Origin of the sequence: Paraburkholderia sp. RL18-085-BIA-A (assembly GCF_046027075.1) — a bacterium.
GTDB lineage: Bacteria > Pseudomonadota > Gammaproteobacteria > Burkholderiales > Burkholderiaceae > Paraburkholderia.
The window spans coordinates 1-57,278 of record NZ_JARESU010000054.1 but is presented as its reverse complement, the minus strand read 5'-3'; the positions used below and the strand labels follow the sequence as shown (position 1 = coordinate 57,278).

Below are 57,278 nucleotides of genomic sequence, written 5' to 3'. Positions count from 1 at the left end.
CACGTTGTGCCATCCATCGGCACTCATGGTTGGTCGCGCCGTGGCCAGCAATCTCCCGCTGATACCGTGTCCTCCTGCGGATAGTGGCGCAATATCACACGGGCCTCGCTTCGCAACTCCTGCCGCACGAGCCGCTTGTGGCCATACGCCAGCTCCATCAGCAAGTCCCGTGCGCGCCGAAGTGAGCGCGCGCGTTCGTCGGGCGTCGTCATCGTCATACCTCACTTTGTGCATCGCTGCCAGTTTTGCTCGCAGCTCGGCCAGGACCACCGGCGCGCTTATGCCGAGTACCAACTGGCTCGCGGTTGATGACGATTACCTGCATTGGCCGACGTGGTGTCGTGACAAGCGTGATACGCACGCACGAAGTACACGCGTACCCAAGACGTTGACAACACAATGCGTACGTCCGGTTATCCCAGTGCGCGGCCAAGGTCATGCGGTGGACACAGCTCTACGGTAATTTTCAGCACTATCTCGCCCCGTTCAAAAAGGCTTCCCAATCCCATGCATAGACGCAGCCCATCGGCTCGGAGTCTTCCTCAATGTAAGGGCATGTCGAGCCAAACATGTTTTTGGCGAACAACGTGCGCGCAGGCTCCGGGATTTCGCGCATGCGCACATATGGCGTTGTGCCGCTTTTGTGCACAGGGACGTCGGGGAGGATTGGGCGAGGCGGTAGCTCTTCGCCACCCGCAAGAGCGGTCGCAATGGCACGCGCCGCAAGGTCCAGCACACTGCCAGCAAAACGGGGGTACTGCGTCAGCGTTGCAGTGCCAATGTCGCCAAGAACGTCGTCGTGCAGCCGAACCTCGTAATCAGCGAGTTGTCCATCCCTTATACGACCAATGTCCGCAGGTGCAATCACGCGGCGACCCGACTCGCGCCCACCGGGTCACAATTCAACATGTTTCCCCTTAATCAACGCATCCAATCAGCATGTGTCTCTGTTTCCATGATAAGCAACGCTCTTCAGCAAAAAATCCGTGTATCGTGTGCCGCCGCTTCACCGACTCCAGTGAAGTAGTCGCTCTGATTCCAAATAAAGGCACGCATAGCGTGCACCGGCGACGATTCAGCGTTTTCGGAAATGGGCGATAACCTCCGTGGCGGCATCCAAGCCGGTTCCCGCCCAACACTTGCAGCAAATCAATGCACATGTGAGCCATCGTGTGTCCGCTACCAGCCAACCAGGGCGCGTAACCGTTCCATAAGCCAATCCGTTTCAACACGCTCCGTCCAATTTTTGCCTTCAATAGCGCGCCTCATGCGCCTCAACGTAACATCGCGCGAATGCTCAGGGAATTTGGCTGCATCTTCAAGGGCCTTTCGAATGAGCTGCCGCGCGAGGTCTTCACACATATCCCACCGGATGTACCTCTCCTCCGCTGTTAGACCGACGACAAACCTGCTGTCAATCCATCTTCCAGCTAGTTTCGGCTGCGTACCTGACAGCAAGGCAGGCGTTGGGTCCCATGGAAAGTCGACCGGTACGCACGAGGTTAATCGCTCATCACGATGGCGCCTCTCAGCATCACGCATCAGCTCGCTGACACTAATTTTTTCATCGAGTTGGTCCCAGCGCAAACCCGAGCCCGACGCGGAAATCCGAACTGCTCGCCTTTGGTCTCGCGATGCCGTGAACAGTTTAGGAAAACGTTTGAAGGGGACTTTCAACTTACCGCCATCCATCAGGACAACTGTGAAACCGTCCTTATCTACGTTGACGTCCGTTGCCACTGGTCGTATGCGATTTATCATCTAGCTTAGGCGCTCACGGTCTTTGCTCAATGTGCGAGGAGGTATGCGATGACACGCTTTGCAACGTCGATAAAGCTTTTGTCCTTAACACCAGGCACTGTTTCTGACTGGAGCGTAGTCCCCGGCGCAGCGACGATACGGATTTGCATGTAGTCGCCGTCCACAACGACTTGCACGCAAGCCTCTGGAATCGGCGAGGAATGCACGGCGGCTTGTCGTTCGACAAATAGAGAAAATTTTCGAACATCAGGATACGGTCCGAGCGGCCATTGGTACCCGTGCACGTGGAGCGCTTCAGAGGCGCGGTCCCACAACGGTCTCCTTGGGTCGATTTCCGCAATCGCGGTGTACAGCGGGTCGACATCCTTTGGCTCGATTTCGTGTGCGCCTTCGTACAGTTTGACGGCAGTGCGTGACCATTCTGCGGCCCAAGCCGCTGCAATCCGCTGCAGCAATTTGAAATCAACGTCGCTGTCGAGCATGTCGAGCGGACGGCGGTTACCCAAGCTACCTCGCGGCGACGTCAGAAAATCAAGTCGACTCATCGGTTCAGCCGGAACGATGATTCGGCAAATTGTCTGCAACCGCTTGCGATTCAGCAACGGGTCGGCCAACAACGCGGGGAAGTATTCAGTCTCATCGACGTCGACGCCAATGACACTCCCTTCTTCTACTGGCCGCGCCAGGCGCTTCTCGCTTACACCGATGCGCTCTTTGAATTCAGTCGGTGACAGCAGCTCACCGTTTGCAATCATTCCACGCCGAGCGACCAAGGCTTATTGCCAATAGTGGTCCCGCAGAATTTCACCGCCAACGTCTTCGTCGGCCTCAAGGAAAGCCTCGAGGACAATTTGTTCTATGCGTTCAATCACGTGGTCGGGCAACTGTTGAAACCTAGCGCGGTCGGCCGCCGGCAGTCGGAATTTACTAGCTGCGATTTTGCGCACAAGAGCTGACGCTAAAAATTGCGGGATATCGAACTCATTGTCGACGCGCCGCATTGCGATATCCCAGCCGTTACCAGTCGTACGTACCTCAAGAAGCTATCACCAAGATGACGACGCGCTCGGACCATTGGTCGTCTGTAGTCTGATTCCACCCTACAGTGAGGCCTCCCGCGGCCGGATGATGCACATCCGAAAAACCTCCGCACGCGGAATGATGACGCTCGCATAAACCCCTTGATAGTTGCCTTTTCAAGGCGCGCAAACCTTCGAGCCACACGTAGCGCGATGTGGCGGGCCAGTGCAGGCGGAAATAGCGAAGGTAACCAACTGAAATCGAACTCCGCCTTCCCAACCACTTCGAAGGCGAGGCCTCCCTTCAACACTCGCAACAGAGGTTCGTAGTCGGCCTTGTCGTCCGTCTTCAGCTTTCTTCGTTTCGTTGCCATGTTGCCCCTCTAATTGTTGGGGACAGATGAAACGAGCTCAACCGAAACATCAAATTCTGTATAGATAATACATATGCTGCATATAAGTATCACGCTTTTTGTTCTTTTTGTTAGTTGACGTTTACGAGTAGATTTGACGTTTTTAGATATACTTTTTCGAGTAGGCGACGCGATGGGTGGTAGATTCGCGTATTGATAAGTCATGCGCCTTTAACCTTCCGTCTTGCTCCTGGATTGAAAACAATGACCGCGCACCCGCTACGGTCTCTAATCGCTACGAATGTGAGGCTGTCTCGCGCGTATCTGAACTGGCAGCAAGACGAGCTAGCGAATCGCGCTGGATTGCATAGGACCTACATCGGTGGCCTTGAACGCGGCGAACGAAACATAACCGTTGATAGCCTCGAGCGCGTCGCGCTGGCGCTCGGCATCCCTGCGTGGCACTTGTTGAATCCCGATTTCAATCCAAAGACTCTGTTTCGTAGAGAAACCGCTGCTACCCGGTAACGTGGGCCCGGCATAGGGTTCGACGCGTTCGGATTCGGGGCTAACGTTATCCGCGACTAAAAACGCCCTAAGCCTTGCCGTTTGGACCTCTTCAGCGCGGATACAGGACTCGCACGGCGCAGAAGTCTGGGAAATCGCGTCGGGCTACTTCGGCTGCCGCAATGACGACGGCACCTTCAGCGCCGAGAAGTTCGCGAAGCAGGCCGCCGAGCCGCAAGTGAAGATGATCGAGGTGAAGCTGTCGCAAGTTGCGAAGCCGGGTCACGGTGGCGTACTGCCCGCGGCGAAGATCACGCCGGAAATCGCGGAAACACGCGGCGTGCCGATGGGCCGCGACTGCATCTCGCCCGCCACGCACTCCGAGTTCTCGACGCCGCGCGGCCTGCTCGAATTCGTCGAGCGTCTGCACACGCTTTCGGGCGGCAAGCCGACTGGCTTCAAGCTGTGCATCGGGCATCCGTGGGAGTTCTTCGGCATTGCGAAGGCGATGCTGGAAACGGGGATTCTGCCGGACTTCATCGTCGTGGACGGCGCGGAAGGTGGCACCGGCGCGGCGCCGCTGGAATTCACCGATCACGTCGGCGTACCGTTGCAGGAAGGCCTGCTGCTGGTGCACAACACGCTGGTCGGTATCGGCTTGCGGCAGCGCATCCGCATCGGCGCGAGCGGCAAGATGATCACCGCGTTCGACATCACGAAGACGCTAGCGATCGGCGCGGACTGGGTCAACGCGGCGCGCGGCTTCATGTTCGCGGTGGGCTGCATTCAGGCGCAAACCTGCCACACCGGCCGCTGCCCGACCGGTGTCGCGACCCAGGACCCGGTGCGCCAGCGCGCGCTGGTGGTGCCGGACAAGGCCGACCGCGTGTTCAACTTTCACCACAACACGCTGCATGCGCTGAAGGAGATCATTCAGGCCGCGGGGTTGAAGCATCCGGCGGAACTGCGCGCGCATCACATCGTGCGGCGCGTGTCGTCGCATGAGGTGCGGCTGATGTCGGAACTGCTGAATTATCTCGAGCCGAACGATCTGCTCACCGGCAACTATCGCTACTCGCTGTTCGAAAAGTACTGGCCTGTCGCGCAAAGCGACTCGTTCTCGCCGAGGGTGGAATTGGCGGCGACGTGACCGCCGATGCATGACTCACGACACAGGGCCGCCAACACGCGGCCCTGTGTCGTTCAAAAGCTGCATCCCGCCCGCGTCCGACCCCGTAAAACGGACGCCCCCTTGCCTTTCCGTTAAAATCTACGGTTTAGCACTTCGCTCCACGGCCACCTCGCGCACTTCGGCGCTTGGCGGGGGGCCTCATGCCCGAAAGGCACTTCATGCTCACGTTTCAGCAAATCATCCTGACACTGCAGTCCTATTGGGACAAGCAGGGTTGCGCGTTGCTCCAGCCGATCGACATGGAAGTCGGCGCGGGAACGTCCCACGTCCATACGTTCCTGCGCGCAATCGGCCCCGAGCCGTGGCGCGCCGCCTACGTGCAACCGTCGCGCCGTCCGAAAGACGGTCGCTACGGCGAGAACCCGAACCGTCTGCAGCACTACTACCAGTACCAGGTGGTGCTGAAGCCCGCGCCGGAAAACATCCTCGACCTGTACCTCGGTTCGCTCGAAGCCCTCGGTTTCGATCTGAAGCAGAACGACGTGCGCTTCGTCGAAGACGACTGGGAAAACCCCACGCTCGGCGCCTGGGGGCTGGGCTGGGAAGTGTGGCTGAACGGCATGGAAGTGACCCAGTTCACCTACTTCCAGCAAGTCGGCGGGCTGGACTGCAAGCCGGTGCTCGGCGAAATCACGTACGGGCTCGAGCGTCTCGCGATGTATCTGCAGAAGGTCGAAAACGTCTACGACCTGGTGTGGACCGAGTGGGAAGAGCAAGGCCCGAACGGCCCGGAAATCCGTCGGCTCACGTATGGCGACGTGTATCACCAGAACGAAGTCGAACAGTCCACGTACAACTTCGAGCAGGCGAACGTCGATCTGCTGTTCACGTTTTTCAACAGCTACGAAGCGGAAGCGAAGCGCATGATCGAAGCGCAGATCGCGCTGCCCGCCTATGAGCTGGTGCTCAAGGCCGGCCACACGTTCAACCTGCTCGACGCACGCGGCGCGATTTCGGTCACGGAACGCGCGGCGTACATCGGCCGGATTCGCGCGCTGTCGCGTCTGGTCGCACAGGCTTACTACGATTCGCGTGAAAAGCTCGGCTTCCCGATGCTCGGCAATCCGGTGCACGGCGTGCCCGGCCTCACCACCGACGAGCAAGATGCCGCAATGCCCGCGTGGGCGCCGCCGCTGAAAGTCGAGCGCAAGATCGACCAGGACTGACGAGAACATCACCTCATGACTCAACCCCATCACGCTACCCTGCTCGTCGAGCTGTTGACTGAAGAACTGCCGCCGAAAGCGCTCGCGCGCCTTGGCGACGCGTTCGCTGAAGGTATTGCGCAGCGCCTCGCGGCGCGCGATCTGATCGAAGGCGAACTGTCGTTCGAGCGTTACGCGACGCCGCGCCGCCTCGCGGTCACGATCAAGAACGTGCGCGCGGTCGCGCCGGAAAAGCACGTGCGCGAAAAAGTGCTGCCGGTTTCCGTCGCGCTCGATAAAGACGGCCAACCCACCGCGCCGCTCGCGAAGAAACTCGCTGCGCTCGGCTTCCCCGATTTTTCGGTGAACGACCTGGAGCGCGCGCAGGACGGCAAGGCCGAAGCGTTCTTCCTGCGCTATGCGGCGCCTGGCGCGACGCTCGCCGACGGTCTGCAAGACGCGCTCAACGAAGCGCTCTCCAAGCTGCCGGTCCCGAAGGACATGACCTATCAGCGTCCGGACGGCACCAATGTGAAGTTTGTGCGTCCGGCGCATCGTCTGACCGCACTGCATAACGACCAGGTCGTGCCGGTCAGCGCGCTCGGCATCGACGCCGACGACACCACGCTCGGCCACCGCTTCCTCTCCGAAGGTTTCGTGCAGATCCAGCATGCGGATGCGTACTCCGAAACGCTGATGCACAAAGGCCGCGTGGTCGCGAATTTCGCCGACCGCAAGGAAACCATCCGCACGCACCTGCTCGCGCAAGCCAACGGCGACCAGGTGGTGATGCCCGAAGCGCTGCTCGACGAAGTGACGTCGCTGGTCGAATGGCCGGTGGTCTATTCGTGCCGTTTCGAGGACGAGTTCCTGCAAGTGCCGCAGGAATGCCTGATCCTCACGATGCAGACCAACCAGAAGTACTTCGCACTGACCGATGCGAACGGCAAGCTGCGCTCGCGCTTCCTGATCGTGTCGAACATCGAGACGACGACGCCCGGCGATATCATCGAAGGCAATGAGCGGGTGGTGCGCCCGCGCCTGGCCGATGCGAAATTCTTCTTCGAGCAGGACAAAAAGAAGCCGCTCGCCGATCGTGTGCCGCTGCTCGCGAACGTCGTGTATCACAACAAACTGGGCTCGGCGCTGCAACGCGTCGAGCGTGTCGAAGCGCTGGCCGGCGCGATCGCCGGGCTGATCGGCGCCGATGCTGCGCTCGCAAAGCGCGCCGCGCGTCTGGCCAAAGCCGACCTGATCACCGACATGGTCGGCGAATTCCCCGAGCTGCAAGGCACTATGGGCACGTACTACGCGCGCCACGACGGCGAGCCGGAAGAAGTCGCGCTCGCGTGCTCGGAACACTATCAGCCGCGCTTTTCGGGCGACGCGTTGCCCACCACCGCGACCGGCACCGTCGTCGCGCTGGCCGACAAGCTCGAAACGCTGGTCGGCATCTGGGGCATCGGCCTGCAACCCACCGGCGAAAAAGACCCGTTCGCACTGCGCCGTCATGCGCTCGGGGTGCTACGGATTCTGGTCGAGAAGCAGTTGCCGATCGACCTCGTCGAACTGCTGCGCACCGCTTACGCGCAATTCGCCGCAGTGCCGAACGTTGCCGATTCGACGCAAGCCGTCTACGAATTCAGCATGGACCGCCTACGCGGCCTGCTGCGTGAACGTGGCTACGCGGCCGGAGAAATCGACGCGGTGCTGGCGCTGAACCCCACGCGCCTGGACGACATCGTCGCGCGCCTGGATGCGGTGCGCGAGTTCGCGACGCTGGCCGAGGCGGCATCGCTCGCCGCGGCCAACAAGCGCATCTCGAACATCCTGAAGAAGTCGGAAGGCGCGGCGACCGGCGGCGTGCAGACCGCGCTGCTCGTCGAGACGGCGGAAAAAGCCTTGCATGCGCAGCTCGAACAGGTCGCGCCGCGCGTGCAGACGCAACTGGCCGCGCGCGACTACACGGGCGCGCTGACCGCGCTCGCCGCGTTGCGTGAGCCGGTCGACACGTTCTTCGACGACGTGATGGTAAACGCTGAAGATCCGGCGCTGCGCGCCAACCGTCTGGCCTTGCTCGGCGCGCTGCATCAGCAGATGAACTGCGTCGCCGACATTTCCCGACTCGACGCCTGAGCCCCGCGCCATGCCGACCAAAAAAGTGGTGATCCTCGACCGCGACGGCGTGATCAACGTCGACTCCGACGCGTTCATCAAGTCGCCGGACGAATGGGTCGCACTGCCTGGCTCGCTCGAAGCGATCGCGCGTCTGAACCAGGCCGGTTATCGCGTGGCGATCGCGACCAATCAGTCTGGTATCGGCCGCGGTCTGTTCGACATGAACGCGCTCAATGCGATGCATCTGAAGATGCATCGGCTGGCGGCGGCGGTCGGCGGACGTATCGAAGCCGTGTTCTTCTGCCCGCACACGGCGGAAGATCACTGCGAATGCCGCAAGCCGAAGCCCGGCATGCTGAAGATGATCACCGAGCGTTTCGAGGTCGATCCGGAGCACACGCCGGTCGTCGGCGACGCAATGCGCGATCTGCAGGCCGGCGCGGCGCTCGGCCACCCGCTTCATCTGGTGCTGACCGGCAAGGGCCGCAAGACACTCGCGGCCGGCGGCTTGCCCGAAGGCACGATCGTGCACGACGACCTGCGCGCGTTCGCGCTCGACTTTCTCGCCGACGCTCAAGAGTGACGCGCGCCACGCGCGTCCCCAACCCTCACAGACCATGCCGATGCGCTTCATTCGTTCTTTGCTGCTGCTGATCTACTTCGTGCTGTTCACGGTGCCGTACGCGGTCGCGTGCTTCATCGCATTCCCTTTCCTGCGCGCCGACAACCGCTACTGGATGGCGGCCGGCTGGTGCCGCGCAACGCTCATGACGGTGCGCTGGCTCAACGGTATCCGCTACCGGATCGAAGGCTACGAGAACCTGCCCAACGGTCCGGCGGTGCTGCTCTCCAAGCATCAATCGGCGTGGGAAACGCTGGCGTTTCCGGCACTGATGCCGCGGCCGCTGTGCTACGTGTTCAAGCGCGAGCTGCTCTACGTGCCGTTCTTCGGCTGGGCGCTCGGCATGCTGAAGATGGTTCACATCAATCGCAAGGAAGGCAAGTACGCGTTCGAATCCGTCATCCGACAAGGCAAGGCGCGCATGGCGGAAGGCGCATGGGTCATCATGTTTCCGGAAGGCACCCGCACGCCGACCGGCAAGCAAGGCAAATACAAGACCGGCGGCGCACGCTTCGCGATCGCTTCCGGCGCACCGGTCGTGCCGATCGCGCATAACGCGGGACGCGTATGGCCTCGCAACTCGTTTCTGAAATATGCGGGTATAGTCACAGTGTCGATCGGCAAGCCGATCGAGACGACGGGGCTCACGCCCGACGAAGTCAACACGCGCGTCGAACAGTGGATCGAAACTGAAATGCGTCGCATCGATCCCACCGCGTACCGCGCGGCGGATGACAACTCCGCCGCCGCACCAATCTGACGCGCCCACGCCCTCACAGGCGTATCGCGCGAAGCGAATCCGATGCAGAAGTCTCCTACGTCGCAGCCCGCTGCGGCGCTCGATAACCGGCAGCTCGATCTCCCGCTCTTCGCAGAGCCAGGGTCGACGTCGTCGTCCCCGTCGCCTTCCGCGCCATCGCCGGGCTCGCCTGCCGCGCAACAGCCGACCGTGCCGCTCGCGCCGGACGGCAGCAAGCTGCGCAGCCTGACCATCGGCTCGCGCACGCTGCACTACGCGCTCAAGCGTTCGGCGCGCCGCTCGATCGGCTTTGCGATCGACAGCACCGGTCTGACGATCACGGCGCCGCGCTGGGTCACGCTCGCCGATATCGAAACCGCGATCACCGAAAAGCAGCGCTGGATCTTCACGAAGCTGATCGAATGGCAAACGCGAGTCGAACAGCGCGCGTTGCCGAAGGTCGACTGGAAAGACGGCGCCGAGGTGCCGTATCTCGGCCAACCGGTGCGTGTGAAGCTCGGTTCGCCGCGAGGCACGTTGGCGTTCAGCGCAGCCGACGCGGCGCTGCAAGTGCCGTTGCCGTTGCAGGCCGATCCGCAGCAGATCAAGGACCGCGTGCAAGGCTGGCTGCAAGGCGAAGCGAAACGTCTGTTCGGCGAGCGCCTCGCGATTTACGCTGAAAAGCTCGGCGTCGACTATCGCGCGTATGCGCTCTCGTCAGCGGCCACGCGCTGGGGCAGTTGTTCGAGTGATGGCAAGATTCGCCTGAACTGGCGGCTGATTCATTTTCCGCTGTCCATCATCGACTACGTCGTTGCACACGAACTCGCGCATCTGCGTGAAATGAATCACAGCCCGCGCTTCTGGCAAACGGTCGAATCGATTTTTCCGGAATTCCGCGAAGCGCGGCAGACGCTAAAGTCGCATCCGCCGGAATTGCTGCCGACGCTTTGAGCGTCTTCGCGTCTTTATCTTCAAGCCGGCGCTTCATCCTGATGAAGCGCCGGCTTGCATCTCAACCGGCCAACACCGGTCACTAACTGCGACGATTCGCCGCTTACTCCGTGCAGAAGGTCTCGTGCAGATGCCGCCACGTCACCTTGCCGTGCGCGTCGAGATCCAGCACCGCCGTCGAGCGCCGCACGTTCGCGTTGCCCGCAGCGTCGCGCTGATACTCGCGATACTTCACCACCGCACCCGCCGGATACTCCGCGACGATCTCCATATCGCGAATCGTGATTTGCGAGCCGGGACGCGCGCCGCGCAGCCTCGCGAAGATGTCGCACGCGCCCGCATGATCCAGTGCGGCGCCGGACGGCATCACCATCGTGAATTGCGGTGCGAAGCGCGCCACGATCCGTTGCAGCGCGCCGTCGTCCGCGGAGCCGTCGAACAATGCCTGGATTTCGGCGTGAATCTCGCCGAGTTCTTTGAAGTAGGGATTATTGTTGTTCATTGTTTGAGCTTGCCCCGCCATCTACCTCATTTTTTCTTCTGGATGAATTCGATCTTGTAGCCGTCCGGGTCCGTGACGAATGCGATCACGGTGGTACCGTGTTTCATCGGGCCGGCTTCGCGCACGACCGTTCCGCCTTGCGCCTTGATCTTGTCACAAGCGGCATACGCGTCCTCGACTTCGACCGCGAGGTGTCCGAAGCCGGTGCCGAGATCATACGAAGGCGTGTCCCAGTTTTGCGTCAGTTCGATGACAGTGCCGTCGCGTTCGTCCGTATAGCCGACGAAGGCCAGTGTGAATTTACCGTCCGGATAATCGTCGCGGCGCAGCAGTTTCATGCCGAGCAGTTCGGTGTAGAAGGCAATGGAACGATCCAGATCGCCGACCCGGAGCATGGTGTGAAGCAGGCGCATTGTGCACTCCCTGTTTGTTGCGTGATAACGAGACCGTAAATGTACCCGGAATCACGCATCGCTGCAGAGCTCGGGTCACGCGCGCCGGCGCTCAGAACTGATGCCGCAGCCCAGCCATGAGCCCGAGTTGCGTGCCCTTCTGCGCAAGTCCGATGCCGTTGACGCCTTGCAGTTGCGCGCCGATCAGACCGCCCCGGTATTGCGCATAGTCGCCTTCCAGATAGATGTCGGTGCGCCTCGACAGGTTATAGTCGGCGACCAGTTGATACTGCCAGGCCGAGCCGTCCTGCGCGGCGGTCTTGCCGTCCTGCAACGTGCGCCACACGTTCGCCGCGAAGTGCCACGCGTTGCCGACCTGCTGCGTGATGCCGCCCATGATCATGCGACGCCGCGCGAAGTCCGTGTACTTGAGCGCGGCCAGCACGGGCGCGGTGAAGGGCCCGTTGGCGAAGTTCGAAAAACCGGCGTCGTTCTGATTGACGATGTAGCCCGCCGAAAAGCGCGTGCGGTTCCACGTATAGGAACCGCCGAAGGTCCACGCTTTCGCCGCCGCGCCGTTGACCGAATCTTTCGACTCTTCGTACGCGCCGCCGATGGTGAATGGACCACCCGCCGGCCCGTAAGCGGCGGCGGCGCCGATCTGGCTGCCGTACGAATTGCCCGCGTTGCCGCCGAACGCATAACCGGCCGAGAAGCTGAAGCCGTTGTATCTCGCCTGATATTGCACCTGGTTGCTGGTCCAGATGCCGCCCGTCATGGTCACTTCCGGCTGGAAGCTGAAATCGTAGGGAATCCAGAAGTTGCTGCCATAGCCGCCCGCCGTAATGCCTTCGATCATCACGTTGTACTGGCGACCCAGAATCACCTGGCCGAACGCGTTCGATCGCACGCCCACTTGCGCTTCGTTGAAGAACGGCAACGTGGGATCGCTCTGGCCACTGTTGATGTTCAAACGATTTTCGAGCTTGAAGAAGGTGGACCAGCCGCCGCCGAGATCCTCGACGCCTTTCACGCCCCAGCGGCTTTGCGTCAAGCCACCTGGACCGAGTCCGATCGACGAGTCGCCAGCCTTGTTCACGTTGGTCAGATAGCGCACGCTTTCGTCGACCACGCCGTACAGCGTCACGCTGGACTGCGCGTGCGCCGCCTGCCATCCCAGCGACGCGATCGCCGCGGGCATCATGGCCGCCGCCCACCTGCATACGTGCTTCATGTCGTCTCCTCGTACCGGCTCCGCTTTGCGCGAACCGGCTCGTCGGCGTGGGCGTCGGCGCGCTGCACTGTGGTGACGCAGTCCGTATGAATGTCCTGATGAAACGCTGGTGTTCGAACCTTAGCGCGAAATGGTGGCGTTCATAAAATTGGTCTGACGTAGGTGTTGCTAACGAAGCAAAGGACTTGCGGGCTGTAGGAAGCACGCGTAGAAGGTAGGGGCTTCGGTTTGCGGACGGGCTGGGTTTGCTATCGTATGACTTATCGCGGCGGCCGCACGCTTTTTTGGGTTTCGCATCCGCTTCTGACCGCAGCATCCCTGTCACCGCTTCCCGATCTCACCGCCATCAACGCCCATGAGCATCACCGTCCTGCCCGCACGCCGCGCCCCGGATAGCTTCGCAATCCTGTTGATGATCGGCCTGTGCGCGATCTGGGGACTGCAGCAAGTGGCGATCAAGAGCACCAACTCGGCGCTGCCACCAGTCTTCCAGGCCGGCTTGCGTTCCGCGATCGCGGCGGCGCTGGTGTGGGGTTGGGCGCGTGCCCGTGGCACGCCGCTCTTTCGCGACGACGGCACGCTAGGCGCGGGCCTGCTCGCGGGCGTGCTGTTCGCCGCGGAGTTCGTCTGCATCTTTCTCGGCTTGACGCTGACCAGCGCGTCGCGCATGGCGGTGTTTCTGTACACGGCGCCGTGCTTCACGGCGCTCGGGCTGCACTGGTTCGTCGACGGTGAACGGATGCGGCGGATTCAATGGCTCGGCATCTTCGTCGCGTTCGCGGGGATGACGCTGGCATTCGCGGACGGCTTCCTGCATGGGCCCGCTGCGCGCGGCTCGACGCTCGCAGGCGTGGCCGGCGACGCGCTCGGCGTGGTAGCAGGCATCCTGTGGGCCGCGACGACCGTGGTGGTGCGCGCGACGCGCCTCGCGCAATCGAGCGCCAGCAAAACGCTGTTCTATCAGTTGGCGGTATCGGCGGTGGTGTTGCTCGCGCTGGCGCTCGGGCTCGGCCAGGCCCGCGTCGACACCGTCACGCCGCTCGCCTTGGTGAGCCTCGCGTATCAGGCGGTGGTCGTCGCGTTCGTCAGCTATCTGGTGTGGTTCTGGTTGCTGACGCGCTATAGCGCGTCGCGCCTGTCGGTGTTCTCGTTTCTCACGCCGCTGTTCGGCGTGACCTTCGGCGTGATGCTGCTCGGCGAGTCGTTCAGCCTGCGCTTCTTGTTGGCCGCGATGCTGGTGTTAACCGGCATTGCGCTGGTCAATGCACCGGCAAAGCGGTTTGCGGCTTAGGGATTAGCGCCTCGCGCGCGCGATTCGACGCGCGTGGCGAGTGGCGCTCAACACGCGGGCACAATGCGTGTGGTGTGGCCCGGCGCGAGTGACTTACCCTTTGCCCGCCACGATCTGCGCCACGCGCACGTATTCGGCAACCGGCACGTCTTCGGCACGGCGTTGCAGATCGAAGCCGAGTGCGTCGAAATCCACCGAATCGCGGAACGCTGCGAGCGTGTTGCGCAACATCTTCCGACGCTGCGAGAACGCCGCCGTCACCACTTCGCCCAGCACCCGCTCGTCGACGGCCGGCAGCTCATGTGCCTCGTACGGGATCATCCGCACGATCGCCGAATCGACCTTCGGCGGCGGCTGGAACGCCTCGGGCGGCACGTCGAGCTGCTTGTCGATCACGTAGCGGTATTGCAGCATTACGGATAGCCGGCTGAACGCCTTGGTGCCCGGCTCCGCCACCATCCGCTCGACCACTTCGTTCTGCAACATGAAGTGCTGATCGATCACGAGATGCGCGAACGAGGTCAGATGAAACAGCAGCGGGCTCGAAATGTTGTAAGGCAGATTGCCGACGATACGCAGCGACGCCTTCTCGCCAGGCGCGGCCAGCGAGCCGAAGTCGAACGCGAGCGCATCGCCCGCGTGCAGTTCGAGCAGGTCGCCGAACTTCGTCTTCAGACGGCCGATCAGATCGCGATCCAGTTCGACCGCGTGCAGCGGCGCCTGCGCCGTCGCCAGGCGCTCGATCAGCGGTTCGGTGAGCGCGCCGAGCCCCGGTCCGATCTCGACCATGCGCTCGCCGCGCTGCGGCCGGATCACGTCGACGATCGAATCGATCACGCCCATGTCGACCAGAAAGTTCTGACCGAAACGCTTGCGCGCGAGATGACCTTGGTGCCGGCCCTGTTGCTGTCTGCTGGTGGACATCGAAGAAACGCTAAGAAAGAGAACTGCTTAAGAAAAGGAATACGCGCAACGCACGTGCGAACCGGTCACAGACCGCGCATGCTTCGCATAGCTCGTGCTGCTGCACACGCCCCCGCTCACGCCGAACACTCGGCGGCGGAACGTGCGCAGCGGCGCTGACTCAGCCCGCGCGGCGCTGCTGCGCCATCGACACCGCCGTGTCGATGGCGGCAATCAGGCTGCCCGCATCGGCGCGGCCGGTGCCGGCGAGATCGAGCGCGGTGCCGTGATCGACCGAAGTGCGGATGATCGGCAAGCCGAGCGTCACATTGATGCCTTCGCCGAACGTCGCGTATTTCAACACCGGCAGGCCCTGATCGTGAAACATCGCCAGCACGCAGTCGGCCTGCTCCAGATAACGCGGCTGGAACAGCGTGTCGGCCGGATAGGGACCGCGCGCGTCGATGCCCTGGTCGTTCACGAGTTTGAGCGCCGGCGTGATGACGTCGATTTCCTCGTGGCCCAGATAGCCGTTCTCGCCCGCGTGCGGGTTCAACCCGGTCACGAGGATGCGCGGCGCCGGCAAGCCGAAGTGATGGCGCAGATCGTGGTCGATGATACGCAGCGTCTCGACAAGACTCTCGATGGACAGCGCGGCGGAAACATCCTTGAGCGGCAGATGCGTGGTCGCGAGCGCAACGCGCAGCGGACGCCTGCCGGTGCCGGCCAGCATCATCACTACACGCGGCGTGTGGGTGCGCTCGGCCAGGTATTCGGTGTGGCCGGTGAACGGCACGCCGGCGTCGTTGATGGTGCTTTTCTGCAGCGGCGCGGTGACGATTGCGTCGAACGTGCCGGCCATTGCGCCGTCGATCGCGCTGTCGAGCAGATCGAGCACGTAGCGGCCGTTGGCGGCGTCGAGCTTGCCCGCAAGCGACGGCGCGCCGAGCGCCGTATGCTGCACGCGCACGCGCTGCCCGTGCGCCAGCAGCGCAGCCCAATCGACACCCACCGCGCGCGCGCGTTCGGCAAGCAGAGCGGCGTCGCCGAGCACGGTGAACTGTGCGGCGGGCCAATGCGTGGCCGCGCCGGCCAACGCCTGCGCGGTCAGTTCGGGGCCGACGCCGGCGGGCTCGCCAGTCGTGATCGCGATCTGCAACGGCTGGCTGGCGGACTGGGCGACGCTCGTCATGATGTTATTGCACGCTCGGTAGCGTGGGTTTGACTTCCACGTACGCGGTGTCGCGCAGCTCGCGCAGCCAGTCGGCGTAAGCCTGTTCCGCCTTGCGCTGACCGATTGCCTGACGCGCCAGATCCATCTGCTGCGACACCGAGCCTTCCGATTCGCGGCGGCCCAGCACCTGGATCAGGTGGTAGCCGTACTCACTGCGGACCGGGTCGCTGATCTGGCCATCCTGCAGCGAGTTCATTGCACGCTCGAATTCCGGCACCGTCTCGCCCGGGCTGATCCAGCCGAGGTCGCCGCCTTGCGACGCCGAACCGTCTTGCGAGTAAGTGTGCGCGAACTTCGAGAAGTCGCCGCCCGCGGCGATCTGGTTCTTGATGTCGAGCAGCTTCTGACGTGCCTGCGGCTCCGACATGCCGTCGCCGACGCGCAGCAGGATGTGGCGCACGTGCGTCTGCACAAGCTTCGGCGCATCCGAGCTGGTGCCCTGACCGGCGCGGCGGTCGACCAGCCGCACGATTTCGAAACCGTCGCTGGTGCGGATCAGATCCGGACTGACTTCGCCCGGGCGCATCGTCGACGCGGCCTTGACGAATTCAGGCGGCAGCTTGGACGGCGCGAGGAAACCCAGGTCGCCGCCGTTCTTCGCCGCATCCGGTGCCTGCGAGCTGGACTTCGCGAGCTTTTCGAAATTGGCGCCGCCCTTGGCTTCGTTCAGCAGCGCCTGGGCCTTCTGCTGCGCCGCCTCGATGTCGGTCTCCGACGCGTTCAGCGGCGCCTTCACGAAAATGTGCTGCAAGTGCAGGTCGCTCGTCTGGCCGGCGTTCGGGCCACGCTGACTGGCGATGTAGTTCGCGACCTCGGCGTCCGACACCGTGATCTTGCTGTCTACTTCCTTCTCGCGTAGACGCGACAGCGTGAGTTCGGTACGTGCGTCGCCGGTGAACGTGGTCCAGGGCACGCCTTGCGCCTCGATGCGCGCGCGGTACATGTCGAGCGACATGTTGTTCGCCTGCGCAAGCCGCTCGAGCGTTTTTTGCACGGCGGCGTCGTCGATGTTGATGCCGTCTTCTTTCGCCTTCTGCAGCTGGATGCGCTCCAGCACCATCTGGTTGAGCACCTGCTGGCGCAATTGTTCCATCGGCGGGACCGGCGCGTTCTGCTGGTTCAGGCGCCGCGTGATCAGGCTGATGCGCTCGTCGAGCTCGCGTCGCGTGATGACACCGTTGTTGACCACTGCGGCGATGGTGTCGACCGTCTGGCCGCTATTGCCGCCCAGCGCCTGCGCCTGTACCGGCGCAACCGACAGGAAAGACGCCGCGCCGACGAGACCGGCCGCAAGCGTTGCCAAGCGAAGCTTTTTCATGATTGCCACAGATACTCCAATGATGTCGGGCACGCCTGGCCCGTCTTTTCGCATTCTATAAATGATCGGGCGCACGTCATTCGTAATTGGTGAAACGCGACTCCGGCGGCGGGGGCGGCGGCAACGGCGTATAGCCAGCCACGCTGCTGCGGAACGCGGTCATCAGCCCGTTGTCGACGCTCGACAAGCCCTTGAACGTCAACTGCGCGAGAAACCGCGTGCTCGACTGAGTCTGCCCCGATGTGTTCAGACCGTTCGCATAGCGCTGGAGGCCGGCGCCGAGCGTCCAGCAGTCGGCGTCGTATTGCATGCCGATCAGACCGTCGACGATCCGATGGCCGTTCAGGTCGTAATTGAAACGGGCGACGCCGTACACCCGGTGCGTCAGCGGCCATTGGCCCGAAACCAGCACCTGGTTGATCGGCTGGTTGTCGAGCGTGGTGTTCGCGCGCGTGTAGCGATACGCGACGTTGATCACCTTGCCGCTCGCCGGACTGAACCCGAAGCCGACGCTCGTCTTCACCAGCTGATTGTTGTCGGCATTATATTGGAACGCCGTTTCCGAAGCGAAACCGGCGCCGAGCTTGATCGACGCACCCGCGATCAGGTCCGAGTGTGCGGTCTGGGTGGTGGTCTGGGTCGGCTCCAGCGTGACGCGCTGATCCTGGAAAAAGTACTGCTGCGCGATCACGAAGCGGGCGCGTTCGTCGCCCGTGGCCGGGTTGATGAAGCGCGTGGTGATGGCGGCCGTCAGACGGTTCGCGTCGGCGATCCGGTCGTTACCGACGAAGGTGTTCGGCTGGAAAATCTCCGCCAGACCGAAGTCGGAGTCGGCGGTGTCGAACAGCGGAGCGTTGTTCTGGTTGCGAAACGGCGTGTACACGTAGTACAGGCGTGGCTCCAGCGTCTGGATGTAATCCGCGCCGAACACGCGCACCGAACGCTCGAAAATCAGCCCCGTGTCGAAGCTCAGCGTCGGGATCGACTCGGTGAAATTCTTCACCGAGCCGGCCGGCAGATCGGTGCCGATGTTGTTCAGGTTGTACGACGCGAAGTGCCACTGCACCTTCGGCGTGACGAAGTAGCCCGGCCCGACCACCGAATACGACACGTACGGGTTGAACAGCACCCGCTGGCCTTCGGTCAGGTCCGCGGTGGTGATGCGGAAGTCCGAGTAGTCGGCCTCGGCGCCGAAGTCGAAACCGCCGATGTTGTACTTCGCGTACTTCACGTTCAACTGCGGCTCGCGGCCATACGGCGCGACCGACGGCGTCAGCGTTTGCCAGTGCTGCTCGCGCGCGAGCACGGACCACGGGCCGTTGTTGTAGGTCAACCCGGCTTCCTGCTGATACAGGAGCTGCGTGCCGTTAATGAACTGACTGACCGACGACGACAGGTCTTCCGGATAGGTGTTATCCGAAACCCTGTTGTAGTAGATGTAACCGCCGAACCCGTTGCCGAAGTTCTGGTTGTGCTGGATGTACAGCGCGTAGCGGTTCGTATGCGTTATATGGTCGTCCGGCAGGAACTCGCCGGTGATCGAACCGGAATACGTGGGTGACAGATACCGGAACGTGCTCTGCAACTGCACACCGCGTTTCGAGATCAGACGCGGCGTGACGAGCAGATCGCGATTCGGCGCGATGTTGAAGTAATACGGCACCGACAGTTCGAGGCCGTTGGTCGAACTCAGCGAGAACGTGGGCGGCAAAATCCCGCTGCGCCGGGCGCCCGACAGCGGGAACGACAGCCACGGCGACGCGAACACCGGCACGCCCTGGAAGAACAGCACGCTGTTGTACGCTACCCCTTCGTCCGCGCCGGTGTCGAAGTCGAACTCGCTGCCCTTGATGTACCACGCCGGGTTGTCCGTGCAAGCGCACGCAGTGTAAGTGCCCTTCGTGAACACCGAGCGTTCGGAGTCGAGCAGGTCGACACGCTCCGCGCTGCCCGAGCCGCCGGTCAGGTTGAAGTGGTATTTCGGCGAGGTCATGAAGCCTTCGGTCGAGTCCACGCGCAGATGCGCTTCGGGACCGATGAAGGTATTGCCGCTGTTGATCACGTGCACCTGGCCGTACGCGTCGGCCATGTCCGTGTCCTGATCGTAGTGCAGCGCGTCGGCCTTGATCACGGCGGTATTGTGGCGCACCTCGGCCGAACCCTTGGCCGCCAGGTCCTGGTCGATGGTGCCGCTCGCGCTGTCGCCGAGCACGAACGTGGCCGGCCTCTGGCCGGTTTGCAGCGGATGTTCTTCGAGTTGCGGGGCAAGCCGCATGCCCCATGGCGCATCGATAGGCTGCGGCTGCGCGGCTTCCCCCACCAACTGGGCGTGCGCAAGCGCGGGCATCAGGCCCGGAGCGGCGATCAAAGCCGCGACGAGCCGCCTTTTGCGCGGCACTACGGCACAAGAGGGAGTCGTTTGGGAAAGCTGTCTAGGCGGCATGTATCGTTTGGCGAATCGGCCCGTCCGTCAGCTATTGCAGTCACGATCCACCGCCTGCACACCCCGACCGTGACAGTCGGCTGTACATCAATATTTACAATCTGTCGAACGATGAGGCGGGCGGTAAAGCGGAACACGCGAAAGCTGGCGTGAGTCGCGTCAAAAAAGTCGTGGGGTATTATATGGCAAGACGTTGCCCCTCTGAATTTGCCGCCGGTTTTCATGACGCTCCCCCATTCCCAAGACACTACTCAAGACTTCGCCGACAACCGCCTCGAACTGCTCAAAGCCTGGCTGCAAGGCCACGCGGCGCGCTATGCGCTGCAGCTCGACACGCTTGCCCCCGCTTCGTCCGACGCCAGTTTCCGCCGCTATTTCCGGCTCACTGGTAAGGCTGCGGAAGGCGAAAGCGCCGTCACCCTGATCGCCGTCGATGCCCCGCCGCCCGAAAAGTGCCGCGAATTCGTGCAGGTCGCCGGGCTGCTCGACGCGGCCGGCGTGCACGTGCCGCGCGTGCTGGAGGTCGATTTCGACGCCGGTCTGATGCTCGTCACCGATCTGGGCACCGCGTCGTACCTCGGCGCGCTGACCGAAGCGCAACAGGCGAATGACCCGCGCCGCGCCCGCACGCTGATGCGCGACGCGCTCGACGCGCTGATCCGCTGGCAACTGAGCTCGCGCGAAAACGTGCTGCCGCCGTTCGACGAAGCATTCCTGCGCCGCGAGATGGAGTTGATGCCGGAGTGGTTCATCGGCCGGCACCTGGGCCGCGAGGTCGACGACAGGACGCGCGGATTGCTTGATCGCACGTTCGCGCTGCTGATCGCGAGTGCGCGCGCGCAGCCCCAAGTGTTCATGCTGCGCGATTTCATGCCACGCAATCTGATGGTTGCCGCGCCGGATTCGCAACGTCCCGCCGCCAATCCCGGCGTGCTCGACTTCCAGGACGCGGTGTACGGCCCGATCACGTACGACGTCGCTTCGCTGCTACGCGACGCGTTCCTCGGCTGGGACGAGGAGTTCGAACTGGATTGCTTCGTGTACTACTGGGAACGCGCGAAAAAGGCCGGCCTGCCGGTCGATGCCGATTTCGGCGAGTTCTACCGCCAGATCGAATGGATGGGGCTGCAACGGCACATCAAGGTGCTGGGGCTGTTCTGCCGGATCAACTACCGGGACAACAAGCCGCATTACATGAAAGATCTGCCGCGTTTCATCGGCTATGCGCGCAAGGTGGCCGAACGCTATGCGCCGCTGCGTCCGTTCGCGAAGCTGCTCGACGAACTCGAAGGCCGCGCGAATGAAGTCGGCTACACGTTCTGACCAAAAACAATGTCCCTGAAGAAAGCGATGATTTTCGCCGCGGGCCGCGGCGATCGCATGCGTCCGTTGACCGACGCCTGCCCCAAGCCTTTGCTCGAAGTGGGCGGCAAACCGCTGATCGTGTGGCAGATCGAACGGCTCGCGCGGGCCGGCTTCCAGACCATCGTGATCAACCATGCTTGGCTCGGCGCGCAGATCGAAGCCGCGCTCGGCGACGGTTCGCGCTGGCAGGTCGAATTGCGCTACTCGGCTGAACACGAGGCGTTGGAGACAGCGGGCGGCATCGTCCAGGCGTTGCCGCTGCTGGAGGATGACGGCGCGAGCGAAGTGTTCGCGGCCGTCGCCGGCGACGTGTACGCCGATTTCGATTACGCCGCGCTGAATGCTCGCGCCGACACCCTCAAGACACTCCCCGAGCCGGGCATGCATCTGGTGATGGTGCCGAATCCGGCGTTTCATCCGCACGGCGACTTCAGTCTGGCTGACGGCGTGCTGTCGCTCGACGCACAGCCCCGCTTGACGTTCGGCAGCATCGGGCTCTACGACACGCGCATGTTCCGCGATCTGCCGCGCGGCACCCGGCGCGCGCTCACGCCTTATTACCGCGACACGATTGCCCGCGGGCTCGCGAGTGGCGAGTTGTACGAAGGCTTGTGGGAGAACGTCGGCACGCCTGCGCAGTTGCACGCGCTAGATCAACGGTTGAGCGCGCGCTGAGCGCAGCGAGCCGGGGTAACTCCGCGTGCGTCGAGCAGAACGCCGGCATTGTGCGACGCTCTGCTCGATGCGCAACGCCGCATAGTTCGCGCCTGGCATTCGATCGCGCGTCAGCGTCTACCTACCAGGTTCACCACTCGAGCCGCCTCGCGCCTTCCGCAAGTCAAATAAAGCGCGGCCCGCTCACGGTCCGCCATCCCCCGCCCCCGCCGTTTCCACCAGCTCCGGCGCCGCCGCCGCGCGCTGCTGCAGCGCCCACATCTGCGCGAACAGGCCGTTCGCGCTCAGCAATTGCGCATGCGTGCCGCGCTCGACGATGCGCCCCTTGTCCATCACGATGATCTGCTGCGCGTGCACCACCGTCGACAGCCGGTGCGCGATGATCAACGTGGTGCGCTCGCGGGCGATCTGATCGAGTTCATGCTGGATCGCGCGCTCGGAGCGCGAATCGAGCGCGGAGGTGGCTTCGTCGAACAGCAGGATCGGCGGATTCTTCAGGATGGTCCGCGCAATCGCGACGCGCTGCTTTTCGCCGCCCGACAGTTTCAGCCCCCGCTCGCCGACCGGCGTCTCATAGCCCTTCGGCAGCCCTTCGATGAACTCGTGGATATGCGCCGCGCGCGCCGCCGCGATCACTTCTTCCCGCGTCGCCGACGGCCGGCCGTAAGCGATGTTGTAGTAGATCGAATCGTTGAACAGCACCGTATCCTGCGGCACGATCCCGATCGACGCGCGCAGCGAAGCCTGCGTGACGTCGCGAATATCCTGACCGTCGATGACGATTGCGCCGCCGGTGGCGCGGTCCAGATCGTAGAAGCGGAATATCAAGCGCGCGAGCGTCGATTTGCCCGAGCCGCTATGGCCAACCACCGCTGTCGTGGTGCCCGCGGCAATCGTGAAGCTCACGTCGTGCAGAATCTGGCGCGCCGGCTCGTACGCGAAGTTCACGTGCTCGAAGCGCACCTGTGCGCCGCTCACCCGCAACGCCGGCGCATCGGCGAGATCGGGCACTTCCTGGCTCGCGCCGAGCAGCGTGAACATGCGGTCCATGTCGGTGAGACTCTGCTTCAGCTCGCGATACACGACGCCGAGGAAATTCAGCGGAATATAAAGCTGCAGCATGAAAGTGTTGATCAGCACCAGATCGCCGAGCGTGAGGCGCCCGGCCATCACGCCTTGCGTCGCGCGCCACAGAATGAACACGAGCCCCGTGCCGATGATCGCCTGCTGCCCGAAGTTCAGCGCCGACAGCGAGCGCTGCGATTTGATCGCCGCCGTGCGATAGCGCTTGAGATTTTCGTCGTAGCGGCTCGCTTCCCACTCTTCGTTGCCGAAGTACTTGACGGTCTCGTAGTTGAGCAGCGAGTCGATCGCGCGCGAGTTCGCCTTCGAATCGAGATCGTTCATCGTGCGGCGAAAATGTGTGCGCCACTCGGTGACCTTCACCGTGAAGACGATGTACACCGCGAGCGCGATGAACGTGACGATCGCGTAGTACGCCTCATATTTGACGACGAAAAAGCCGAGCACGAGCCCGACTTCGACCAGAGTCGGCAGAATGCTGTATAGCGAATATGAAATGAGCTGCGTGATGCCGCGCGTGCCGCGCTCGATGTCGCGCGACATACCGCCCGTTTGCCGTTCGAGATGAAACCGCAACGACAGCGCATGCAAGTGGCGAAACACCTTCAGCGCCAGTTGCCGCACCGCGCTCTCGGTCACTTTCGAAAACAGGATCTCGCGCAGTTCGGTGAAGAGCGACGTGGACAGCCGCGCCACCGCGTACGCGACCACCAGCAGCCCGACCCCGCCCAGCAGCACGATGACCGGCGAGTCGTGCGCGCGGCCGAGCGCGGTCAGATGCTGGACCGACGCGAGGCTGTCGACGATGCGCTTCATCACGATCGGCACGCCGAGATTCGCGACCTTCGCGCCGATCAGGCAGCTCAGCGCGAAACCGACCCGCCATTTGTAGGTGGCGAGGTAGGGCAGCAGCGACAGGATCGTCTGCCAGTCGTTGCGAGGCTGGGTGGAGATCGGCGAGGGTTCGGACGAGGACGGGCGGCGCATGGGGATCTACAAGGGGGAGAGTGTGGAAATGCCGGAGTTCGTAGCGGTGCGCCGAACGCGAACGCGGCATGCCGATCCGGCACACTGCTTTTGTCGCGCGACCCCGCTGGGCGCTTTCCCGTACAATTCCTGATCTTTCTATTGTCGCAGAAGCCGGCTGGCGCCGCTTTTCATGGGCTGTCGGCCGTGGGCCGCACGTTGGCCGCGCGGCCGTGCTGGATGGCCGGGTTTCCCGCCGCCAGGCGCAGTCGTCGTGAAATGCCCGCCTGCTGGTCGAGCCGACCGAGCCAATACGTTTCTCAAGGGTGTCCCGATGACCGATCTTCTTCAACTGCCGTCCAAGCCTTGCGCGCTGCGCGTCGTGCCGCAACCGTCGGACGCGAATGTCCACGGCGACGTGTTCGGCGGCTGGATCATGGCGCAGGTGGATATCGCCGGCTCGATTCCGGCGAGCCGCCGCGCCAACGGACGGGTGGCGACCATCGCGGTCAACTCGTTCGTGTTCAAGCAGCCGGTGTTCGTCGGCGATCTGCTGAGCTTTTACGCGGACATCGTCAAGACGGGCAATACGTCGGTGACGGTGTCGGTCGAGGTCTACGCGCAGCGCATGAGCCTGACCGAAGATGTCGTGAAGGTCACCGAGGCGATGCTCACCTACGTCGCCACCGACAGCGACCGTCGCCCGCGCGCGCTGCCGCTGCTCGATTGAGCAGCCAGCGCGAGCGCGCAATGAAAACGAGGCGCCGAGGCGCCTCGTTCAGTTTCACGCGTCAATATCCGCATGACTGATCGCACGCGACGCGCAGCGCCCTATTGGCTCGCTGCCGCGCCGATGCCCGCCTTCTTCTGCGCGTTCTGAATGTCGGTCGGATAGTTCGGATCGTTGCGCGACGGTTGATAGCCGTGCGCCTCCAGTTGTTTCAGCTCCGCGTTTTTCCTCTCCCGCGCCTGCTTGCGCGCGGCCTTGCGCTCGGCCTTCGTGGTGGCGGCCGGTTTCGACGCGTCCATCGGCTTCGCCGCATCCGAATCGGCTCCCGCCGGGCCGCCACCGCCACCGCCGCCGCTTTGCGCGAACGCGGGCGCGGCAGACGCCAGGCTCAGTACCACCGATGCCAGCAACACAGCCAGTTTCTTCGCAGGTGCAGACGTCATGTTCTCTCCAGTCGGATTGGCGGATAGTTGGATGGTCGGCGGCGTCATGCCCGCAACCCTGCGCGAGCAGCGAGCGCGCATAGCGCCACGTGAATCGATGCTTCGTGGTCCCCGGCAAAGCCGGAGATGGGAACCACGAATATAGCCGACCGAAACGCGTGCGCAAATCGCCATGATCCGCCAGCGCGCGGCCTAGGCGGCGCGAATCGACGGTGTCGACAAACCGCCGCCGCGCAAATAAGTGTCGACCTGGCCTTCGATCCATTGTGCGAAATGGGCCTGCCTGGCATTGAGCACGTCGCGCTGCTGCCACACGAGCCAATACGGATAGCGGTACGGCACGCGGATATCCGTGATCTGCACCAGCGCGCGTTGCGCCAATGCATGCGCGACCAGACTGCACCGTTCGAGCGCGATGCCCTGCCCGAGCAAAACCGCGCCGATCACGATGTTCGAGTCGTTGGCCGACAGCACCACGGCGTCGGCGGCGGGCGCTGCGACCTGGGCCGCCTGACACCAGTCGGTCCACGGCGCGTCGGGGCTGGAGATCAGCGGACAGGCGAGCACGTCTGCGGCCGTGACCGGAAAGCGGCCATGCGGCCCGAGCGCGAAATGCGGCGCCGCGACCACCACCATGTCGTCGTCGAACAGCTTTTGTTGCGCGACGTCGGGCCAATGCCCCTGCCCCATGCGGATGCCGATATCGCTCACGCCCTGGCGAAAATCCTCGACCCGCAGACTGGTCAGCAGACGCACCCGGTAGTACGGGTGCGCGTCGCGAAAGCTCGCGAGGCGCGGCACCAGCCAATGCTGCGCGAACGACGGCACCGTCGAGATCACCAGTTCGCTCTCGTCGGGGCGCGCCTGCGCGCGGCGCGTGGCTTGCGTGATGTCACGCAGCGCCGCGCGGATGTCGAGTGCGTACAGCCGCCCTTCCTCGGTGAGCCGCAGCCCGCGCGCCTCGCGGATGAACAGCGTCACGCCCATCGCATCTTCCAGCACCTTGATCTGCTGGCTCACCGCCGAGTGGGTGACATGCAATTCGCGCGCGGCCTGGGTGACGCCACCCAGGCGGGCGACAGCCTCGAAGCAGCGCAGCGCGGTCAAAGGCGGGATCGGTTTCATGTTAGAACTTCTGACGGAAGTCGTCGGTAATTGTCGCTTTTTTTGGCGCGCCGGGATGCTTAATCTATCGGCTTGACGCGCTCGCTATTCGCGTCGACGTGCAATCGCCGGGCTCCGTCGGGCCAGCGGCACGCGATGATAGAACTTCTAACGGGAAAGAGATGAAACTGATCGGAATGCTCGACTCGCCCTACGTGCGGCGAGTCGCTATCTGCCTCAAATTGCTGAAGCTCAATTTCGAACACGAGTCGATTTCGGTATTCAGCACCTACGACCAGTTCGCGAAGATCAACCCGGTCGTCAAGGCGCCGACGCTGATCGCCGACAACGGCCTCACCGTGATGGACTCGACGCTGATTCTCCAGTACCTGGCGACGCTCGCCGGGCTAGGGCAGCGGTTATTCCCCACACGCCCGGACGACGCATTGCGCGCCGCCCGCCTCACGGGGCTCGCGCTCGCCGCGTGCGAGAAGAGCGTGCAGATCGTGTACGAGCGCAATCTGCGGCCGGCCGACAAGCAGCATGAGCCGTGGGTCGAGCGCGTGCGCGCGCAATTGCTCGCCGCTTACGCGGAACTCGAACGCGAGCTCGCGACGGCCGCGCTGCCGACCGGACAGGACCAGTTCGACGCGGCGGACGTGACCGTCGCAGTCGGCTGGCACTTCACGCAGATGATGTTGCCGGAGATCGTCAGCAAGGCTGAGTATCCGCACTTGCAGGCGTTTTCCGCGTTCGCGGAGGAGCTGCCGGTGTTCCGGAGCACGCCGGCGGTGTGAATGGACACGGCCGGCGGATGGGACGGCCAATCACGCCGTCTCCAGCTCCCGCGCCACGCCTCCTTGCAGCAACTCGGAAATCGCGTCCGTCGACAACGGCCTCGCGAAGTAGAAGCCCTGCATCTCGTCGCACGCTCGCTCTTTCAGGAAGTCGAGTTGCGCCGACGTTTCCACGCCTTCCGCGATCACGTGCAGCTTCAGCGAATGCGCGAGCGCGATGATCGCCGACGTGATCGTCTCGTCGTCGCCCGACACGCCGATGTCCGAGACGAACGAGCGGTCGATTTTCAGCCGGTCCACCGGGAAGCGCTTCAGATAGCTGAGGCTCGAATAGCCGGTGCCGAAGTCGTCGATCGCGAGACCGATGCCGAGCGCGTGCAGTTCGTTGAGCATCGACACCGCTTCTTCGGCGTTGCGCATGATGGTGCTTTCGGTCAGCTCCAGTTCGAGATATTTCGGTTCGAGGCCGGTCTCGGTCAGCACCTGCATCACGAGCTTCGTGATATCGCGCTGCTGGAACACCCGCGCCGACAGATTCACGGACACCCGCGTCGGCGGCAATCCCTCGTCCTGCCAGGCCTTGTTCTGGCGGCACGCTTCACGCAACACCCATTCGGACAGCGGACCGATCAGACCGCTCTCCTCCGCCACCGGAATGAACGCCGACGGCAGCACCAGTCCGACTTCCGGATCGCGCCAACGCACCAGCGCCTCGATGCCGACAATCTGTCCGCTGACAATATCCACCTGCGGCTGGTAGTGCAGCAGGAATTCGTTGTCGCGCAACGCGCGGCGCAAGCGCCGTTCGAGATTCAGCCGCGCGCCCGCGCTCGCGTTCATCTCCGGCTGATAGAACTGGAACGTGTTGCGGCCCATGTCCTTCGCGCGGTACATCGCGAGGTCGGCCTTTTTCATCAGTGTTTCGGCGTCGTCGCCGTCTTGCGGGAAGAGGCTCGCACCCATGCTGCAACCCACGTACAGCTCGGTGCCGTCGAGCCACACCGGCTCCGAGATCGACGTGCGCACGCGCTCCATCCACGCGATCAACGACTGCTCGTCGACGGTGTCGGTCATCACGATCACGAACTCGTCGCCGCCGTGCCGCGCCACCGTGTCGCTGGTGCGCGAGCAGCGCGCGAGCCGCTCGGCGACCACGCGCAGCAGACGATCGCCAACGCTATGGCCGAGACTGTCGTTGACGTTCTTGAAGCCGTCCAGATCGAGGAATACGACCGCGACGCCCTTGTGATTCCGTTGCGCGATGATGAGCGCATGCTCCAGCCGGTCGCGCAGCAGGTTGCGGTTCGGCAGGCGCGTGAGGCCATCGTAGTTCGCCTGGTATTCGAGCTGTTCCTGGTAGCGGATCAGATCGGTCACGTCGTTGATCACGCCGATGTGATGCGTGATCACGCCTTCCGCGTTCGGCACCGGCGCAATGAACAACTGATTCCAGAACAGCGCGCCGTCCTTGCGATAGTTGCGCACCACCGCGCTCACTTCGCGATTCGCCGCCAGCGCCTGGCGGATCAGCGCGACGCCTTCCTGGTCGCGGTCGTCGCGTTGCAGCACGCGGCAATCGTGGCCGATCACTTCGGCGGGATCGTAACCGGTGATGCGCATGAACGCCGGGTTCACGTATTCGATCAGATTGCCCGTGGGCGACGGCGCGGTGATCAGGATCGCGTTGACGCTCGCGTCGAGCGCGCGGCTTTGCAGACGCAACGCGAGATCGGCGCGCTTGCGCTCGGTGATGTCGGTGTACGACCCGAGCACGCCGATCACGCGGCCCTCGCCGTCGGTGAACGGCAGCTTGCTCGTGACCGTGGTGTGGTGCACGCCGTCGATCACCACGTCGACTTCGAAGTTCATCTTCGGCACGCCGGTGCTCACCACTTCCTTGTCGTGGTCGTTCAGCAGCTCGGCGAACGCGCGCCACGGCAGGTCGGCGTCGCTCTTGCCGACTACCTGCTCGGGATACGCGAGCCCCGCATCGCGCGCGAACGCCATGTTGCAGCCGAGATAGCGCGAGCTCAGGTCTTTCCAGAAAATGCGCTGCGGAATGTTGTCGATCACCGCTTCGAGCATCTGGTTCGACCGTTGCGCTTCGGCTTCGGCGTTGATCTGGTCGGTAACGTCGTCGGCCAGCACGAAGAGCGCCGCGCGGCCCACGAAGTTCAGCGCGTGATAGGACACGTCGACGCTGATGATTGAACCGTCCTTGCGCCGGTGATGCCAGATGCCCGCCATCGTGCGGCCATGCGGGACCGCGCCGGCGCGTTGCAGATACGATTCGAGACGCGCGATCTCGGCGTGCGAGCGGATCCCGCGAATCGTCATGCCGAGCAATTCGTCTTCCGTGTAGCCGTATTGCTGGATCGCGGCCGCGTTGACGGCGAGAAACCGCAGCGTCTCGCGATCGAAGATATACATCGGCACCGGGTGGTCGTCGAACAGGCCGCGAAAGCGCTCGTCGTTGCGGCCGAGCGCGCGCACCGTGCGCAGCTTTTCCCGCGCGCTGCTTTCGCGCGCGCCGAACGTGAAGATCAGCAGCACGCTGCCGGTCAGCATCGTTACGATCAACAGGAACATGGCGCGCTGCGTCTCGCTCGCCGAGGCCGCGAGCGCCCGCTGCAACGCGTGGTTTTCCTCGCTGCGCAGCGCGGCCAGCGCGTCTTCCACGCGATCGAGTTCGAGTCCGAGGCGGGTGTACGTCGACGCGGCCCAGGCGCGCGACGCATCGGGTTCGGTGGCGGTGGCGCTGACGGCCGAGGTCGTCGCCGCGCTTTTCAACAGCGCGTCGTCGATGTCGTGTTGCAGCGCGTGGCTATCCGCGCTCAGCCTGGCCAGCGCGTCGAGCATCGGCGGCTCGCCGGCGAGTTCCTGATGCAGTACACGGTCCAGACCGGCGAGCGACGTCGCCATCGCAGCGGCCGCGTTGACCGGGACCGGCTCGCCCGATGCCTCGAAATGGCCGAGCGCGGCCAGCGCCGCGTCGAGCGCCAGGTGGTAGCCGTCGATGTGCTGGCGCACGCTCGTCGAACGCAGCATGCGCTCAGCGGCGTCGCGCTGGCCGCAAATCTGCGTGTAGGCGACGAACGCGTTCGCCCCGACCGCGGCAACGACGACCGCTACGTTGATCAGCAGCCGCTTCGATAAAAAAGGAGTCATGGATTCCGAACGTCAATCGTTCCGAGGGCGGGAGCGCGCGGTCGCTTTCGGTGCGTCGGGCCGCATCGATGCGAGTCTTTTTACGCGCCAACCCATGGATAACGGCAGCGTTGGGTGCGGGTTGAGGGTGCGAAGTGAAATAAAGCGTAAGGGATGGGGATGGGGGTTGCGGTCGTTGGGGTGGGCCTGCGGGCGGCAGGGCTGCCGGGCTGCGATAGGCGTGGTTAGGGAACCGCGGGGCGGCGCCGGATGCGATCAATGTTCGAGCGCGTGACTTGCCGGAACTGACCGATGTTTGTGAACTGCTATGTCTAACTGCCGGAACTGCACTGCCGCGCCTCGCAGGCCGCTGTTGGCCGGTCCCATTTGGCCTGCTTTACGTAGCCTCGGCCTTACGTAGCCGTTCTCACCTCGCCGGTCGCACCTGGCCCAAGGCCTATCTAGCCGGCCGCACCTAGCCGGCCGCACCTAGCCGGCCGCACCAAATTCCTTCATCGCCGGCACGAAGTCGTGATTCGCCTCCGGCTTGCGCGACAGCTTGGCGAGCACATAGCGCTTGAACGGCGCAAGCTCCGCCCAATGGGCGACGCTCGGCGTGGCGAGCCCCGCGAGCCCCGCCTGACGCGCGACGCCGTCCGGCACGCTATCCGTGCGACGCCAGGCCGGCGCCTCCTCGGGCGTGAACCACTCCGGCTCGACGTTCGCGTGGGTGCGCAGCATTTCGAACAGCGCGTGATCGAAATTCGGCTCGATCTCCGCGTCTTCCTCGACCGGGAAGCGCGCCAGCAGCTTGCGGTCTTCGAGCGGCAGCAACTGCCACTGCTCGAGCGTGATGCGCAGCCCGAAGCGGTCGAGGTTAAAGCGCACCGACATCGGGATATAGGTGAAATTCTCCGAAGACTCGACCTCGAAGTTGAACAGAAGCGGTGCTTCGTTGAGTCCCATGACAGTGCTCCTCCTGATGGCGGACAGCGTGCAAGCGCAGCTTGAGGTATTTTAGAACCTTATTTGCGCGACGGCGGCATGACCGGGCAGCGCCACAAGCCACGCGGGCCCATGCTCATGTTAGTGGCCACCGTCGAGTGGCACCAAAGGAGGAAAGCAGCTTGAACGAACAGGAAACAGCCGGACAGCCGGGCACAGTGGAGCGCCAGGTGCGCCGTCATCGCGGCGCGGCGGTCGAAACCGTCACCGATCACGTCGGACAGGAGTGGCCGGTCGCGCTCGTCTTCAACGGTATTTCGCACGCGGTGATGATGTGCACGCCGCGCGATCTCGAAGCGTTCGCGGTCGGATTCGCGATTTCGGAAGGGATCGTCGAGCGCGGCAGCGACATTCAGGATATCGAGGTCGAGTTGCATGACGACGATGAATTGCCGCACGCCGAAGTGCAACTGCAGGTGGTGCAACAGGCGTTCGTCGCGCTGAAGGAGAAACGCCGCGCGCTGGCCGGGCGGACCGGCTGCGGCGTCTGCGGAATCGAAAGCATCGATCTGCTCGATCTGAAGCCGGAGCGAGTACCCGACACCGGCTTTCTGCAACGGCTCGCGCCGGACGCGATCGCGCGCGCCGCCCGCGAACTACCCGGCCACCAGGCGCTGACGCGGCTGACGGGCGGCCTGCACGCGGCCGCATGGGGCGACGCGGCGGGCGCGATCCGCTACGCGTTCGAGGATGTCGGCCGTCACAACGCGCTCGACAAGCTGATCGGCCAGCTCGTGCTCGATCGCGCGGATACTCGCGACGGCTTCGTGTTTCTGTCGAGCCGCGCGAGCTACGAACTGGTGCGCAAGGCCGCGCGCGTGGACGTGCCGATGGTCGCCACGATCTCCGCGCCGTCGTCGCTGGCGATTGCGATTGCCCGCAAGGCGGGCGTGCGGCTCGTCAGCTTCTGCCGCGAAGGCAGCTACGTCGACTACGACACGTTGCAGCCAGCGCGGGCTTGAGTGAATGAAGTCTGCCGGCGGTTCTCGGTGCCTCGCCGCCTAGGGGCGGTGCATCAGTCGAACTGCCTGAAGTCCGGCTTACGCTTCTCGAAGAACGCCTTGAACGCCTCGCGCGCTTCCGGCGCGAGCAGCATCTTCCCGAAGTGCACCGCTTCCTCCGACATCTGCGTTTGCAGTTCCTGGTGGCTGGTGCGCTTCATCAAACTCTTCGTCACGCGCAACGACGACGCCGGCAACGCCGCCAGCTTCGCGGCCTGCGCCGCCGCGAACGCATCGACCTCGGCGGCCGGCAGCACGCGATTCACGAAACCCATGCGGTGCGCTTCGGCCGCGTCGAACGCCTCGCCGAGCAGCAGCTTTTCCGCCGCCGCCTGATAGCCGCCCACCCGCTGCAACAGCAGACTCGACGCCGCTTCCGGACACAGACCGAGTTGCGTGAACGGCAACGAAAAGCTCGCGGTATCGGCCGCATAGACAAGATCGCAATGCAGCAGCAAGGTCGTGCCGATGCCCACCGCAGGCCCCGCCACCGACGCCACCACCGGCTTCTCCGCCGAGCTGATCGCGCGCAGGAACTGGAACACCGGCGCGTTCTCGCCCATCGGCGGCGTCTTCATGAAATCTTCGAGATCGTTGCCGGCGCTGAAAATGCCCGCGCTGCCGCGAATCAGGATGGCGCGCACCGACGTGTCGCCGTGCGCTTCGACCATTGTGTCGGCCATCGACTGATACATCGCGGCCGTAATCGCGTTCTTCTTGCCGGGCCGGTTGAAGGCAATCGTCAGCACGCCATCGGCGCGTTCGACCAGAATATCCATTGTCATCTCCTTCATCTCCTCGTGCTGTTGCTGAGAATGCAAAAACGGTTCGCAAGCCTGGTGGCCTGCGAACCGTTCTGCGGTCGTCAAGGGATCATTGCGGGGGGCATCGCGTGAACCGGCTTACAGCCGTTCGATGATGCCCGCCGCGCCCATGCCGGTGCCGACGCACATCGTCACCATCCCATACTTGTAGTCGCGGCGGCGCAGGCCATGCACGACCGTCGACGCACGAATCGCGCCCGTCGCGCCGAGCGGGTGGCCGAGGGCGATCGCGCCGCCGAGCGGATTGATCTTCGAAGGGTCCAGACCCAGGTCCTGAATCACCGCCAGCGATTGCGCGGCGAACGCTTCGTTCAGTTCGATCCAGTCGAGGTCGTCCTGCTTCAGACCGGCGGCCTTCAGCGCGGCCGGAATCGCTTCCTTCGGCCCGATGCCCATGATTTCCGGCGGCACGCCGCGCACGGCGAAGCTGACGAAGCGCGCGAGCGGCGTCAGGTTGAATTCCTTGAGGATCTTCTCCGACACGACGATCAACGCGCCGGCGCCGTCCGACGTTTGCGAGCTGTTGCCCGCCGTCACCGAGCCTTTGTTCGCGAACACCGCGCGCAGCCGGGCGAGACCTTCGAGCGACGTGTCCGCGCGCGGGCCTTCGTCGAGCGAGACTTCGCGCGTCTGTACGCGCACTTCGCCGGTCGCGAGATCGGGGAAGCGCTCGGTGATCGTGTACGCGGCGATTTCGTCGTTGAATTCGCCGGACCGTTGCGCCTCGATCGCGCGGCGGTGCGATTCGACCGAGAACGCGTCCTGCGCTTCGCGGCTGACCTTCCAGCGCTCGGCGACTTTCTCGGCGGTCAGGCCCATGCCGTATGCGATGCCGACGTCCTCGTTGCGATCGAAGATATGCGGCGACAGCGACGGCTTGTTGCCCATCATCGGCACCATGCTCATCGATTCGCAGCCGCCTGCGATCATCGCTTCCGATTCGCCGACGCGGATGCGGTCGGCGGCCATTGCCAACGCGGTCAGGCCCGACGCGCAGAAGCGGTTTACCGTGACGCCGCCGACCGAGTTCGGCAAGCCGGCCAGCAGCGCACCAATCCGCGCGACGTTCAGCCCCTGTTCCGCTTCAGGAATCGCGCAACCGACGATCGCGTCTTCGATCACCTTGGTATCGAGGCCGGGCACTTGCGCCACGGCCGACTTGATCGCGTGTACCAGCAGTTCGTCGGGCCGCGTGTTCTTGAACATTCCGCGCGGCGCCTTGCCGATCGGCGTACGGCTCGCGGCGACGATGTATGCGTCTTGCAATTGCTTTGCCATTTAAAGCTCCTTTGTCGACCGGAGTTAGCGCTTTAGCGCTTACTCCGGTCCCATGCGGTCTTATCGCGGTCGATCAGAGTTAGCGCTTTAGTGCTTACTCCGGTCCCATGCAGTCGTATCGCGGTCGACCGGAGTTAGCGCTTTAGCGACTACTCCCGTCCCATGCATATGTTTGCTATCCGCTCGTCGCTTAATTGCGCACCGGCTTGCCGGTTTGCAGCATGCCCATGATCCGTTCCTGCGTCTTCTGTGTGCCGAGCAACTCGACGAACGCACGGCGTTCGAGCTGCAACAGCCATTCCTCATCGACCAGGCTGCCCGCTTCCACATCCCCACCGCACACCGCTTCCGCGATGCGGCTGGCGATCAGGAAGTCATGCTCGCTGATGAAACGGCCGTCACGCATGTTGACGAGCGATGCCTTGATGGTCGAAATCGCCGAGCGGCCCGCGACCGGCACCTGCGTGACACGCAGCGGCGGACGATAACCCGCCGCGGCCAGCGCACGCGTTTCCTTCTTCGCGACGTCGAGCAGTTCGAACACGTTGAACACGATCGTGTCGGACGGTTTCAGGTAGCCCATCGCGCGGGCGTCGAGCGCGGACGCCGAGACCTTCGCCATCGCCGCGTTTTCGAACGACTTCTGCAGGAACTTCAGCAGGTCGCTGGTCGCGCCGACCTGCGTGGCGGCTTCCGCCGCGCGCAGCGCCGCTTCCTTCAGGCCGCCGCCGGCGGGCACGAGACCCACGCCGACTTCCACCAGTCCCATATAGCTTTCGATGTGCGCGACCCGCTTCGCGCTATGCAGCGCCAGCTCGCAGCCGCCGCCGAGCGCGATGCCCGATACCGCCGAGATCACCGGCACGCTCGCGTACTTCACGCGCAGCATGCCTTGCTGGAACTTCTTCACGAACGGCTCGATGCCCTTCGCGCCGCCCATCATGAACGCGGGCATCGCTTCTTCGAGGTTGGCGCCCGCGGAGAACGGTCCGCCAGGCGTGCCGAGTTTCAGCGACGTCGGCTGCCACACGACCAGGCCCTTGTAGTTCTTCTCGGCCAGTTCGATCGCCTGCGTCAGACCGTCGATCACCGACGGTCCGATCGTGTTCATCTTGCTCTTGAACGACACGATCAGCACGTCGTTCTCGCCCGCGCGGTCGTCGACCCATGCGCGCACGGCATCGGTTTCGAACAGCGTCTTGCCGTAGGTCTTCGGATCAGCCGCGGTTTCGCCGGCGAGCGGCGCACGGAACACCTGCTTGTCGTACACGGAGAGCGACGAGCGCGGCACGAAGGTCTTCGAAGCCGGCGACCACGAACCTTCGTTCGTATGCACGCCTCCCTTTTCCGCGATCACGCCTTCCAGCACCCACGACGGCAGCGGCACGTTCGACAGCGCCTTGCCCGCCGCGATGTCTTCCTGGACCCAGTCGGCGACCTGCTTCCAGCCGGCCGTCTGCCAGCCTTCGAACGGCCCTTCGTTCCAGCCGAAGCCCCAGCGGATCGCCAGATCGACGTCACGCGCGTTGTCGGCAATCGACTCCAGATGCACGCCGACGTAGTGATACACGTCGCGGAAGATCGCCCACAGGAATTGCGCCTGCGGATGCTGCGATTCGCGCAGCAGCTTCAAACGTTCCGCCGGCGGGCGCTTCAGGATGCGGCCGACCAGTTCGTCCGCCTTCGCGCCGCCGTCGACGTACTCGCCCGTCTTCGGGTCGAGCACCTTGATCGCCTTGCCTTCCTTCCTGTAGAAGCCGCCGCCGGTCTTCTGACCCAGCGCGCCTTTCTTTACCAGCTCGGCCAGCACGGCCGGCGTTTCATAGACCGGGAAGAACGGGTCGTCCTTCAGCGTGTCCTGCATCGTCTTGATCACGTGCGCCATCGTGTCGAGACCAACCACGTCGGCGGTGCGGAACGTGGCCGACTTCGCGCGGCCCAGGCGCGCGCCGGTCAGGTCGTCCACTTCGTCGAAGCGCAGACCGAACTTCGCGGCTTCCGTGACCACGGCGAGGATCGAGAAAACGCCGACGCGGTTGGCGATGAAGTTCGGCGTGTCTTTCGCGCGCACCACGCCCTTGCCAACCACGCTCGTCAGGAACGTTTCCAGTTGATCGAGGATTTCCGGACGCGTCGCGGCGGTCGGAATCAGTTCGACCAGATGCATGTAGCGCGGCGGGTTGAAGAAGTGCACGCCGCAAAAGCGCGCCTTCAGTTCATCCGGGAAACCTTCCGACAATGCCGTGATCGACAGGCCCGACGTATTGGTCGCGAAGATCGCGTTCGGCCCGATGTGCGGCGCGACTTTCTTGTACAGGTCGTGCTTCCAGTCCATCCGTTCGGCGATCGCTTCGATCACGAGGTCGCACTCGGCGAGCTTCGCGATGTCGTCGTCATAATTGGCGGGCTGGATGTATTGCGCGTCGTCCTTCACGCCGAACGGCGCCGGCGACAGCTTCTTCAGATTCTCGATCGCCTTCAGCGCGATCGCGTTCTTCGGGCCTTCCTTGGCCGTCAGATCGAACAGCAGCACGGGCACCTTGGCGTTGATCAGGTGCGCGGCGATCTGCGCGCCCATCACGCCGGCGCCGAGCACGGCCACCTTGCGAATGATCAGATTGCTCACGTCGTTCCTCCGGGGGAATTATGCGGATGTCGCGAAGCTTCATGGACGCTTCGCGATGTGTGGCTGGGGTCTGGCTTGCGTCGGGCGCCGCGGCTGCGACACGCGCGGCGCCTGCTTGAGGTGTAAGCGTCAGAACAGCGCTTCTTCGACGTCCATCAGCGACTTCGAACCGGCGCGCGCCTGACGGATCGTCATCGCCGTTTCCGGCAGCAGCTTCGCGAAGTAGAAGCGCGCGGTGGCGAGCTTCGCCTTGTAGAACGGATCGCCCGATGCTTCCTTGTCCAGTGCGATACGCGCCATGCGCGCCCAGAAGTACGAGAACACCAGGTGGCCGACGGTGCGCAGATACGGCACGGCCGCGGCGCCGACTTCGTCCGGGTTCTGCATCGCCTTCATGCCGATTTCCATCGTGAGCTTCTGTACCTTGTCGCCGATGTCGGCGAGCGGGTTGACGAACTCCTGCATCTCCGGCTTGATGCCTTCGGCTTCGACGAATTCCGTCACCAGCTTGCCGAACTTCTTCATCTTCGCGCCCATGTCGCCGAGAATCTTGCGGCCGAGCAGATCGAGCGCCTGAACCGCGTTGGTGCCTTCGTAGATCATGTTGATACGCGCGTCGCGCACGTACTGCTCCATGCCCCACTCCGCGATGTAGCCGTGGCCACCGTAAACCTGCATCGCGTGGTTGGTGCCTTCGAACGCGTTGTCCGACAGAAACGCTTTCAGGATCGGCGTGACCAGCGCGACGAGATCGGCGGCTTCCTTGCGCACCGCTTCGTCGCCATGCGAGAGTTCCTTGTCGATATGCAGCGCGGACCAATACGTGAACGCGCGCGCGCCTTCGGCGTAGGCCTTCTGCGTGAGCAGCATGCGGCGCACGTCGGGGTGCACGATGATCGGGTCGGCGGCTTTTTCCGGCGCCTTCGGGCCGGTCAGCGAACGCATCTGCAAACGCTCTTTCGCGTAGGTCAGCGAGTTCTGGTACGCGATCTCGGTCAAACCGAGGCTCTGCATGGCGACGCCCAGGCGCGCGGCATTCATCATCACGAACATCGCGTTCAGGCCTTTGTTCGGCTCGCCGACCAGCCAGCCCTTCGCGTTGTCGAGATTGATCACGCAGGTCGCGTTGCCGTGAATGCCCATCTTGTGTTCGATGGAGCCGCACTTCACGCCGTTGCGCTCGCCCGGCTCGCCCGCTTCGTTCGGCACGAACTTCGGCACGATGAACAGCGAAATGCCCTTGGTGCCCTTGGGCGCGTCCGGCAGACGCGCGAGCACCAGGTGAACGATGTTTTCCGCGAGATCGTGCTCGCCGCTGGAGATGAAAATCTTGGTACCGCTGATCGCATACGAGCCGTCGCTATTCGGCTCGGCCTTGGTGCGCAGAATGCCGAGGTCGGTGCCGCAATGCGGCTCGGTCAGACACATCGTGCCGGTCCAGACACCCGCGACCAGCTTCGGCAGATAGCGCTGCTGCAACTCGGGCGTGCCGTGCGCATGCAGGCATTCATACGCGCCATGCGAAAGGCCGGGGTACATCGTCCACGCCTGATTGGCCGAGTTCAGCATTTCGTAGAGCGCGTTGTTGACGAACGCGGGCAGCCCCTGGCCGCCGTATTCCGGATCGCAGCCCAGTGCGGGCCAGCCGGCTTCGACGTACTGTCGGTATGCTTCCTTGAAGCCCTTCGGCGTGGTCACGACGCCGTCGCCGGCGTACGTGCAGCCTTCCTGATCGCCGCTATGATTGAGCGGGAACAGCACTTCGGAGCAGAACTTGCCGGCCTCTTCGAGCACCGCGTTGATCGTGTCGGCGTCGAGATCCGCGTGCTTCGGCATCTGCTTGATCTCGGCTTCCACGTTAAGCAGTTCGTGCAACACGAATTGCATGTCGCGCAGCGGCGCGGCGTACTGTCCCATGACTCTCTCCAAAGTTTGACAAGAAGCCAGGCCGTTAGCTGAGTCCGCGGACCGGAACCTTCCGCGCCGCCGAATCCGGTTGATTTTCGACGGCGGGTATCCGACGGCGCTGCTAACGGCTTTCGCTTTGATACGAAACAATCAGTTTTTCCAGCGCGGCCCACGTGAGACGCACCGCATCCGGCAGGTGCAGGAAGCGCGCATCGTGATGCAGGCCGAGCGTGAAGCTGTACAGTTCGAAAAGCATCAGTTGCGGATCGGTGTCGGCGCGCAGATGCCCTTCTTCCATTGCCTGCGAAATCGCGCGCGTGAGCGCCGCACGCCAGATCGTCACGCTCGACACCAGTTGCTCACGCACCGGGTTATCCGCGCGGTCGTCGTATTCGACAGCGCCGCTGATATAGATGCAGCCGGTGGTGACTTCCTGGATGCGCTTCTCGATCCAGCGGGAAATCATCGCGCGCAAGCGCGGCAAGCCACGCGGCTCGCGCAAGCTCGGATAAAACACCTCGTCTTCGAAACGACGGTGATATTCGCGCACGACTTCGACCTGCAAATCCTCGCGCGACCCGAAATGCGCGAACACCCCGCTTTTGCTCATCTGCATGCGCTCGGCAAGCAGGCCAATTGTCAGACCTTCCAGTCCGTCGCGGCTTGCCAGATCGAGTGCTGCATCGAGAATCGCGACTCGCGTTTGTTCGCCTTTTCGCATAGCTGTTTTTTACCGTTCTAATGTGACCGAAAGAAAATCGAACGGCCGTACTATTATTGAGCGCAGCCGTCCACGAAACAAGGACTTTATTAGAAACCGGTTTCTAACCGGGTTCAATTCTGCGACATCCGTCAATCAGACGAATCAGATTTTTTAGAGGCGTTTGCCTTGGCACAGTGATTGCCATTCCGAGTGATTGCTTTGCCGATTGTCGCAGCCGGCCGACATGATGCAGCAAGTGGGCGGGAATCAAGAAGGATTTGATGGACAGCGAAGGGGTTGAGAGAAGGGCTGTTCGAGAAATTGCGAACTGCAGCCGCCGTGGATAGCGGCTGCGAGCGAGGGACTGGCGTTACGGAGACGGGGCGTTGCCAGCCCCGCTCAGGACGGCGGCCTGACGGCTAGCGTGATGAGCGAGAGGCTCGCCGCAGCGCTAACAACGGTCATTCAGCTACCGCGGGGAAGCTCTGCCGCAGGGCCGCGGCGACCCGCTCCAGCACAGTGTCCCAGTCGCCTCGCTGCGTCTGCGTGAAAAGACGCAAGCCGGGATACCAGGGACTGTCGTCCCGGCCGCGCAGCCAGCGCCAGCAGCCCGCGAAACGGTTGAGCAGCCAGACCGGCTTGCCCATCGCGGCGGCAAGATGCGCCACTGAGGTATCCACGGAAATCACCAGATCGAGGTTGTCGATCAGTGCCGCCGTATCGGCAAAATCCGCCAGTTCACAGGTCCAGTCCGTCAGACGCGCGTTGCTGGCGGCGTCGGCAAGCTTCGCGGGATCGTCGCTCTTTTGCAGGCTGATCCAGTGCACCTGGCGTTGCGCGAAGAGCGGCGCGAGCCGCGCGGCCGGCAGGCTGCGCAGCCGGTCCACCGCTATGCCCGAATGGCCGCCCGCCCACACCACGCCGACTCGCGGCAAATACCGCGTGTCCGGCAGCGCTTCGAACCGCGCGCGCCATTGCGCGGCGCGTTGTGCGTCGGCATGCAGATAGGGAAGCGCGGCCGGAATGGTGGATAGCCGCGTCTGGAACGACATCGGCAGGGACATCAGCGAACAGTAGCTGTCCCAGCTGCTCACGTCTGGCACCCCGTCGAGCAGAACCAGGCCCGGCCAGCGTGCGCGCAACGACTGCTCGTACAGGCGACGCAACGGCCGTGGGCACACATAGCCGACCTCGGGAAAATGCTCGAGCGCCATCGGCAGGTAGCGCACGAACTGCAAGCTGTCGCCATAGCCTTGCTCGTTGAGGACCAGCAGACGTTCGCCGCGCACACGCCCCGAGCGCGCGGCGAGAGGAGCGTGCGACGCCTCGCCCGACCAGCGCGGCAACGCCACTTGCACCGGCGCCTGCGCGGGCCGTCCATCGGACAGCCTGAAGCTGACCCAGCGGTCTTCGAAATACGGCCATGCCTCTTCATAGCGGCCGGACGCGAGCAAAGCCATCGCCAGGTTGTTGCGCGCGACGAGGTTGGCGGACGATAACTCGATGGCGCGACGGTAGTGCCGCTCGGCATCTTTCAACGCGCCGAGGTCGGCGTAGATGCGCCCGAGGTTGTTATGCGCCGCCGAGTGGTCCGGCTCGATTTCGAGCGTTCGGCGGTAGCTGCGCGCGGCTTCGTCGAGATTGTCGAGATGTTGCAGCGTCAACGCGAGGTTGTAGTGGAGCGCGGCGAAGTCCGGCTGCAACGCGAGCCCCTGCCGCAGACTGTCGACGGCGCTCGCAAAGTCGCCCAGTTTGAGTTGAATCGCGTAGAGCGTGTTGTACAGGATCGGCTCAGGACGAATCTCGATCGCGCGTTCGAGCCAGCGCCGCGCGCTTTGCGTGTTGCCCGACGCAAGTGCGAGCAGGCCTTGCAGATGGATGGCCCCGACATGCTCGCCGTCCTGCCCGAGGATTCGGTCGGCGAGCATCTGCACAGCGTCGAGGCGACCCGCTTGATAGGCCGCCACGGCTTCGTCGTGCAGGCTCGATGTGTCGTCGGGGTGGATAGTTGGAGGAACGCGCATGATTGACGAACGAGCGTCCATGACGCACCGGTCCGCCCGCTGTGAGGGCACGAACCAGGCCGCGAACACGGGTTGATGATGGAGAGGGTTTCAGTGGCGCGCGCATGATGCGGCGGGCTCGCTAGATTTCTATCGAGCACAGATTATGGTGGGGCTACTGCGGGTAGTCTTTAGGAGCGTTCTGAAACGCGTTGTGATTTGCCGGCTGTGCCAGGCGGCTCTGCCAGCCATTCGCCGCGTCGCTCGGCTCACATCACCCTACGCGGCGCAAACGCCTAATCGTAACCACCCACGGTCAATAACTTCATTGCCACCCGATAGCTCGTATAAGCCAGCCAGTTCAGCGCCCGCTCGCCCGCCGGACGCGATTCGTAGTGCGCCTCATCGATACGGCGCGAATCCTTGAACGCATCGAGAATCGCCTCGCGCAGCGCCTCGATCGACGGGTCGTTCACCAGCACCACGTTCGCCTCGTTATTGAGCATCAGGCTCAACGCGTCCAGGTTCGACGAGCCGACGGTCCCCCAGTTCGAATCCACCACCGCGACCTTGCCATGCAGCAACGTCTTCTCGTACTCCGCGATCTGCACGCCGGCCCTGAGCAACGCGTGATACAGGAACGGCACCGCATAATCGAGCGCCTTGAACTCCTTGCGCCCGATGATCAGCTTCACCACCACGCCGCGCCGCGCCGCGAACACCAGCGCGCGCCGCAGCTTGCGCCCCGGCATGAAGTACGGATTGGCGAGCAGGATTTCGTGACGCGCCTGGCCGATCGCGGCCAGATACGCCTTTTCGATCGCGCGGCGGTTGATCAGGTTGTCTCGCGCGACGAATGCCACGCATGGCTGGCCGCCCGCCCACAGTTCCTCGTTACGGCGGCGGCGGCGGCGCCGCAAGCTGCCGAGCGATGCGGAAGTCTGCGACCCGAGGTCCGGCTGCAGCGACTCCAGCGGCCGATGCCCGAGCTGAATCCGTCGCCATTGCACCTCGAACGCCTGGCGGACGTCGGCGACCACCGGCCCATGCAATTCGACCGCGAAGTCCCAACGCCGGTACGGCAGCGTCTCGCCGTTGTTCTCGTAGTCGTCGACGATGTTGATGCCGCCGCAATACGCGAATTGATCGTCGATGACCGCCAGCTTGCGATGTGTGCGCGAAAAGCCGAAGCGACCAAACAGATGCGGGTTGTAAATGCGATGGTCGATGCCGGCAAGCGGCCACTCGTTGAACATCGGCAGACGCGCGGTGCCGATGCCGTCAGTGATCACGCGCACCCTCACGCCGCGCGAGGCCGCGCGCAGCAACGCCGCGTTGACCGCCTGGCCGGCGTCGTCGTAACAGAAGATATACGTTTCGAGAACCACGTCCTGCTGCGCGGCGTCGACACGTTTGATCAGCGCGCTGAAAAACTCGTCGCCCGATCGCAGCAGTTGGACATCGTTGCCGCTCGTGAAACGGTAACGTTGCCAATAGCGCCGGCCGAGCAGCGCATGCCGCAGTCGCGCGAAACGGCCCGCGCCGCGTGTGCTCATCGGCGAGGCTCCGCGGCAGGCCCGGCGGCGCGATGCGCGCCGAGCCGCCTCGGCAACTGCAAGATCGCATCGGCATTCGACGACGAAAAGCAGCGCGACGCCGCCTCTTCATACGGCAGCCACAGAAACGCGGTGTGCTCGCGCGGCGCCAGCGTCACTTCGAGCTGCTCGGGTACCTGCACGCTGAACCAGTGCTCGGTGTTGTGGATCACGCCTTCGGCATAGCGATGGCGAAACTCCGGATAGATCTCGTATTCGATCGAATATTGCCAGTCGAACAACGCGCTTTGCGGCACCAGTGCGCCGCCGACCACGATGCCGGTTTCCTCTGCGACTTCGCGCACGGCCGTTTCAACGAGCGGTTCGTCGAGCTGATCTTTGGAGCCCGTCACCGACTGCCAGAACCCCGGATGATCGGCGCGCTCGATCAGCAGCACATCGAGCGCGGGCGTATGGATGACGACGAGTACGGATTGCGGAATTTTCGGCGGTTTCGGCATGGCGTAAAAACTGGGCGCAACGCTTGCGCGGTACATGTCGGATGACGGTCGAAAGCTGTTGCTTCGACTGTAACGCAAAAAACGAAAAAGGCGCATGACGCGCCTTTTTCGTATGCTCCTGCTGTCGTTTTCAGACAGCATTCACTTGCCTCAAGCCATGACTTACGCCTTCGGTTCCGGCGTACGCAGACGGATGTGCAACTCGCGCAACTGGCGCTCGTCCACTTCGCTCGGCGCCTGCGTGAGCAAGCACTGCGCGCGTTGCGTCTTCGGGAACGCGATCACGTCGCGGATCGAATCGGCGCCGGCCATCATCGTGACGATGCGGTCCAGGCCGAATGCGATACCGCCGTGCGGCGGCGCGCCGTATTGCAGCGCGTCGAGCAGGAAGCCGAACTTGGCTTGCGCTTCTTCCGCATTGATCTTCAGCGCGCGAAACACCTGGCTCTGCACTTCTTCACGATGGATACGCACCGAACCACCGCCGATTTCCCAGCCATTCAGCACCATGTCGTAGGCCTTCGCGAGGCAGCGCGCCGGATCCGTTTCCAGATACTCGAGGTGCTCGTCCTTCGGGCTCGTGAACGGGTGATGCGCGGCGACGTAGCGGCTGTCTTCCTCGTCGTACTCGAACATCGGGAAGTCGATCACCCACAGCGGCTTCCAGCCGGACTCGACCAGACCGTTGGCCTTGCCGAATTCCGAATGGCCGATCTTCAGACGCAGCGCGCCCAGGCTGTCGTTCACCACCTTCGCGCGATCCGCTGCGAAGAAGATGATGTCGCCGTCTTGCGCGCCGGTGCGCTCGATGATCGCCTTGACCGCTTCGTCGTGCAGGTTCTTGACGATCGGGCTTTGCAGACCGTCACGGCCCTTCGCGACTTCGTTGACCTTGATCCACGCGAGGCCCTTCGCGCCGTAGATGCGCACGAATTCCGTGTAGCTGTCGATGTCGCCACGCGAAAGCTCGCCGCCCTTCGGCACGCGGATCGCCGCGACGCGGCCGTCCTTCGTGTTGGCGGGCGTGCTGAACACCTTGAAGTCGACGTCCTTGACGGCATCGGTCAGGTCGGTGAATTCGAGCTTCACGCGCAGGTCCGGCTTGTCCGAACCGAAGCGGCGCATTGCTTCCGAATACAGCATGACCGGGAATTTCTCGTCCAGCGAGACGCCGATCGTCTGCTTGAACACGTGGCGGATCATCGCTTCGAACAGATCGCGGATTTCCTGTTCCGACAGGAACGAGGTTTCACAGTCGATCTGCGTGAATTCCGGCTGACGGTCGGCGCGCAGGTCTTCGTCGCGGAAGCACTTGACGATCTGGTAGTAGCGATCGAAGTTCGCCACCATCAGCAGCTGCTTGAACAGCTGCGGCGACTGCGGCAGCGCGAAGAACTGGCCGGGGTTGGTACGCGACGGCACCAGGTAGTCGCGCGCGCCTTCCGGCGTGCTCTTCGTGAGCATCGGCGTTTCGATGTCGATGAAGCCTTGCTCGTCCAGATACTTACGCACTTCGATCGCGACGCGGTAACGCAAACGCAGGTTGTGCTGCATCTGCGGACGGCGCAGGTCGAGCACGCGGTGGGTAAGACGCGTGGTCTCCGACAGGTTGTCGTCGTCGAGCTGGAACGGCGGCGTGATCGACGCGTTCAGCACGATCAGCTCGTGGCACAGCACTTCGATCTTGCCGCTCTTAAGCGCCGCGTTGGTGGTGCCTTCCGGACGGCTGCGCACCACGCCCTTGATTTGCAGGCAGAACTCGTTGCGCACGCCTTCGGCGGCCTTGAACATTTCCGCACGATCCGGGTCGCAAACGACCTGGACGAGCCCTTCGCGATCGCGCAGGTCGATGAAGATGACCCCGCCATGGTCGCGGCGGCGGCTCACCCAGCCGCACAGCGAGACGGATTGGCCCAGCAGTTCTTCGGTCACCAGACCGCAGTATTCAGATCTCATCGACATGATGTTTGTCTTTCGTTTTGCATTGGTTGAACGGCGCGCCGCAGTTGAACACTGCGTGAAACATTGCGCGCCGGCATTACAGCGGAGGCTCGACGGTCGTGCCGCGCATCGGCGCCGGCGTAGGCGGTGCGGACGGCGCCACGACGCCCATCGAGACGATGTACTTGAGCGCGGCGTCGACGGACATGTCGAGCTCGATCACTTCGCTTCTGGGCACCATCAGGAAGAATCCGGACGTCGGGTTCGGCGTGGTCGGCACATACACGCTGACGCAATCTTCTTTCAGGTGGTTGACCACATCGCCGCCCGGAATACCGGTCAGAAACGCAATCGTATAGGAACCGCGACGCGGGTACTCGATCAGGAGCGCCTTGCGGAACGCGTTGCCGCTGCTCGACAGCAACGTGTCGGACACCTGCTTGACACTGGTGTAGATCGGACCGACCACAGGAATGTGAGCGACCAGCAGCTCCCACCACTTCACGAGCTTCTGCCCAATGAAGTTCTGCGTCAACAGCCCGACTACAAAGATGAACGCGAGCGTGAGCACCGCGCCGAGGCCGGGCAGACGATAGCCGATCGCGCGCTCCGGCTGCCAGGAAGTGGGCAGCAGCAACAGCGTCTGGTCCATCGTGCCGATGATCAGACCGAGCACCCACAGTGTGATAGCCAGAGGCACCAGCACCAGCAGGCCAGTCAGGAACACCGATTTGAGCGTCGTTTTTTTCGTCGTCATGTGTACCGCCAGAAAGCCGCGCGGGCCGAAACCCGACGCGCGGTGTGTGCGCCGCCCCCGAGGGCGGCAATGCCACTAGGCGCTGCCGGCGCCGCTCGCACTCGTCGAGGCGGCCGGGGCGGCAGCAGGCGCGGCCGGCGTAGCGGCTGCGCTGGATGGACCGGCCGCGGCCGGGGCCGTGTCGGATTTGGCGGTGCCGTTACTGGCGGCCGCGTTCTCGCCCGCGCCATTCGACGCGCCGTTCGCGTCGGCCTTGGCGGGCGCGCTCGCGCCGCTGTTGCCGCCGCGGAAATCGGTTACATACCAGCCGGAACCCTTCAACTGGAAACCGGCGGCAGTGACCTGCTTGGTAAAGGTGTCTTTCCCGCACTCGGGACACTGCGTCAACTGGGGGTCGCTCATCTTCTGAAGCACGTCCTTCCCGAAGCCGCATGACTCGCAACGATAAGCGTAGATCGGCATGAACTTTTCCCTACTGAATTCTTGTAAACGCTTGCAAAGCCTTGAATTATAGCCGCAAACGATATCCGTTCCGCGGATTTCGGGAACCGATGCTCGACGCGACCGCCGTTGCGGTAAGTTGGGGCGGCCGCAGTCGAATCAAGTGCGGCCCGGGCCGCATTCGAGCGCGGCCGCGCGCCTTCAGGCGCGGCGGCGCCACGTGAGCCAGCGCTCACGTCCGGCAAAAACGGGGATCGAATCGGTCACGGGTTCGTCTTCGACCAGCTCGAAGTCAGGCGTGAGCAGCCCGTCGAGTTCGGCGCGCTCGATACCGAACGGCGGCCCTTTCGGCGTCGCGCCGATGAAGTAGAAGCCTGCGAGCAGCGCGCCGCCGGGCAATAGTTCGGCCATCCGGCGCGCGTAGTCGGGGCGGCGTACCGGTGGCAACGCGCAAAGGAACGCACGCTCGTAAATCCATGCGGGCGTGAAAGGCGGCTCGTACGTGAAGAAATCCGCCTGCTCCACTAGCTGCGCATGCTGGGCGTCCATTTGCGCGTGCGCCGCTGCGACGGCGGCCGATGAGAAATCGATTGCGCGAACCGGGTTGCCCTGACCGGCGAGCCAGACTGCTTCGTGCGCGCTGCCGCAGCCCGGGATCAGCACGGCGGCGCCGCTGTGACGTTCGGCGAACGCGCGGAATGCGGCTGGCACGCCCGCCTGATCCCACGGCATGAAGCCGCGCTCAAAGCGCTCGTCCCAGAACGCCGGCGAGTTGGGGTCGCGGGTCGTGAAGTCGGGCGAGGAAGGTTGGGTCGGGTCGCTCATCGGATGCCTCGCGTGGGTCGTGCGGGTCGGGTGGGTCGGGCGGGTCGGGTGGGTCGTATGGGCCGCAATCACCCGCCGTAAGCCAGCGCCAGAAACGCCCGCGCCAACACGGCGCCGACGCCGACCGCCACGCCGAACATCAGCAGCCCCTGCAGCAGCCGGTTGGTACGCTTCTGCTCGAGCAGAATCTGGCGAATCATGTCGTCGTTCGCGCCGCGCGTGCTGTTGTGCCGCTCGGCCAGCACGTGATGGATCAGGCGCGGCAACTGCGGCAGGGTCTTGCTCCACTGCGGTGCTTCGATCTTCAGACGCTCGTACCAGCCGCGCACGCCGATCTGTTCGTTCATCCAGCGTTCGAGATAAGGCTTCGCTGTCTTCCACAGATCCAGCTCCGGATCGAGCGAGCGGCCGAGCCCTTCCACGTTCAGCATGGTCTTTTGCAGCAACACAAGTTGCGGCTGGATTTCGACATTGAAGCGGCGCGAGGTCGAGAAGAGGCGCATCAGCACCTGGCCGAGCGAAATGTCTTTGAGCGCGCGGTCGAAATACGGCTCGCAGACCGCGCGGATCGCGCTTTCGAGTTCTTCGACGCGGGTGGTCGGCGGCACCCAGCCCGACTCCAGGTGCAACGTGGCGACGCGATGATAGTCGCGCTTGAAGAACGCGAGGAAGTTCTGCGCGAGATAGTTCTTATCGAAGTCCGATAGCGCACCGATGATGCCGAAGTCCAGCGCGATATAGCGGCCGAAGTGCGCCGGATCGAGACTCACCTGAATATTGCCAGGGTGCATATCGGCGTGGAAAAAACCGTCGCGGAACACCTGGGTAAAGAAAATCTCGACGCCTTCGCGCGCCAGCTTCGGAATATCCACGCCGGCCGCGCGCAGCGTCTCGATCTGGCTGATCGGCACGCCGACCATGCGCTCCATCACCAGCACCGTGGGCGTGCAGAACTCCCAGTACATTTCCGGCACCAGCAGCAGATCGAGCCCGACGAAGTTGCGCCGCAACTGGCTGCCGTTGGCCGCCTCGCGCATCAGGTCGAGTTCATCGTGCAGGTATTTGTCGAATTCGGCGACCACCTCGCGCGGCTTCAGACGCTTGCCGTCGGCCCACAGGCGCTCGGCCCACACGGCGATGTCGCGCAGCAACGCAAGGTCGGAGTCGATCACCGGCAGCATGTTCGGGCGCAGCACCTTCACCGCGACGGCCTTGCCGGCGTGCTGCCCGGCCTTCACTTTCGCGAAGTGCACCTGCGCGATCGACGCACTCGCCACCGGCACCCGCTCGAAATCGTCGAACAGCACGTCGACCGGCGCGCCGAGCGACTTCTCGACGATCCCGATCGCAACCGCCGAGTCGAACGGCGGCACCTGATCCTGGAGTTTCGCCAGTTCGTTGGCGATGTCCACCGGCAGCAGATCGCGCCGGGTCGACAGCACCTGGCCGAACTTGACGAAGATCGGCCCGAGACTTTCGAGCGCGAGCCGCAAGCGCACCCCCGGCGGCGCGTCGAACTTGCGGCCGATCGTGGTGATCCGCAGCAGCAGACGCACGCGCCGGTCGTTGATACGGCTCAGCATCATTTCATCGAGGCCGAACCGGATGACCGTGAAAAAAATCTTGAGGAAACGCAGAAAACGCATGGTTGTGCCCGGTGACTAGCGCGTGCCGCGCGACGTGGCGGCGCCGCCCGGCGCATTGACGCCGCGGGCTTCGACCTTCTGTTCAAGACGCTCGATGCGTTTTTCCACGCGCGCCAGTGCGTCGCGTGCGTGCGCCAGTTCGACGTTGAAATCCGCGAGCGTGGCGCGGCGCACCAGTTGCGGATTCTCGTCGAGCAGATATTCGGCGGCCGTGTCGAGCAGGTTGCGACCAGTGCGCTGCACATGCTCGCCGACCGTGCGCACGACCGACGCCACTCGCCAGGCCGGACCGTCGCCGATCAGCTTCGCGAGATCTTCCTCGGGCTCCCAGCGCAGATGCTCGGCAAGCCTGGCGATCACCGTGGCGAACTCGGCGTCGCCCTCGATCTTCACATGCTTCATGACGGCGGCCTGCCCGCCTTGCACGAAGGCCGGCAGCGCGTCGGACGGGACCGAGACGGTCACGTCGAACTGGTGCGTTTCGGTGTCGCCGACCGCGGTCAGATAACCGTCCGGTTGCACCAGCAGTGTCAGGTCGACCGGTGGACATGAAAGACGGGCGGTCTTGCCCGCGTAAGGAGCGAGGCGCTCACGAGCCCACGATTCGCGGGCGAGCAGATGATTGATTGCAGCAGCGAAGGGCTTGGCGGCGAGGGTCATCGAAAGTGGCAAGAAAAAACCCGCGCGAACGAGGTGCTCGCGCGGGTTCCTATTGTAACGTCCGTTCGCTTCGCGGCCCGCTATGCCGAACGGCCAACGGTATGCGCTAAATCAGGAAGAGCCGCACCGCTCCGGCTCCCTCCCACTCGCGACTCAGTGCTGCGCCACCTGCTGGATGCCGGCGAGCAGCCAGCCTTCGCCGGCACGGTTCGCCTTCGACAGGTTCCACACTTCGACGAACGGCTCGGCCGCCGCGCCCGGCGCTTCGCGAATCAGGCCGGAGAAGCGCACGCTGGCAAAGTATTCGGTCGCGCGCTCTTCGACGCCGAGCAACTCGGCGTTCAGTTGCACCACGTCGGTCTGATTGGACTGCGTGCCGCGCGAAGCGAGATCGACCCGCACTTCGGCGAACATTTCCGGCGTGGTGAATTCGCGGATGTCTTCGACGTTGCCCACGTCCCACGCGGCTTGCAGGCGCACGAAGTACACCTTGGCATTACGCAGGAACGCTTCCGAATCGAAGCCGGCCGGCACGACCGGCGCCGGGTTGATGGACGGCGTGCTCAGCGGGTTGCCTTGCGGTTCGAGATACGAGCCGCTGGGCGGCGCGCTGTAGCGCGGTTCCTGAACATAACCGGTGCTACCCGAATTCAGCGACGGCGAGGCGCCGGCATATGCGGGTTGCGCCGCATTGCGCTTGCGGCCCATGAAGCGACGGATCAGCCAGATGACGACCATCGCGATCAACGCGATGATGATCACGTTAGCCATCATGCCCGCGAACGCCTCGCCCATGCCGAAGTGCGACAGCAAGGCCGCGATGCCCAGACCGGCGGCGAGGCCGGCGATCGGGCCAAGCCAGCGGTTGCGGTTAGGCGCGGCCGGCGTCGGCGCGGGCGCCGGTTGCGCGCGCTGCTGCATCGCCTGATTGCTTTGGGAAGGTTGCGACGGCGTCGCCTGATTTTGCTGCTGAACGGTGTTCGACTGACGGCCGATGCTACGGCCACCGCCCATGCGGCGAGCTTCCGCATCGAGCGAGGCGAGAGAGCCGGCCATGATCAGACCGACCATCGCGATCAGTCCGATTCTTCTCACCAGCGACCGCCCAGCCTTACGGGGAGATAACACACCTGAATCGGACATTTTCGTACTTTCCTTTAAAAAACGATGGGTTAGGAACCCTAGTATTTGGTCCCCACATGTAAAGCTACCACGCCAGCTGACAAATTGTAATATTTGACGCCGTCCAGGCCTGCTTGTTCCATCATTGTTTTCAAAGTTTCCTGATCCGGATGCATACGGATCGATTCCGCCAGATACTGATAGCTCTCGGCGTCTTTCGCAAAGCGTTCGCCAAGCCACGGCAACACCTTGAACGAATAGACATCGTAGACCTTCTTGAGCGGATCCCACACCTTCGAGAATTCCAGCACCAGCAGCCGGCCCGCCGGTTTCAGGACGCGCCGCATTTCCGCCAGCGCAATGTCTTTATGCGTCATGTTGCGCAAGCCGAAGGCCACGGTGACCACATCGAAGTAATTGTCCGGAAACGGAATTTTCTCCGCGTCGCACAGCAGCGCAGGGGTGATGACGCCTTTGTCCAGCAAGCGGTCGCGGCCCACGCGCAGCATCGATTCGTTGATGTCGGTGTGCCAGACTTCGCCACTCTCGCCCGCCTGTTTCGCGAAAGCCTTCGACAGGTCGCCCGTGCCGCCCGCGATGTCGAGCACCTTGTAGCCGGGCCGCACGTTCGCCTGGGCGATCGTGAACATCTTCCACGCCCGGTGCAACCCGGCCGACATCAGGTCGTTCATCAAGTCGTAGTTGGCGGCAACCGAGTGAAACACACCCGCCACCTTCTGCGCTTTTTCCTGTTCGTCGACCGATTGAAAGCCGAAGTGGGTTTTGCTCATCGCGCTCGTCCTTTCGCGTATTCTGAAATATGGAGCCGCATCGGTGCGGCGATCGGGGCGAATCGTATCAGTGACAGTGCCCGTGCGCAGCGCCGGATGGCACCATCGGCGTGTCGCGATCGACGCCGGCCGCTTGCAGTTTGGCGAGATAGTCGCGCCAGAGTTCATCCTGGCGAACCGCCATGTCGTACAGCAAGTCCCACGAATAGATGCCGGTGGCGTGCCCATCGGAGAAAGTGGGTTGCAGCGCATAGTTGCCGACGCCTTCGATCACCGTGATCGTGACGTCGCGCTTGCCCGTCTGCAGGGTCTCCTGGCCGGGGCCATGCCCCTGCACTTCCGCTGATGGCGAATACACGCGCAGCAGTTCGAACGGCAGGCGATACGATTCGCCGTTTGCGTACTGCACTTCGAGCACGCGCGATTTTGAATGCACGACCACCCCGGTCGGCACCGGGGTCTCAGGGGTCAATCCGCTCATGATGGCCTCATAAGAAAATGCCGGGCCGCTCCAGGTTGTGGCCCCCTCGGGGGCCCAGCGCGAAGCGACAGGTTGGAGGGCGCTCAGCTAAGAGCGTGTTCGATTTCCTGCCGCACCGCTTCGCGCAGCAACGTGGCTTGCGCGCGGCGCGACGACAGCATCGCTTCGGACACCGTACGCTGGCGCGGCGCCCAGATAGGCAGCGGAAAATGAGCGTCGTTCGAAAAACGCGGAATCACGTGCCAGTGCACGTGCGGCACCTGGTTGCCGAGGCTCGCCAGATTCACCTTGACCGGTTGCATGATGCGCCGGATCGCGCGCTCGACCGCATACACGGCCTTCATCACGCGATCGCGTTCGTCGGCGGCGAGATCGGAAAACTCGGCGACGTGCCTGTTCCAGATCACCCGGCAAAAGCCCGGGTAATCGTGTTCGTCGGCGAGGACGACACGCAAGGTGTCGTCCTGCCACAGCACATCGCCGCCATCTTCACGGCAAAAAACGCAGTCCATCGTCGTCCTCAGGCAAAGATCGTCAGTCGTGCCATTAAACCAGCACGCGCTCGATTCCGCCATTGTTCGCCCGTTGGACGTAGTCCGCCATCCAATCTTCGCCCAACACGTGGCGCGCCATCTCGACGACGATGTAGTCCGCCTCGGTGTTCGCGTCCTCGTTGTAGCGCGACAGCCCTTGCAGGCAGGACGGGCAGCTCGTCAGGATCTTCACCTCGGTGACGCCGTTCGGCTGCGGGCCGTCGCCGGCCTTGAGCACGGAGCCGTTCGGCGCACCCGCCGCGCCGGCCGATGCATTGGCCGGATTGATCGCGTTCGCGCCGGCTTCGGCCACCAGAGGAATGCCGCGCAGCTTGGCCGCGCCCTTGCGGATCTCTTCTTCCTTGCGGAAGCGGACCTGTGTCGAAATGTCAGGACGCGTGACCGCGAGTGTGCCGGATTCGCCACAGCAACGATCGTTCTTCTCGATCTTGTAGCCGTCTTTCTCCGAACCCATCAGCTGATTGACCAGCTTGACCGGGTCCATCGTCTTGATCGGCGAGTGGCAGGGGTCGTGGTACATGTAGCGCACGCCGTTCACGCCGTCGAGCTTGATGCCCTTTTCCAGCAGGTACTCGTGGATGTCGATGATCCGGCAACCCGGGAAGATCTTCTCGAATTCGTAGCCGGCGAGCTGGTCGTAGCACGTGCCGCACGACACCACCACCGTCTTGATGTCGAGATAGTTCAGCGTATTGGCGACGCGGTGGAACAGCACGCGGTTATCCGTGACGATCTGCTCGGCCTTGTCGTACTGGCCCGAGCCGCGCTGCGGATAGCCGCAGCACAGATAGCCCGGCGGCAGCACGGTTTGCACGCCCGCTTCCCACAGCATGGCTTGCGTGGCCAGACCGACCTGCGAGAACAGCCGCTCGGAGCCGCAACCCGGGAAGTAGAACACCGCTTCCGTATCGGCGGTGGTCGTCTTCGGATTGCGGATGATCGGCACGATCTTGTTGTCTTCGATATCGAGCAACGCGCGTGCGGTTTTCTTCGGCAGGTTGCCCGGCATCTTCTTGTTCATGAAGTGGATCACCTGCTGCGTGACCACCGGCTTGCCGACCGTCGCCGGCGGATGCGCGGTCTGCTTCTTCGCGAACTTCTTCAGCACTTCGTTGCCAAGTCGCTGTGCCTTGTAGCCGACGCCCATCATCGCGGTGCGCGCGAGGTTGATGGTCTGCGGATTGGTAGCGTTCAGGAAGAACATGCCCGCCGCGTTGCCCGCGTTGAATTTCTTCTTGCCCATCTTGCGCAGCAGGTTGCGCATGTTCATCGTCACGTCGCCGAAGTCGATCTTCACCGGGCACGGCGTCACGCACTTGTGACAGACGGTGCAGTGATCGGCGACGTCGTTGAACTCGTCCCAATGCTTGATCGACACGCCGCGGCGCGTCTGCTCTTCGTACAGGAACGCCTCGACCAGCAGCGAGGTGGCGAGAATCTTGTTACGGGGGCTGTACAGCAGGTTCGCGCGCGGCACGTGGGTCGCGCAGACCGGCTTGCACTTGCCGCAGCGCAAACAGTCCTTGATCGACTCGGAAATCGCCCCGATGTCGGACTGTTGCATGATCAGCGATTCGTAGCCCATCAGCCCGAAGCTCGGCGTGTACGCGTTGCGCAGGTCCGCGCCTTCGAGCAGCTTGCCCGCGTTGAAGCGGCCATGCGGATCGACGCGCTGCTTGTACGCACGGAATTCGCCGATCTCGTCGTCGGTCAGGAATTCGAGCTTGGTGATGCCGATGCCGTGCTCGCCGGAAATCACGCCGTCGAGTGAACGCGCCAGCTTCATGATGCGCGCGACCGCGCGGTGCGCATCCTGCAGCATCTCGTAGTTGTCGGAGTTGACCGGCAGGTTGGTGTGCACGTTGCCGTCGCCCGCGTGCATGTGCAGCGCGACGAACACGCGGCCGCGCAACACCTGCTTGTGGATCGCCTGGGCCTCTTCGAGGATCGGCTTGAACTCGCCGCCGTTGAAGATCTGCCGCAGCTCGCCGCGGATTTCCTGCTTCCACGACACGCGGATCGTGCGGTCCTGGGTGATGTGGAACACGGTCGCGTCGGGTTGCTGGTCGGCGCGGTCGGCGAACTTCTCCGCCAGCGCTTCGTAGCCGAGGCCGACCAGATAGTGCTGCGCCTCGCGCACCGACAGGTCGAGCTTGTCACGCAGGAATTCCCAGCGCGTGCGCACGCGCGCGAGCAGATCGAGCGCCTGTTGCACGCGGTCTTCGAGCAGCTCGGCGCTGGGAATTTCGTTGGCGTCGTCGCTCTTGCCGAGCGGCAGCTTGCCGGCCTTGAAGAACGCTTCGAGCGCGTCGACCAGTTGCAGCTTGTTCTTGATCGACAGTTCGATGTTGATGCGCTCGATGCCGTCCGTGTACTCGCCCATGCGGTCGAGCGGGATCACCACGTCTTCGTTGATCTTGAACGCGTTGGTGTGCTTGGCGATCGCCGCGGTGCGGCTGCGGTCGAGCCAGAAACGCTTCCTCGCCTCGGCGTTGACCGCGACGAAGCCTTCGCCGCTCTTGCCGTTGGCCATCCGCACGACTTCCGAGGTAGCCTGCGCGACCGCGTCCGCGTCATTGCCGACGATGTCGCCGATCAGCACCATCTTCGGAAACGCGTTGCGCTTGCTCTTGGTCGCGTAGCCGACCGCGCGCAGATAGCGCTCGTCCAGATGTTCGAGGCCCGCGAGAATCGCGCCGCCCTGGCGTGACGTCTCGAACAGGTAGTCCTTGATTTCGACGATGCTCGGAATCGCCTCGCGCGCCTGGCCGAAGAATTCGAGGCAGACGGTGCGCGTATGCGCGGGCATCTTGTGCAGCACCCAGCGCGCGGACGTGATCAGCCCGTCGCAGCCTTCTTTCTGCACGCCCGGCAGGCCGGCGAGGAATTTGTCGGTGACGTCCTTGCCCAAACCTTCCTTGCGAAACACACGGCCCTTGATGTCGAGCGCTTCGCTGCGCAGCAGCTTTTCGCCCGGCGCGTAGTTGCCGTCGAACCATTTGAGCTCGAAGCGCGCGACTTCGATGTCGTGAATCTTGCCCATGTTGTGGTCGAGGCGCGTGACTTCGAGCCAGTTGCCTTCCGGGTCGACCATGCGCCACCACGCGAGGTTGTCGAGCGCCGTGCCCCACAACACCGCCTTCTTGCCGCCCGCGTTCATCGCGACGTTACCGCCGACGCAGGACGCGTCGAGCGAGGTCGGATCGACCGCGAACACGAAGCCGGCCTGCTCGGCCGCTTCGGTCACGCGGCGCGTGACCACGCCCGCGCCGGAGAAAATCGTCGCGACCTTGCGATCGAGGCCCGGCAGTTCGGTCATCTCGACCGCGCCGAGCTGTTCGAGCTTTTCGGTATTGATGACGGCCGAGAACGGCGTGAGCGGCACCGCGCCGCCCGTATAGCCGGTGCCGCCGCCACGCGGAATCACGGTCAGACCCAGTTCGAAACACGCCTTGATCATGCCGGCGATCTCGGCCTCGGTGTCCGGTGTGAGCACGACGAACGGGTATTCGACGCGCCAGTCGGTGGCGTCGGTCACGTGCGACACGCGGGACAACCCGTCGAACTTGATGTTGTCCTTCTCCGTGACCTTGCCCAGCACCTTGGTCGCGCGGCGGCGCAGATCGTAGGTCTTCTGGAATTCGCTCGCGAACTCGTCGACCGCTCGGCGCGCGGCCTGCACCAGTATTTCGACGCGGGCGGCACGGTCGACGCCCGCTTCGTCGCCATGTTCGACCAGATCGGCGCGGCGGCGCTTCTCGATCTCGGACAGACGGTGATGCAACGCTTCGATCAGCAGCGCGCGGCGCTTCGGATTGTCGAGCAGATCGTCCTGCAGGTACGGATTGCGGCGCACGACCCAGATATCGCCGAGCACTTCGTACAGCATCCGCGCCGAGCGGCCGGTGCGGCGTTCCGCGCGCAGTTCGGCGAGCACCGACCACGCGTCGTCGCCCAGCAGGCGAATGACGATTTCGCGGTCGGAAAACGACGTGTAGTTATAGGGAATTTCGCGCAGACGCGCTTCGGGATCGGCGGCCACCGCAGCGGCGGCCCCGTTCGGATCGAAAACTTGAGGTGCGTTCATGTTGGACGACTCTGTAGGTCAACCGCGCGCGTTTTTTAATGAGGCGTCGGCTGACGGTGCGCGTGTGGCGCAATGCCTGGGAATCTTCTAGGGGAGCGAAGCACGCCCGACGGCCTACCCACGTCGGTCGCTTCGCGGCGCTCAGATATAACTACACGATCGTGCGTGGCGGACGTGACGCTCCGCCGCGGGACAAGACTCACGCGGGACGGGCATCAAGTGGGCGATCCGAGGCTGCCAGTGCATCTTCCGATCCTTATTCCAAAACAGAATTCTACCGCATGATTCCACCCCGCGTTGACGGCTTCAATCGGAGCTGTGACGAGGCTTTGCGCGTTTTCGCGTGGAATCGCCTTGCGGCGCGCATGCGAAGAATTGACTGACCGAACGGTCGGGTGGCCCTTTGCGGCACGGTTTTCGCGGATAAGCGGAAGGCCAGCGCGCACACCGTTGGCGCTATCATTGACCCTTTCCCGTCTCACAACGCGCATCGCGCCGCTCGCATGGCTTCCCACGACTACCTGAAAAAAAC

49 protein-coding genes and 1 pseudogene are annotated in these 57,278 nt (G+C 63.5%); 13 read left to right on the top strand and 37 right to left on the bottom strand.

Features of this window, described 5'->3' with window-relative positions; all coding sequences use genetic code 11:
* Window positions 1-23 precede the first annotated feature (23 nt).
* The 5 genes from P0D89_RS29310 to P0D89_RS29290 form a co-directional block, all read right to left on the bottom strand.
* Complete coding sequence (locus tag P0D89_RS29310) at window positions 24-212, bottom strand: BPSL0761 family protein (RefSeq protein ID WP_408377590.1); 189 nt, start codon at window positions 210-212, stop codon at window positions 24-26.
* A gap of 260 nt (window positions 213-472) precedes the next feature.
* On the bottom strand, window positions 473-868 hold the full coding sequence (locus P0D89_RS29305) for a hypothetical protein (protein ID WP_408377589.1): 396 nt from the start codon (window positions 866-868) through the stop codon (window positions 473-475).
* Between the two features lie 311 nt (window positions 869-1,179).
* Entirely contained in the window at window positions 1,180-1,761 is a 582-nt protein-coding gene (locus tag P0D89_RS29300; RefSeq protein ID WP_408362103.1) for a DUF2442 domain-containing protein, read from the bottom strand.
* 26 nt (window positions 1,762-1,787) lie between these two features.
* Complete coding sequence (locus tag P0D89_RS29295; protein ID WP_408377588.1) at window positions 1,788-2,516, bottom strand: hypothetical protein; 729 nt, start codon at window positions 2,514-2,516, stop codon at window positions 1,788-1,790.
* Between the two features lie 21 nt (window positions 2,517-2,537).
* Window positions 2,538-2,762, bottom strand: coding sequence for a hypothetical protein (locus P0D89_RS29290; RefSeq protein WP_408377587.1), 225 nt, complete (start codon window positions 2,760-2,762; stop codon window positions 2,538-2,540).
* A 635-nt stretch (window positions 2,763-3,397) separates the two neighbouring features.
* Between P0D89_RS29290 and P0D89_RS29285 the strand changes: the two genes are divergently transcribed.
* From P0D89_RS29285 to P0D89_RS29255, 7 genes and pseudogenes are all read left to right on the top strand, one after another.
* Window positions 3,398-3,661, top strand: a complete 264-nt coding sequence (locus P0D89_RS29285; RefSeq protein ID WP_408362100.1) for a helix-turn-helix domain-containing protein — start codon at window positions 3,398-3,400, stop codon at window positions 3,659-3,661.
* Between the two features lie 121 nt (window positions 3,662-3,782).
* A pseudogene (locus tag P0D89_RS29280) lies at window positions 3,783-4,790 on the top strand (FMN-binding glutamate synthase family protein); the annotation flags it as partial.
* A 200-nt stretch (window positions 4,791-4,990) separates the two neighbouring features.
* Window positions 4,991-5,998: a glycine--tRNA ligase subunit alpha gene (gene glyQ / locus P0D89_RS29275; RefSeq protein ID WP_408362115.1), complete on the top strand. Its 1,008-nt coding sequence runs from the start codon at window positions 4,991-4,993 to the stop codon at window positions 5,996-5,998.
* Window positions 5,999-6,013: 15 nt separating this feature from the next.
* On the top strand, window positions 6,014-8,113 hold the full coding sequence (gene glyS, locus P0D89_RS29270; protein ID WP_408377585.1) for a glycine--tRNA ligase subunit beta: 2,100 nt from the start codon (window positions 6,014-6,016) through the stop codon (window positions 8,111-8,113).
* Window positions 8,114-8,123: 10 nt separating this feature from the next.
* Window positions 8,124-8,678, top strand: coding sequence for a D-glycero-beta-D-manno-heptose 1,7-bisphosphate 7-phosphatase (gene gmhB, locus P0D89_RS29265; RefSeq protein ID WP_408362098.1), 555 nt, complete (start codon window positions 8,124-8,126; stop codon window positions 8,676-8,678).
* 40 nt (window positions 8,679-8,718) lie between these two features.
* Window positions 8,719-9,477 carry a lysophospholipid acyltransferase family protein gene (locus P0D89_RS29260; RefSeq protein WP_408362097.1) on the top strand — a complete coding sequence of 253 codons (759 nt, stop codon included), beginning with the start codon at window positions 8,719-8,721 and terminating at the stop codon, window positions 9,475-9,477.
* Window positions 9,478-9,519: 42 nt separating this feature from the next.
* Window positions 9,520-10,410, top strand: a complete 891-nt coding sequence (locus tag P0D89_RS29255) for a M48 family metallopeptidase (RefSeq protein ID WP_408362096.1) — start codon at window positions 9,520-9,522, stop codon at window positions 10,408-10,410.
* Window positions 10,411-10,513: 103 nt separating this feature from the next.
* On the opposite strand, the gene P0D89_RS29250 is transcribed toward P0D89_RS29255, so the two are convergent.
* From P0D89_RS29250 to P0D89_RS29240, 3 genes are all read right to left on the bottom strand, one after another.
* Window positions 10,514-10,912 (bottom strand): hypothetical protein, encoded by a 399-nt coding sequence (locus P0D89_RS29250; protein ID WP_408362095.1) that lies wholly within the window; start codon window positions 10,910-10,912, stop codon window positions 10,514-10,516.
* 26 nt (window positions 10,913-10,938) lie between these two features.
* The gene (gene gloA / locus P0D89_RS29245; protein ID WP_408362094.1) at window positions 10,939-11,325 is read right to left on the bottom strand and encodes a lactoylglutathione lyase; all 387 of its coding nucleotides are present in this window, start codon (window positions 11,323-11,325) and stop codon (window positions 10,939-10,941) included.
* Between the two features lie 91 nt (window positions 11,326-11,416).
* Window positions 11,417-12,538, bottom strand: a complete 1,122-nt coding sequence (locus tag P0D89_RS29240; RefSeq protein ID WP_408362093.1) for a porin — start codon at window positions 12,536-12,538, stop codon at window positions 11,417-11,419.
* A 355-nt stretch (window positions 12,539-12,893) separates the two neighbouring features.
* Between P0D89_RS29240 and P0D89_RS29235 the strand changes: the two genes are divergently transcribed.
* Entirely contained in the window at window positions 12,894-13,829 is a 936-nt protein-coding gene (locus tag P0D89_RS29235) for a DMT family transporter (RefSeq protein ID WP_408362092.1), read from the top strand.
* A 93-nt stretch (window positions 13,830-13,922) separates the two neighbouring features.
* Here P0D89_RS29235 and rsmA read toward each other — a convergent pair whose 3' ends face one another.
* From rsmA to P0D89_RS29215, 4 genes are all read right to left on the bottom strand, one after another.
* On the bottom strand, window positions 13,923-14,753 hold the full coding sequence (gene rsmA / locus P0D89_RS29230; protein ID WP_408377583.1) for a 16S rRNA (adenine(1518)-N(6)/adenine(1519)-N(6))-dimethyltransferase RsmA: 831 nt from the start codon (window positions 14,751-14,753) through the stop codon (window positions 13,923-13,925).
* Between the two features lie 160 nt (window positions 14,754-14,913).
* Entirely contained in the window at window positions 14,914-15,924 is a 1,011-nt protein-coding gene (gene pdxA, locus P0D89_RS29225; protein ID WP_408377581.1) for a 4-hydroxythreonine-4-phosphate dehydrogenase PdxA, read from the bottom strand.
* Window positions 15,925-15,928: 4 nt separating this feature from the next.
* Window positions 15,929-17,293: a peptidylprolyl isomerase gene (locus P0D89_RS29220; RefSeq protein ID WP_408362089.1), complete on the bottom strand. Its 1,365-nt coding sequence runs from the start codon at window positions 17,291-17,293 to the stop codon at window positions 15,929-15,931.
* A 67-nt stretch (window positions 17,294-17,360) separates the two neighbouring features.
* A complete protein-coding gene (locus P0D89_RS29215) occupies window positions 17,361-19,727 on the bottom strand; it encodes an LPS-assembly protein LptD (protein ID WP_408362088.1) in 2,367 nt (788 codons plus the stop codon).
* Between the two features lie 222 nt (window positions 19,728-19,949).
* Between P0D89_RS29215 and P0D89_RS29210 the strand changes: the two genes are divergently transcribed.
* Window positions 19,950-21,050, top strand: coding sequence for an aminoglycoside phosphotransferase family protein (locus P0D89_RS29210; protein ID WP_408377579.1), 1,101 nt, complete (start codon window positions 19,950-19,952; stop codon window positions 21,048-21,050).
* A gap of 9 nt (window positions 21,051-21,059) precedes the next feature.
* On the top strand, window positions 21,060-21,767 hold the full coding sequence (gene murU, locus P0D89_RS29205) for an N-acetylmuramate alpha-1-phosphate uridylyltransferase MurU (RefSeq protein WP_408362086.1): 708 nt from the start codon (window positions 21,060-21,062) through the stop codon (window positions 21,765-21,767).
* A gap of 183 nt (window positions 21,768-21,950) precedes the next feature.
* Here murU and P0D89_RS29200 read toward each other — a convergent pair whose 3' ends face one another.
* The gene (locus P0D89_RS29200) at window positions 21,951-23,837 is read right to left on the bottom strand and encodes an ABCB family ABC transporter ATP-binding protein/permease (protein ID WP_408377577.1); all 1,887 of its coding nucleotides are present in this window, start codon (window positions 23,835-23,837) and stop codon (window positions 21,951-21,953) included.
* Window positions 23,838-24,150: 313 nt separating this feature from the next.
* On the opposite strand from P0D89_RS29200, the gene P0D89_RS29195 reads away from it, so the two are divergent.
* The gene (locus P0D89_RS29195) at window positions 24,151-24,546 is read left to right on the top strand and encodes an acyl-CoA thioesterase (protein WP_408362084.1); all 396 of its coding nucleotides are present in this window, start codon (window positions 24,151-24,153) and stop codon (window positions 24,544-24,546) included.
* A 101-nt stretch (window positions 24,547-24,647) separates the two neighbouring features.
* On the opposite strand, the gene P0D89_RS29190 is transcribed toward P0D89_RS29195, so the two are convergent.
* Window positions 24,648-24,989 carry a DUF4148 domain-containing protein gene (locus tag P0D89_RS29190; RefSeq protein ID WP_408377575.1) on the bottom strand — a complete coding sequence of 114 codons (342 nt, stop codon included), beginning with the start codon at window positions 24,987-24,989 and terminating at the stop codon, window positions 24,648-24,650.
* A 192-nt stretch (window positions 24,990-25,181) separates the two neighbouring features.
* Window positions 25,182-26,114, bottom strand: coding sequence for a LysR substrate-binding domain-containing protein (locus P0D89_RS29185; protein ID WP_408377574.1), 933 nt, complete (start codon window positions 26,112-26,114; stop codon window positions 25,182-25,184).
* A 161-nt stretch (window positions 26,115-26,275) separates the two neighbouring features.
* On the opposite strand from P0D89_RS29185, the gene P0D89_RS29180 reads away from it, so the two are divergent.
* Entirely contained in the window at window positions 26,276-26,890 is a 615-nt protein-coding gene (locus P0D89_RS29180; RefSeq protein WP_408377573.1) for a glutathione S-transferase, read from the top strand.
* Window positions 26,891-26,920: 30 nt separating this feature from the next.
* Here P0D89_RS29180 and P0D89_RS29175 read toward each other — a convergent pair whose 3' ends face one another.
* Window positions 26,921-30,058 carry a sensor domain-containing protein gene (locus P0D89_RS29175; RefSeq protein ID WP_408377572.1) on the bottom strand — a complete coding sequence of 1,046 codons (3,138 nt, stop codon included), beginning with the start codon at window positions 30,056-30,058 and terminating at the stop codon, window positions 26,921-26,923.
* 468 nt (window positions 30,059-30,526) lie between these two features.
* Window positions 30,527-31,003, bottom strand: coding sequence for a nitrate reductase associated protein (locus P0D89_RS29170; protein ID WP_408377571.1), 477 nt, complete (start codon window positions 31,001-31,003; stop codon window positions 30,527-30,529).
* 161 nt (window positions 31,004-31,164) lie between these two features.
* Here P0D89_RS29170 and fdhD point away from each other — a divergent pair, with 161 nt between their 5' ends.
* On the top strand, window positions 31,165-32,004 hold the full coding sequence (fdhD, locus tag P0D89_RS29165) for a formate dehydrogenase accessory sulfurtransferase FdhD (RefSeq protein ID WP_408377570.1): 840 nt from the start codon (window positions 31,165-31,167) through the stop codon (window positions 32,002-32,004).
* Window positions 32,005-32,057: 53 nt separating this feature from the next.
* Here fdhD and P0D89_RS29160 read toward each other — a convergent pair whose 3' ends face one another.
* From P0D89_RS29160 to P0D89_RS29065, 20 genes are all read right to left on the bottom strand, one after another.
* On the bottom strand, window positions 32,058-32,828 hold the full coding sequence (locus P0D89_RS29160) for an enoyl-CoA hydratase (protein ID WP_408362077.1): 771 nt from the start codon (window positions 32,826-32,828) through the stop codon (window positions 32,058-32,060).
* Between the two features lie 117 nt (window positions 32,829-32,945).
* On the bottom strand, window positions 32,946-34,145 hold the full coding sequence (locus tag P0D89_RS29155) for an acetyl-CoA C-acyltransferase (RefSeq protein WP_408362076.1): 1,200 nt from the start codon (window positions 34,143-34,145) through the stop codon (window positions 32,946-32,948).
* Between the two features lie 190 nt (window positions 34,146-34,335).
* A complete protein-coding gene (locus tag P0D89_RS29150; RefSeq protein WP_408377569.1) occupies window positions 34,336-36,771 on the bottom strand; it encodes a 3-hydroxyacyl-CoA dehydrogenase/enoyl-CoA hydratase family protein in 2,436 nt (811 codons plus the stop codon).
* 129 nt (window positions 36,772-36,900) lie between these two features.
* Window positions 36,901-38,688 carry an acyl-CoA dehydrogenase C-terminal domain-containing protein gene (locus tag P0D89_RS29145; protein WP_408377568.1) on the bottom strand — a complete coding sequence of 596 codons (1,788 nt, stop codon included), beginning with the start codon at window positions 38,686-38,688 and terminating at the stop codon, window positions 36,901-36,903.
* A gap of 112 nt (window positions 38,689-38,800) precedes the next feature.
* The gene (locus P0D89_RS29140) at window positions 38,801-39,400 is read right to left on the bottom strand and encodes a TetR/AcrR family transcriptional regulator (protein WP_408362073.1); all 600 of its coding nucleotides are present in this window, start codon (window positions 39,398-39,400) and stop codon (window positions 38,801-38,803) included.
* 443 nt (window positions 39,401-39,843) lie between these two features.
* The gene (locus P0D89_RS29135; RefSeq protein WP_408377567.1) at window positions 39,844-41,427 is read right to left on the bottom strand and encodes a tetratricopeptide repeat protein; all 1,584 of its coding nucleotides are present in this window, start codon (window positions 41,425-41,427) and stop codon (window positions 39,844-39,846) included.
* Window positions 41,428-41,681: 254 nt separating this feature from the next.
* Window positions 41,682-42,941, bottom strand: a complete 1,260-nt coding sequence (gene clsB, locus P0D89_RS29130; RefSeq protein WP_408362071.1) for a cardiolipin synthase ClsB — start codon at window positions 42,939-42,941, stop codon at window positions 41,682-41,684.
* Window positions 42,938-43,441, bottom strand: coding sequence for a dihydroneopterin triphosphate diphosphatase (gene nudB / locus P0D89_RS29125; RefSeq protein ID WP_408362070.1), 504 nt, complete (start codon window positions 43,439-43,441; stop codon window positions 42,938-42,940). Before nudB ends, clsB begins: the two co-directional genes overlap by 4 nt.
* A gap of 162 nt (window positions 43,442-43,603) precedes the next feature.
* On the bottom strand, window positions 43,604-45,403 hold the full coding sequence (gene aspS / locus P0D89_RS29120; RefSeq protein ID WP_408362069.1) for an aspartate--tRNA ligase: 1,800 nt from the start codon (window positions 45,401-45,403) through the stop codon (window positions 43,604-43,606).
* 76 nt (window positions 45,404-45,479) lie between these two features.
* A complete protein-coding gene (locus tag P0D89_RS29115; protein ID WP_408362068.1) occupies window positions 45,480-46,139 on the bottom strand; it encodes a DUF502 domain-containing protein in 660 nt (219 codons plus the stop codon).
* Between the two features lie 75 nt (window positions 46,140-46,214).
* Window positions 46,215-46,601 (bottom strand): FmdB family zinc ribbon protein, encoded by a 387-nt coding sequence (locus P0D89_RS29110; RefSeq protein WP_408362067.1) that lies wholly within the window; start codon window positions 46,599-46,601, stop codon window positions 46,215-46,217.
* A 180-nt stretch (window positions 46,602-46,781) separates the two neighbouring features.
* Window positions 46,782-47,405 (bottom strand): class I SAM-dependent methyltransferase, encoded by a 624-nt coding sequence (locus P0D89_RS29105; RefSeq protein ID WP_408377566.1) that lies wholly within the window; start codon window positions 47,403-47,405, stop codon window positions 46,782-46,784.
* 68 nt (window positions 47,406-47,473) lie between these two features.
* Entirely contained in the window at window positions 47,474-49,051 is a 1,578-nt protein-coding gene (gene ubiB / locus P0D89_RS29100) for a ubiquinone biosynthesis regulatory protein kinase UbiB (protein WP_408362065.1), read from the bottom strand.
* A 15-nt stretch (window positions 49,052-49,066) separates the two neighbouring features.
* On the bottom strand, window positions 49,067-49,711 hold the full coding sequence (locus P0D89_RS29095) for a ubiquinone biosynthesis accessory factor UbiJ (protein WP_408362064.1): 645 nt from the start codon (window positions 49,709-49,711) through the stop codon (window positions 49,067-49,069).
* A 153-nt stretch (window positions 49,712-49,864) separates the two neighbouring features.
* A complete protein-coding gene (locus tag P0D89_RS29090) occupies window positions 49,865-50,854 on the bottom strand; it encodes a Tim44 domain-containing protein (RefSeq protein WP_408362063.1) in 990 nt (329 codons plus the stop codon).
* Window positions 50,855-50,892: 38 nt separating this feature from the next.
* A complete protein-coding gene (gene ubiE / locus P0D89_RS29085; RefSeq protein WP_408377565.1) occupies window positions 50,893-51,624 on the bottom strand; it encodes a bifunctional demethylmenaquinone methyltransferase/2-methoxy-6-polyprenyl-1,4-benzoquinol methylase UbiE in 732 nt (243 codons plus the stop codon).
* A 67-nt stretch (window positions 51,625-51,691) separates the two neighbouring features.
* Complete coding sequence (locus tag P0D89_RS29080; protein ID WP_408362061.1) at window positions 51,692-52,105, bottom strand: gamma-butyrobetaine hydroxylase family protein; 414 nt, start codon at window positions 52,103-52,105, stop codon at window positions 51,692-51,694.
* Window positions 52,106-52,188: 83 nt separating this feature from the next.
* Window positions 52,189-52,617 (bottom strand): HIT family protein, encoded by a 429-nt coding sequence (locus P0D89_RS29075; RefSeq protein WP_408362060.1) that lies wholly within the window; start codon window positions 52,615-52,617, stop codon window positions 52,189-52,191.
* A 34-nt stretch (window positions 52,618-52,651) separates the two neighbouring features.
* Complete coding sequence (locus tag P0D89_RS29070; RefSeq protein WP_408362059.1) at window positions 52,652-56,746, bottom strand: DUF3683 domain-containing protein; 4,095 nt, start codon at window positions 56,744-56,746, stop codon at window positions 52,652-52,654.
* 215 nt (window positions 56,747-56,961) lie between these two features.
* Window positions 56,962-57,278, bottom strand: a 317-nt coding sequence (locus P0D89_RS29065; RefSeq protein ID WP_408362058.1) for a hypothetical protein, incomplete at its 5' end; no start/stop codon positions are given.

Excerpts from the sequence above, each read along its gene's own strand:
- P0D89_RS29310 (WP_408377590.1), bottom strand. The coding sequence starts at position 212 with ATGACGACGCCCGACGAACGCGCGCGCTCACTTCGGCGCGCACGGGAC.
- P0D89_RS29300 (WP_408362103.1), bottom strand. The coding sequence starts at position 1,761 with ATGATAAATCGCATACGACCAGTGGCAACGGACGTCAACGTAGATAAG.
- P0D89_RS29295 (WP_408377588.1), bottom strand. The coding sequence starts at position 2,516 with ATGATTGCAAACGGTGAGCTGCTGTCACCGACTGAATTCAAAGAGCGC.
- P0D89_RS29290 (WP_408377587.1), bottom strand. The coding sequence starts at position 2,762 with ATGCGGCGCGTCGACAATGAGTTCGATATCCCGCAATTTTTAGCGTCA.
- P0D89_RS29285 (WP_408362100.1), top strand. The coding sequence starts at position 3,398 with ATGACCGCGCACCCGCTACGGTCTCTAATCGCTACGAATGTGAGGCTG.
- glyQ (WP_408362115.1), top strand. The coding sequence starts at position 4,991 with ATGCTCACGTTTCAGCAAATCATCCTGACACTGCAGTCCTATTGGGAC.
- glyS (WP_408377585.1), top strand. The coding sequence starts at position 6,014 with ATGACTCAACCCCATCACGCTACCCTGCTCGTCGAGCTGTTGACTGAA.
- gmhB (WP_408362098.1), top strand. The coding sequence starts at position 8,124 with ATGCCGACCAAAAAAGTGGTGATCCTCGACCGCGACGGCGTGATCAAC.
- P0D89_RS29260 (WP_408362097.1), top strand. The coding sequence starts at position 8,719 with ATGCGCTTCATTCGTTCTTTGCTGCTGCTGATCTACTTCGTGCTGTTC.
- P0D89_RS29255 (WP_408362096.1), top strand. The coding sequence starts at position 9,520 with ATGCAGAAGTCTCCTACGTCGCAGCCCGCTGCGGCGCTCGATAACCGG.
- P0D89_RS29250 (WP_408362095.1), bottom strand. The coding sequence starts at position 10,912 with ATGAACAACAATAATCCCTACTTCAAAGAACTCGGCGAGATTCACGCC.
- gloA (WP_408362094.1), bottom strand. The coding sequence starts at position 11,325 with ATGCGCCTGCTTCACACCATGCTCCGGGTCGGCGATCTGGATCGTTCC.
- P0D89_RS29240 (WP_408362093.1), bottom strand. The coding sequence starts at position 12,538 with ATGAAGCACGTATGCAGGTGGGCGGCGGCCATGATGCCCGCGGCGATC.
- P0D89_RS29235 (WP_408362092.1), top strand. The coding sequence starts at position 12,894 with ATGAGCATCACCGTCCTGCCCGCACGCCGCGCCCCGGATAGCTTCGCA.
- rsmA (WP_408377583.1), bottom strand. The coding sequence starts at position 14,753 with ATGTCCACCAGCAGACAGCAACAGGGCCGGCACCAAGGTCATCTCGCG.
- pdxA (WP_408377581.1), bottom strand. The coding sequence starts at position 15,924 with ATGACGAGCGTCGCCCAGTCCGCCAGCCAGCCGTTGCAGATCGCGATC.
- P0D89_RS29215 (WP_408362088.1), bottom strand. The coding sequence starts at position 19,727 with ATGCCGCCTAGACAGCTTTCCCAAACGACTCCCTCTTGTGCCGTAGTG.
- P0D89_RS29210 (WP_408377579.1), top strand. The coding sequence starts at position 19,950 with ATGACGCTCCCCCATTCCCAAGACACTACTCAAGACTTCGCCGACAAC.
- murU (WP_408362086.1), top strand. The coding sequence starts at position 21,060 with ATGTCCCTGAAGAAAGCGATGATTTTCGCCGCGGGCCGCGGCGATCGC.
- P0D89_RS29200 (WP_408377577.1), bottom strand. The coding sequence starts at position 23,837 with ATGCGCCGCCCGTCCTCGTCCGAACCCTCGCCGATCTCCACCCAGCCT.
- P0D89_RS29195 (WP_408362084.1), top strand. The coding sequence starts at position 24,151 with ATGACCGATCTTCTTCAACTGCCGTCCAAGCCTTGCGCGCTGCGCGTC.
- P0D89_RS29190 (WP_408377575.1), bottom strand. The coding sequence starts at position 24,989 with ATGACGTCTGCACCTGCGAAGAAACTGGCTGTGTTGCTGGCATCGGTG.
- P0D89_RS29185 (WP_408377574.1), bottom strand. The coding sequence starts at position 26,114 with ATGAAACCGATCCCGCCTTTGACCGCGCTGCGCTGCTTCGAGGCTGTC.
- P0D89_RS29180 (WP_408377573.1), top strand. The coding sequence starts at position 26,276 with ATGAAACTGATCGGAATGCTCGACTCGCCCTACGTGCGGCGAGTCGCT.
- P0D89_RS29175 (WP_408377572.1), bottom strand. The coding sequence starts at position 30,058 with ATGACTCCTTTTTTATCGAAGCGGCTGCTGATCAACGTAGCGGTCGTC.
- P0D89_RS29170 (WP_408377571.1), bottom strand. The coding sequence starts at position 31,003 with ATGGGACTCAACGAAGCACCGCTTCTGTTCAACTTCGAGGTCGAGTCT.
- P0D89_RS29160 (WP_408362077.1), bottom strand. The coding sequence starts at position 32,828 with ATGACAATGGATATTCTGGTCGAACGCGCCGATGGCGTGCTGACGATT.
- P0D89_RS29155 (WP_408362076.1), bottom strand. The coding sequence starts at position 34,145 with ATGGCAAAGCAATTGCAAGACGCATACATCGTCGCCGCGAGCCGTACG.
- P0D89_RS29145 (WP_408377568.1), bottom strand. The coding sequence starts at position 38,688 with ATGGGACAGTACGCCGCGCCGCTGCGCGACATGCAATTCGTGTTGCAC.
- P0D89_RS29140 (WP_408362073.1), bottom strand. The coding sequence starts at position 39,400 with ATGCGAAAAGGCGAACAAACGCGAGTCGCGATTCTCGATGCAGCACTC.
- P0D89_RS29135 (WP_408377567.1), bottom strand. The coding sequence starts at position 41,427 with ATGGACGCTCGTTCGTCAATCATGCGCGTTCCTCCAACTATCCACCCC.
- clsB (WP_408362071.1), bottom strand. The coding sequence starts at position 42,941 with ATGAGCACACGCGGCGCGGGCCGTTTCGCGCGACTGCGGCATGCGCTG.
- nudB (WP_408362070.1), bottom strand. The coding sequence starts at position 43,441 with ATGCCGAAACCGCCGAAAATTCCGCAATCCGTACTCGTCGTCATCCAT.
- aspS (WP_408362069.1), bottom strand. The coding sequence starts at position 45,403 with ATGTCGATGAGATCTGAATACTGCGGTCTGGTGACCGAAGAACTGCTG.
- P0D89_RS29115 (WP_408362068.1), bottom strand. The coding sequence starts at position 46,139 with ATGACGACGAAAAAAACGACGCTCAAATCGGTGTTCCTGACTGGCCTG.
- P0D89_RS29110 (WP_408362067.1), bottom strand. The coding sequence starts at position 46,601 with ATGCCGATCTACGCTTATCGTTGCGAGTCATGCGGCTTCGGGAAGGAC.
- P0D89_RS29105 (WP_408377566.1), bottom strand. The coding sequence starts at position 47,405 with ATGAGCGACCCGACCCAACCTTCCTCGCCCGACTTCACGACCCGCGAC.
- ubiB (WP_408362065.1), bottom strand. The coding sequence starts at position 49,051 with ATGCGTTTTCTGCGTTTCCTCAAGATTTTTTTCACGGTCATCCGGTTC.
- P0D89_RS29095 (WP_408362064.1), bottom strand. The coding sequence starts at position 49,711 with ATGACCCTCGCCGCCAAGCCCTTCGCTGCTGCAATCAATCATCTGCTC.
- P0D89_RS29090 (WP_408362063.1), bottom strand. The coding sequence starts at position 50,854 with ATGTCCGATTCAGGTGTGTTATCTCCCCGTAAGGCTGGGCGGTCGCTG.
- ubiE (WP_408377565.1), bottom strand. The coding sequence starts at position 51,624 with ATGAGCAAAACCCACTTCGGCTTTCAATCGGTCGACGAACAGGAAAAA.
- P0D89_RS29080 (WP_408362061.1), bottom strand. The coding sequence starts at position 52,105 with ATGAGCGGATTGACCCCTGAGACCCCGGTGCCGACCGGGGTGGTCGTG.
- P0D89_RS29075 (WP_408362060.1), bottom strand. The coding sequence starts at position 52,617 with ATGGACTGCGTTTTTTGCCGTGAAGATGGCGGCGATGTGCTGTGGCAG.
- P0D89_RS29070 (WP_408362059.1), bottom strand. The coding sequence starts at position 56,746 with ATGAACGCACCTCAAGTTTTCGATCCGAACGGGGCCGCCGCTGCGGTG.